The following is a 56,795-nucleotide window of genomic DNA, read 5'->3' as shown; positions in this document are numbered from 1 at the left end:
GGCGCTCGAAGCCCTCACCGCCGAAGCCCTCTGCGTCGGCATCTCCTCGGATCTCCTGTACCCGCCAGAGGCCTCCTGCGATCTCGCCGCACGCCTCCCACACGGCCTCTACGCCGAACTCGATTCTGCCTTCGGACACGACGCTTTCCTCATCGACTTCGAGGCGCTCGACGCCCTTGTTCGCCCTTTCCTCCACGACACTGGATTCCTTCCATGACCACTGCTCCTTTCCGGCACCCCGCCGCTCCCGTCAGCGGCGCCCCGCTCGCTCAACCCTCCCTGGACGTGTTCGTCTTCGGCACCGGCCACGTTGGTGGCGCGCTGCTCCGCCAGATCGCCGGCCTCTCGCGGGCTCCGGTCCGCGTCGTCGGCGCCGCGACAACGCGCGGACACGTGTACCGTGCTTCGGGCGTGACGCCAGAGGCGCTGGCCGCGCTCGTGGCCGAGTCCGCTCCGCCCGACCTCTCCCGCCTCGTCCCGGCCCTTGTCCGCCATCCCCGGCCTCTGGCGGTCGTCGATGCGACGGGAAGCCTGGAGGTCAGCGGCATCTACGAGGACCTGCTCGCCTCTGGCGTGAGCGTGGTGACGCCGAGCAAGCTGGCGTGCGCGGGGCCCCAGGCGCGGTTCTACCGCCTCCGCGACCTCGGCGCCAGCGGCCCGGCTCACTTCGGATACGAGACGACCGTCGGCGCAGGGCTGCCGGTGATCCGCACGCTTCAGACCCTCACCGCTACCGGCGACCGCGTGCGCTCTATCCGCGCCGCGCTTTCCGGGACGCTTACGTTCCTGTTTGGCGAGGTCGAGCGCGGCATCGCCCTTTCTGACGCCGTCGCGACGGCCGTCGCCAGAGGCTACGCGGAGCCGGACCCCCGGGATGATCTCTCGGGCGAGGACATCGTCCGCAAGGCGCTGATCCTCGCGCGGGCCGCCCGCCTCCACGCCGAGCGCGCCGAGGTCCGAACTGTCGGCCTGGTCTCCGATGCCGTCCGCACGGCCTCGCCAGAGGACCTGCCGGATGCTCTCCGCGCCGAAGGGCAGGCGTGGAGCGAGCGCGCCTGCGCCGCCGCCGCCAGAGGCGAGCGCGTCCGCTACGTCGCCACCATCACCGCCGACGCGGGCCGCGCGCAGATCGACGTACGGCCTCTGGCGGTGCCCGCCGCGTCCCCGTTCGGCATGTTAGGAGGCACCGACAACCTGATCGAGATCACGACCGACCGGTACGCCGCCTCGCCGCTCCGCATCATGGGGCCGGGCGCCGGGCCGGACGTGACGGCCGCCGGCGTCTTGTCCGAGCTCCTTGCGATCGCCGCGTAGCCTCTGGCGCAACCCCCGCTCCTCGCGCCAGAGGCCCTAGGCCTGGGGCGCGGGGGGCGGGACGCCTTGAGTGGCCACCCACACGGCCGCCTGCTGCACCAGTTGGTTGGAGGTGTCCACGTTGATCTTCTTCTTGATGTTCTGGCGGTGGCTCTCCACCGTTTTCGGGCTGATGCACATCATGGACGCGATGTCCGCCGTGGACTTGCCGTGCCCGATGTGCTCGAACACCTCGAACTCCCGGTCGGAGAGCCGCTCGACAGGGGAGGGCTTGGGCGTCTTGAAGTGGTCCCGTACGAGGTGCTGGTGCATCTTCTGGCTCAGCGCGATGCCGCCTCCGAGCACTTTCCGCATCGCGGCGATGATCTCGTTGGACGAGGCGTGCTTGGCGACGTAGCCCTGCGCGCCCGCGCGGATCACGCGCTCGGCGTACACCGACTCGTCGTGCGCGGAGAGCGTGAGGATCAGAAGGTCCGGGTAGAGGCTCCGGACCTGCTTGATCAGGTCCAGCCCGCTGATCCCGGGAAGCGAGAGGTCCACCACGAGGAGGTCCGGTTCCACGCCAGAGTTCAGCGCCTGCAGCGCCTCGGCAGCATTCACGGCCTCGCCGCAGAGTTGCATGTCTTCCTCCCTCTGCAGCAGAAGCTTGATCCCATCCCGCATAATGGGATGGTCGTCAACGAGATAGATAAGTGATGGCATAAGGCCGGTAGATAAAGGGGGGATTACTCGGTGACGGTGAGCCCGAGCCGCAGAGTGCTACGGGTGCCGCCGCCAGGTTGCGAGGCCACGTCGAGAGACCCGCTCAGGAGGTCCACGCGCTCTTGGACGCTATCCAAGCCGAATCCAAAAGGCGTCTCCGAGGGGTCGAAACCCTGCCCGTGGTCAATTACGTCGATACGAATGCTGTCGTCTTCCTGCGCGACAACGACCGTGGCTTCCCCAACGCCTGCGTGCTTGACGACGTTGAAAAGTAACTCACGGACAAGCTGGACGAGGAGCGTGATGGTCTCGGCCGTAGGGGAGGGGTCCAGGGGCACGGCCTGAAGGTTCACCTTCAGTTTGTACAGGTCCTGCATCTGCCCTGCGAGCCAGTCCAGCGCTTCATCGAGGCCGCCGCCAGCGAGGACCGGCGGCGCGAGGTCGACCGAGAGCGACCGGGTGATCTCGATCGCGTTCTGGACCATGGTCTCGATCTCCGTCGCCCGTATGGCCTCGTCTTGCGAGAGGTCCGCGGCTAGCATCTCCACGCGCAGGCGGACGCCGTGGAGCACCTGCTGCACGTTGTCATGGAGGATCTGCGCGACCCGCGCCCGCTCTCGCTGCTCGGCAAGGGTAAGCGCGAGGGCGAGCGTGCGGACCTGGACCGTCCTCTGGCGAACGCGCGCCTCCAGGTTCTCGTTGAGCGCTTTTACCGAGTCCTCGGCTGCCCTGCGGGCCGTCACGTCCTCAAAGACCGCGAGCGCGGAAACGCTGTCGCCAGAGGCCGAGGTGACAGGGGCGGCGCTGATCAGGATGTGGAGCCACGTCCCATCCTGGCGCGGGATCTTGTATTCCTCCTCGGCCACAGCCTCACCGCGGAGCGCGCGGCCCAGTGGCCACTGGTCGAACAGGATGGGCCGGTCGTCCAGGCTGAAAATGGTGCCGGAGCCGAGGTCTGCGAACCGGTTGGGCGCCGCGAGGATCGGCGTTCCCTGGACGATCGCGTAAGCGCTCGGGTTGGCGTAGCGCAGAGACGCCTTGCCGTCCTCGTTCTGGTCCATGACCATCACGCCCGTCGGCAGCTTGTCCAGCGTGGCCGAGTACAGCTCCTCGATAGACGCCAACTCGCGTTGGCTCTCGCCCAGCCGCGTTTCCGCCTGCCGCATGTCGGTGAGGTCCTGAACGGTCGTGCCCACCCCGATCACGTCGCCAGAGGCGTCCGTCACGGGAAAGTGGAACGTGAGCCAATCGCGGATCTCGTTCGGATTTCCCGGCGCCGGGATGTGGTACTCGATGGCGCCGCTGGGCTCCCCGGTATCCAGCACGCGCTGGACGTTTACCGTGTCCATCTCGCCCAACTCGGGGAACAGCTCCAGCGTCGTGCGCCCGAGGTGCGCCTCTGGCGCGAGCCCGTTGATGGAAGCGAGCCGCTCGTTGATGCGGACGTAGCGGAGGTCCCGGTCTTTGTACGCCAGTCCGATGGGAAGCGAGTCGTAGACGGCGGTGATCTCGGCAAGCTGCTGCGCGATCACGGCCTCTCGCCTCTCGACCCTCTTCTGGAGCTCGACGAGTGAGGAGATATCGGTGTTCACGCCCACAGCCCCGATGGTCACGCCGTTGACCAGGACCGGGGCCGCGGCGGCACGGAGGTACAGGTCCTCGTCGGTCGTGAGGTTGCGGGCCAGGATGTTCTCCGCTGCGGTCTCGCCGTGGAGCGCGCGGAAGAAGGGGTAGGCCTCTGGCGCCAGAGGCTGCTGCGTCTCGGCGTCGCGGACGTTGAACTTGAGGCCCATCTCAGCGGTCTGACCCTGGAGCTCCTCCAGCGACTCGACGCCTACCAGGGCGAGGGCGACGGAGTTGGCGTGCCGGACGCCTTCCTCGTCGCCGATGTAGATCCCGTCGGGGATGGCCTCGATCACGGCTTCCATCTCGGCGGCATGGCGGGAGGCCTCGGCGGCGAGGGCGACCAACCGCTCTTCGTCGCGCGTGCGGCGGAGCGAGGCCGCAAGCACGTTGGCCACGGCTTCTAGGAACAGGGCGTCGCGTTCCGAGAAGTCTCGCGGATCGCGGCTGTGCGTGCCCAGCACGCCCCACGGGTGCCCCTCCGTGCCGGGGATCACCACGCTGATGCCGCTGGCGAAGCCGTGGTCGGAAAGAAGGGTGGGGGACTCGAAGCGGCTCTCGTAGGCGTAGTCCCGCACGATGACGGGCCCCTCTTGCAACAGCGTGTACCCGGCCTGGGAGGCGTCCCCGTCCGGGACCGCTGCCTCGCCCACAATCCCGTCGTGCCAGCCCTGCCCCTCGACGAGCAAGAGATCGTGCGTGTCTGGGCGGTGCTCAAGCACCTTCGCGGCGTCCGAGCCGAGCGTCTGGCACACGGCGGCGCACGCCGCGCTGAAGATCTCGCCTGCGGTTTTGGTGCCTTCCAGCGCGAGCCGTCCAAGCTCGGCAACAGCAGCCTGCTGGTCGGCGCGAGTGGAAGCCTCGGCTTCGGCACGGCGGCGCGCCGAGATGTTGAAAAACGACGCGACGACGCCGTCGATCTTGTCGTCCTCGGTGCGGTACGGCACGACGCGCAAGAGGTAAACGCCGCTCTCGGCTGTGACCTCCTGCTCGACGGGTTGAAGCGTGTCGAGCACCCGCTCCACCTCGGCCGTGAGGTCCACGTCTAGAAGCGTGTGCGCGATGTGGCCGAGCGGGCGGCCGACGTCGGTCGGGAGCAGGTGGAAAAGGTCGGTCGCTTTGGGCGTGAACCGTTTGACGCGGAGCTCGCGGTCCAAGAACAGCGTCCCGATGTCCGTGGACTGCATGAGGTTCACGAGGTCGCCGTACGCCTGGTTGAGCTCGCTGACCTTGGTGCGGAGCTCCTGGTTTAGCGTGATGAGCTCCTCGTTCATGCTCTGGAGCTCCTCCTTGGAGGTTTCCAGCTCTTCCGTCGTGGACTGCAGTTCCTCATTCAAGGATTGCAACTCCTCGTTAGAGGCGCGGAGCTCTTCGTTGCTCGTCTCGTGCTCTTCCAGGCTCTCTTGCAACCGCACCTTGGCACGGCTGAGCTCGGCTTCCAGACGGGCCACAGCGGGGTCCTCGTCCCCGACGTCGACGGGGTGCGCCCCGAGCACGTCGGCGGCGTCGGCGCTGAGAACCTCGAAGACGACTTCCGTGGTGCTCTTGGGAAGGCCCGGCGCGTCTACAAGAGCCGCGTGGACGCGGACGATCTCGTCGTCCAGCCGGACGTACTCGCTGGTGCCCCGCCCGCCGGACGTGATCGCGTGCAGCGCGGAGCGGAGCCCCGGCCGGAACGGCTTGAGCACGCGCGAGAGGATGTCCTGCGTAACGCGGCCCTCGCCCTCGGTCAGAAATCTTCCGGCCCCGCCGAACACGTGTGTGACCTCGTGGCGGCTGTTCAGCAGCAACCGAGGCGGCGTGTGGCGCTGCAGGGTCCAGGCTTCGTACGCCGCCTCTGGCGTCAGCGGTTGCTCCTCTTCTGATGAGGCAGGCGGCGCGGTAAAGCCCGCGCCAGAGGCCGCATCGTAGTACAGCCTCGGCTCCGGATGCGGGCGAGAGGAGGTCGAGACGTAGAGCCGGAGCCGGCGGTCAACGGCTTCAAACAGGCTTTCGGAGGCGGTCTCGGAGGAGCCGAGCAGGAGGTAGCCCCCCGCCCTGAGACCGTAGCTGAACCGCTGGAACACCCGCTCTTGTGCGGCCTTCTGCATGTAGATCAGCAGGTTTCGGCACGTAACCAGGTCTAGCCGCGAAAACGGCGGGTCCGCGAGGACGTTGTGGGGCGCAAACAGGATGACCCGTCGGAGCCCCTCGCGGATGCGGTACCCGCTGCCGGTCTGCTCGAAAAAGCGCCGCAGCCGTTCGGCGCTCACGTCGGCTTCAATCGTCTGCGGGTACTCCCCGCTCCGGGCGACCGAAAGCGCCGCCTCGTCGATGTCCGTCGCGAACACCTGGATGCCGACGCCCTCTGGCGCGTGCTCGCAGAGCAGCATCGCGAGGGTGTACGCCTCCTCGCCCGTGGCGCATCCCGGTACCCACGCGCGCACGGTGTCGCCAGAGGCCTTGGAGGCCATGATGCGCACGATGGCCTCGTGCTCCAGCGCGACAAAGGCCTCCGGGTCCCGGAAAAAGTTGGTGACCGAGATCAGGAGGTCCTTTAGCAGAGCGGGCGCCTCGGAGCGGTCGTCCTTGAGGCGTTGGAGGTAGCTCTCCATGCCGGACGAGTCCGTGACCTGGATGCGCCGCTGGATTCTGCGGAGCAGGGTGGAGCGCTTGTACTCGTCGAAGCTGTGCCCCGTGCGGGAGCGCAGCGTACGGAGAACGTCGGCGAGGATCTCGACGCGGTCGGGCGTCGCGTCCTCGGCCTCTGGCGGGAGCACGAGACCATTTTGGTCCCGCAGCGCGATCAAGCGGCGGGCCATCTCGGCCGCTGGCGCCACGAGGTCCACAAGCCCGGTTCGGATGGCCGCCTGAGGCATCGAGGGGAAGTCCGCTTCCTCTGGCGCCTGGGCCATCGTGAGGCCTCCGCGCTCTTTGATGCGGGCGAGGCCCTGGGCTCCGTCTGCGCCCGTTCCCGAGAACACGATGGCTCCCGAGCGGGGGCCGAGGTCCTCGGCAAGCGAGCGGAAAAACAGGTCGATGGGCGCGCGGTCGGCCCGGACGCGCGCGGGCTCGCCGAGGTGAAGCCGCCCGCCTCGGATGGTGAGCGTTTTGCCAGGCGGGATGACGTACACGTGCCCCGGCCGCACCGTCGGCGTATCGGCCACTTGCGAGACCCGCATGAACGTGTGGTTCTGCAGGATCTCGGCCAACTCGCTCTCGTGCTCCGGCGAGAGGTGCTGCACGATGACGAGCGCGATCTCGTTCTGGGGCGGCAGCGCGTCGAAAAAGTCCGAGAGTGCACCCAGCCCTCCGGCGGACGCGCCCAGGCCGATCACAGGGAAATCCGTTGCGACCGCCTCGTCGTCCGAGATGGGCTCTTCTGCTCCTACGAGGCCTACGTGGGCCGCTGGCGTCTCGTCATTGGAGGAGTCCTCGGCTGATGGGGAGGGGAGATCTGAAGCCACGAGTCAAGGAGGTAGACGGACAGGACGCGCGATCCAGCCACCACTCATAATACGGTATGTGTCCTACAGGTTGGATGGGGCGATGCCTAGTATGGGAGGCGGTAGCCCTCTCAAACGGAGCCGGAGACTCGGTCTGGCGCACGGTTGGGCCACGAGCCCGCCGGCGCAGCAACCGGCCCAACTGGAGGCTCGCCTCTGGCGACGCCGGCGAGCCGCGCCAGAGGCGAGCCGCTAGCGTGCCCCTCTCGGCGCTTCGTCGGCCACGTGCTTTCCACGAGCAGACCGGAGCCCTCGCCGCCCAGAGTTCCGTGGCGCCAGAGGCCTCTGGCGCTGCCAGAATGATGACACCCCACCTCTGTTAGCTTGAGGGAAACACCTCGCACCATGGCAGAAGTCACTTACACCGGCGCCGACATCCAAGTCCTCGAAGGCTTGGAGCCCGTTCGCAAGCGCCCCGGCATGTACATCGGAGGGACAGGCAAGGCCGGCCTCCACCACCTCGTCTGGGAAGTCGTCGACAACGCGGTCGATGAGGCCACCAACGGCTACGCGACGCTGATCGAGGTCGTGCTGCACAAGGACGGCAAGACCGTCTCGGTCACCGACAACGGCCGCGGCATCCCCGTCGATAAGCACCCCGTCAAGAAGGTCTCCACGCTGGAGGTCATCCTGACCACGCTTCACGCCGGCGGCAAGTTCGACGGGGGGAGCTACATCACGTCGGGCGGACTGCACGGCGTCGGCTCGTCGGTCGTGAACGCGCTCTCGGAGTCCCTCGTGGCGCAGGTCAAGCGCGACGGGAAGCTCTACGAGCAGCGCTTCGCCAGAGGCGTGCCCGTCTCCAAGCTCAAGACGGTCAAGTCCAACGTCCGCGGGACGGGCACGACCATCACGTTCACGCCCGACGACGAGATCTTCGAGCGGACCGGCTTCGACGCCGACACGATCAAGGACAACCTGGAGGTCAAGACGTACCTCAACGGGGCGCTCCGGATCGTGTTCAAGAACGAGGCCTCTGGCGAGCGCATCGAGTACCAGCACGAGGGCGGCATCGTCGAGTACCTGGATCACCTGGTGACCGAGGAGAAAACGCGGCGCGTCCACCCCGACCCGTTCGTGCTCCGCCAGGAGGAACTCGAAGACGGCCTGCGGACCGAGGTCTGCTTTGTCTGGACCGAGGCGCCCAAGGAGCGGACGGTATCGTTCGTTAACGGCATCCCGACGCGCGACGGCGGCACGCACGAGCACGGCCTGCGCGACGGTGTGACCAAGGCGATCCGCAACTACATCGAGACGCACGACCTCGGGCAACGGAAGCTGGACATCACCGCCGACGACATCCGCGAGGGGATGATTGCGGTCCTCAACCTCTACCACGTCGACCCGCAGTTCCAGGGGCAGACAAAGGAGAAGCTCAACAACCCCGAGGCGAAGAGCGCCGTCAGCGGCGCCTTCCGCGCCGAGTTCGAGCAGTACCTCAACGCGCACCCCAGCACGGCCGAGGGCATCGTCGCGCGCATCATCCAGTCCGCGAAGGCGCGCCAGGCCTCTCGCGCGGCCGTCCAGAACGTGCGGCGCAAGAGCGCCGTCAGCCACCGGCTCAACCTCCCCGGCAAGCTCGCTGACTGCTCCTCGTCGGATCCGGCTGAGAGCGAGCTGTTCCTCGTCGAGGGCGACTCCGCCGGCGGTTCCGCCAAGCAGGGCCGCGACCGCAAAACGCAGGCGATCCTCGCGCTCCGCGGCAAGGTCCTCAACGCCGAGCAAGCGTCGCGTTCCAAGGTGGGCGCCAACAAGGAGCTCTCCGACATCGTGGACGCGCTGGGCTGCGGGCTGGGTGAAGACCTGGACGTGACCAAGCTCCGCTACCACAAGGTCATCCTCCTCATGGACGCCGACAGCGACGGGCACCACATCGCCACGCTGCTGCTGACGTTTTTCTACCGCTACCTCAAGCCGCTCATCGACGGCGGGTACGTCTACATCGGCCAGCCGCCGCTTTTCCGCGTGGACGCGCTCAAAGAGACCTATTGGGCGCTGGACGAGGGCGACCGCGACAAAATCGTCGCGCGGATCAAGAAGAAGAACCCCCGCACCAATATCGAAATCCAGCGCTTCAAGGGGCTGGGCGAGATGATGCCCAAGACGCTCCACGAGACCACGCTGGACCCCGAGAAGCGCCGCCTCCTTCAGGTCTCGATCCCCGACGACGCCCGGGTCGCGACCGAGATGACGATCTCGGACCTCATGGGCAAGGACGCCGCGCCGCGCTTCCAGTTCATCATGGACCACGCCGCCGAGGTGGAGGAACTGGATGTCTAGCCTGCGGAGGCCGCCGCGAGTTGCACCTCTGGCGGCGGCCTGCCTGCTCACCCTCGCGTGCGCAGCCTGCGCGCCCCGAGCCCCTGCCCCCGTCGGGGGCTCGCCCGATTGGTCCGAATGCATGGCGGATGGACCGGCGCGCCTGTCCCCACCGGTCGTCGTTGTGGCGCCGGTGGACCCGCGAGATCAACCACTGGCGGACTGGAACGCGGTCGCGGATTCTGTCGGGTATCCCGAGCTGGCACGCCGCGCGCGCATCGAAGCCACCGTGCCCGCGACGGTCCGGCTGGACGCCAGAGGCCGCGCGGCACGAGTGGAGGTGTCTTCGGCCTCGGCCATCCACGTGATGCTCCGCGATGCCGCAGAGGACGGGCTCAAGTCGGCGGTGTACGAGCCCGCGCAGCGTGGCACGAACCCGTTCGCCGGCGACGTGGACGTCGTCGTCATCTTCCGGAGCCGCCTGTGCGGCACCCCGGTGCGGTTCTAGCCTCTGGCGCCAGGGGCTACAGCCAGTCCCAGCGGCCCCAGGCCACGAACGCGGCGATCGCGAAGATCACGGCGTTGGGGACCGGCGGCTCGCCCGCGCGGACGTGCGCGATGGCGGCGCCGATCATCGTCAGCATGAAGCCGATCGCGGCGAGGACCGTCAGGCCGGGCATGATCCCCGTCAGAGCCGGCACGACGATGCCGATGGCGCCGAGCACCTCTAGCACGCCGATCACCTTGATGAGTCCGGCTGGGATGGGCGCCAGGGCGTGCAGCTTTTCGATCAGCTTCGCCTTCGGCGTGACCAGCTTCATCCCGCCAGAGGCGAGAAAGATGAGCGCGAGCAAAGCCTGCGCGATCCAGAGGGTGACGTTCATAAGCGGGTTGGTTGTTAGAACAACCAACGTATCCGATTTCAGCCTCTGGCGCCAGAGGCCCGGCGGGCCATCAACTCAGCACGTTGCGCGCGATCCGTGAGACGAGCCACCACCATGACGCGTCAGCTTTGCTGAGGGCAGAGCCGAACACGGCAACGATAGAGACAAGGCCGATGAACGCCGAGTACGCTGCCATGCCGACCGTCATCGCGGTGCCGGCCCGGAGGGCGGCGCTCCAGCCCTCGCCCCAGAACCGGACGGCCGCCCACGCGGCGAACCCGACATACGCCAACGTGCCGAGCATCGTGGCGAGAGTGCCCATGCGGATGAGGAGGGGCGTGATAAACGCCAGGAGCAAAATGGCGTGACCGACCACGTACAGGCTAAAAACGGAGATCTCGGCGAGGTTGCGCTTCGGGCCGAACAGGAGGCGTAGCAACAACGCGAAGGGGACGCAGAGCAACAGCATCAGAAACGACTGGTAGCGCCTCATCATCTCCATCACGCGTTCCACGTACGTGGCCCCACCGTCCGCCATGAGAACGTCCAACTCGGCCCTGAACAGATCCACGCGCGGGTCATCCGCGTGATCGGCTATGCCGTCGCCGTCATGGTCGTGCGGCACGCCGGTGGTGGTCTCCTCGGCCACGGAGGGCGGGGCCGTGGCGGCGCGAGAGGCCTCTTGCCGCGCGATCTGCTCCTGCATCTGCTCTCTGAGCGTGGCGTCGGAGAACTGGAGCATGAACAGGCTCACCGCGCTCGCGAGGAAGAGGTAGGTCAGCGGGTTGGTGTACCTCTGGCGTTTGCCCTCCACGTAATCCAGCGGCACCTGCCCCGGATGCTTCGTCAACTCCACGACCGTCGCCAGAAGCCCGCGGTTGACGTTGAACGCGCGCGAGGCAAACTCCGTCCACAGCCGCCGCAACGTGAGCCGGCTGTTCGACTGGTGCTGACCGCACCCCGGGCAATACGCGCCCACTTGGACGGCATCGCAGTTGGCGCAGAGCGCGACGCCGTCGCCAGAGGCCTCTGGCGGAGCGGCGGGAGACGCCTCAGATGCGAGGAGGGGAACGGTGGGCGGGGCGACCTCGGGCATGGGCAAACCGTGTGCGGAGCCCGAAGATGCACCTCGCGGATTTCCCCGTCAAGAACCGATGGCTCAGCCCCTGACGCCAGAGGCCACGCGCGCAGGCGGCACGCGGCGGCCGAGAAGGAGCACGGAGACGAGCACGAGGCCCGCGCCGGCGAGGCTCCACCCGTTCGGGATCGTGTCGAAAAACACGACGCCGAGCACGAACGCGAAGAGGATCTGCACGTAGCCGATGGCGCTGGCCTGGCCGGCGGGGAGCGCGTGCAGGCTTTTCGTGAGGCCGACCTGCCCGATCTGGGTGGTCACGCCGATCGCGAGGAGCAGCATCCAGGCCTCTGGCGTGGGAACAGTCCACCCGCCGAACAGCGCGAAGGGGAGCGAGCCGATGGCGCCGACCCACGCGAGCGAGAGCACGACCACGAGCGGGTGGTCGGTCTCGCGCAGCTTCCGTACAACGGTGTAGACGCTGCCCGCGAGGATAGAGGCCGCCACGGCCGCGCCGACCGCCAGAGGATCCAGCCCGTCGCCGCCGAACAGGAACTGCGGCTGCGCGATCATCACCACGCCCGTGAGGGAAACGAGCGTGCCCAGCACGACCCATTTGCCGATGCGCTCGCGCAGGAAGAACGCGGCCGTAAGCGCGGTGTAGACCGGCGCGGTGTAGTGGATCGTCGTCGCGTCGCCGAGGGGGATGCGGCCAAGCGCGAAGTAGAGGAGGCTGAGGGCGGTCGCCCCGATCGCGCCTCTGGCGAAGAGCAGCCGGTGGTTGTGCCCGATGGGGCTCACGCCTTCCCGACGGAGCATCGCGAGCGTGAACACGCCCATCAGGACCGTCCGCGCAAAGACGATCTCCATTGTGGGCAGCTCTGCCGAGACGGCTTTGACGAGCGCGTTCATGATGCTGAACGCCAGCCCCGCCATCACCATGTACCACGCGCCGATCGGGATCCCGGCGGCGGTGCGCCGCGCGCGGACGATCTGACGGCGGGTAGAAGTGGACAGGTGGAGAGTCGCCATGCGGGCCGAACCGGGCCTCTGGCGTGCTGTTCTGCCGTGCGGGCGTCTCGCGCGCCTCTTCACCTCGCCCGCACCGCGCCTTCGTTTCGTGAGTCCTTAAGGGCCAGAAGCCCACGCCCCGCTTGCGCCTACGCCTCTGGCGAGCGGTTGGAGCGAAGCGGGCGCGTGTGCTCCTCGACGATCTCGGCGTCCACGATCTCAGCGTCCTGAACCGGAGGCTTCTGCGGCGCGCCGGGCGCTCCAAAGCCACCCGTCATGCCGCCGGGCATCCCACCGCCCATAGGCCCGCCCATAGGCCCGCCCATCGGGCCGAAGCCGCCAGAGGCCACGCGAACGGTCCCGTTCTGGATCGCGCTTTGAAAGCCGGAGGCGAGGGCCTTGCGCATCGCCGTCCGCGTCGGCGGGAAGAGGCCGAGCAGGCCCGTCAGGTCCGTCAGGAAGCCGGGCGTGAGGAGGAGCACGCCCGAAATCAGGATGATGAGCCCATCGATGAGCTCGGGGCCGGGGACGCCGCCAGAGGTCATCTTGGACTGCACGCGCTTCCACGCGGCGCTGCCTTCGCGGCGGGCCATCCACGAGCCGAGCGCGGCCGTGAGCACGACCGTCGCGACGGTCGGCCAGAAGCCGATGCGGCCGGCGGCCCACACGAGAAGCGTGAGGTCGGCCAGGGGCACGAGGACGAAAAGGAGGAAGAGTCGGCCGAGGGTCATGGGAACGCGGGGCAGGGGAGGGGCATGGACGCTGTCCCGTCCCGCTCCTACGATGCTTCCCTCCAACGTGGTCCGCCGCCAGAGGCTGCGCCTCGCGGCGTGTCTCCTCCTGTTCTTCCCCGGCGCCCTCGCCGCGCAAGAGGCGCTGGCGTCCGGAGCCTCTGGCGACGTGCTCGCGCTCTCGGCGGACCTGCGCGAGGACCAGACGGCACACCTCTGGCGCGTGGGCGCGTGGGGTGCGGCGAACGTGGCGGGCGGCCTCGTGCTAATCGCGCTCTCCGACCTCGAAGCCGACCGGATGCGGCGCGCGTTCGGCATCCAGTCAGCCGCGTGGGGCGCCATCAACATGGGCATCGCGGGGATCGGGCTCGCCAGCGGCCCGGGCGAGGCCTCTGGCGAGTGGGCTGCGGCGTTCGGCGCAGAGAACGGCTACGCTGACATCCTGCTCGTCAACCTCGGACTCAACGTGGGCTACGCGGCCGTAGGAACGACCATGTACGTCGCGGGCCGGCGGGGCGCGCCAAATGCGGACCTATGGAAGGGCCACGGCGCGGCCCTCATTCTCCAGGGTGCGGGCCTTTTCGTGCTCGACGGTATCGCGTATCTCGCATCACGCCAGAGGCTCGGCGGTCTAGTGGAACTGGTGGACGCGACAGCGCTGACGGTCACGGCCTCTGGCGTTGGGGTAACCGTGGGGTTCTGAGAGGACGTGTTGCGATAGTGATTCAACGGTTCTAGATTCGTTGAACCGTTAGCGCCCTCTCCCTATGCGCAGGCTCCTGATCTTCCTTCTCGTCCTGTGCGGTTCCGCCGCTGCCCAGCCCGCTGCTGTCGTCGGAGACTGGAGCGGCACCGTCGAAGGGACGGGCCTTACGACCGTGTTTCACATCACGGAAACCGACGGCGTTCTGAGCACGACGCTCGACGTACCGGCTCAGGGCGCGATGGGCGTCTCGACAGGCGAAACCACCTTTGACGGCACGACGCTCACCATCACGGTCCCGGCGGTCAATGCGGTATACAGGGGCACGCTGGAGGGCGACGTGATCACCGGCGAACTCGTTCAGGGGCAGCCGACGACGCTCAACCTCCGTCGCGTCTCCGACGGAGAAACGGCCGGCGCGGACGTCGCTGAAGAGAACGTGCGTGGAGAAGCCGCGGTAGCGACGGCGCCTCTGGCGCTGGACGAACCCAAGGCTCCCTTTCCCTATCAAGCCGAGGAGGTCCGCGTCCAGTCCGTCGAAGGCGTGACGATTGCCGGAACGCTTACGATTCCGCACGGCGCGGGACCGTTTCCGGGCGTCGTGCTCGTCTCCGGCTCTGGGGCGCAGGCGCGGGATTCCGACGTGGCGGGCAACAAGCTGTTCTACGTCCTCTCGGACTACCTCGCGCGGCGCGGCATCGCGGTTCTCCGCTACGACGACCGGGGCACGGCGGCATCGACGGGGGACTACGGCGCCGCCACGACGGCAGACCTCGCGCTGGACGCGCAGGCCGTCGCCGAATACCTCGCGACCCGTTCCGAGGTGGAGTCGGTGGGGATCGTCGGGCATTCTGAGGGCGGCGCCATCGGGCCGATCGTGGCCGTCGCGTCGGAGGCGGTGGATTTCCTCGTGCTCCTGGCGGGACCCGCGATCCCGGGCCGCGAGGTGATCCAGTACCAGTTGAGCAAGGACATCGTGGGAGCCGGCCTGGCGCCAGAGGCCACGGGCGCGTACGAGCGGGGTATCGCGTCGATGTTGGACGCGTTGGCCTCTGGCGACGCCGAGACGGCGGCCGATCGGGCCGCTGCGGCCTACGCCGCCGAGGTGGACGGTGTGGACATGAGCGCGCTGCAAGCACTCGGGGTCACAAGCGAGAGGGTCGGTGCTCTCGCCAGCGGCCTCTCCGATCCGTGGATGCGGTATTACCTCGGCTACGATCCAGCGCTGGCGCTCCGCGAGGTGTCAGTTCCAGTCCTGGCGCTGTTCGCCGCGCGGGACCAGCAGGTGCGCGTGCGCGGAAACGTCGAGGCTGCCGTCGACGCGCTCGCGGGCGCGCCAGAGGGGACGGAGGTGGTGGTGCTTCCCAACCTCAACCATCTGTTCCAGCCCACCCAAACCGGCGCCGTGACGGAGTACAGCACCATCCGGCAGTCGTACGCGCCCGCGGTCATGGACCGGGTCGCGGACTGGATTCTAGACCTCCAGCCATGAGCACGACCTACAAAGCTCTCGCCGACCCCACGCGCCGCTCGATTCTCGATCTCCTCGCCAGAGGCGAGCGGACGGCCACAGAGGTCGCGGACGCGATGGGCGTTTCGGGGCCGAACGCCTCGTACCACCTGGACCTGCTGCGGCAGGCGGGGCTCGTCAGCGCCGAGAAAGACGGCCGGTTTGTCCGGTACCGCCTCGCGACGACCGCTCTGGAGGAGGCCGCGAGTTGGATGCTGACGCTTCTCCGCGCGGGGGAGGCAGACGGGGAGACCGAGGCGGCGACGTGACGCCAGAGGCCCGCGAGCGGGGCGCTCGCGTGATGCTCGCGGACGCGACGGCGGTCCTCTCGCTCGCGCTGCCGGCGTGGGCCGCGCTGAGCCGTGGCGTCGGCGTCCCCGATGTGATCTGGGGCGGTTTCAGCGCCTACGCGTTGCTGCTGATCGCTCCGGCTCTGGACCCCCGGCGGAAGGTGGCGTGGGACCAGAAGCCTCTGCCGGGGACGCGGCTCGGAATCGCGGCCGTGTGCGCGGTAGGGGCCGTCATGCAGATGCGGTCTCAGACGGGCGGAGATCCTGCGCACGTCGATAGCCTCCTCTGGATTCTGATCCTGGGCGTGCTGGGCAACGCCATGCCTTCGCTTCGGCCCAACTGGTTTTTCGGCGTCCGCACGCCCTGGACCCTCCGCGACGACGACGTGTGGCGGCAGACCCACCGCGTAACCGGCCACCTACTACTGGCAACCTCGGCGGGCTTGGCCGTCTTGTGGTGGCCTCTTGCGGCCGAGCCGTTTACCCTCGTGGCCACCACCGCGACGGGAGCGCTGGCGTTCGGGTCCATCCTGTACTCGTGGTGGCTGTGGCGCCAGAGGCCGCACGACTAGACCGCCTCTGGCGCGGGCTCACTCTCCGATCTCAGTAAACCGGCCCGGGCAGGCGATGCGCGCGAGGTCGAGATCGTACGGCTCGTAGTACGTGTACACGATCTGGCGCGCGGGCGCCTCGCCGCGGCGGAAGACGCACGTCGCGATGCGGCGCTCGGCCGGGCACTCGCCGGCCTGAAAAGACGAGTTGGGCGCCGCCGCGCAGTGGTTCTCCGCCGTTTGCCTGTCCCACGTCGCGCCGGTGTAGGTAAAGCAGAAGCCCTCCGTGCTGCGCACGTCGCAGCTTCCCGCGACGGGCGGGGACGGCGAGGGCGGCGGAAGGGACGGCGGCCCTGGCTCTGGAATCGGCGGAGGCGTGGGGCGTGGCCTCGGGCGCGGTCTCGGCGCTACCGGAATCTCGATGCCCGGGCGGTACCGCGGCTCCAGCGTGTCGAACACCGCCTCGGCGGCGTCGAACACCGTCTCGGCCTGTGGCCGCGGGCGGCCCTCCGCCAGAGGCGCGTCGAACGGGTCGGCCCCTGGCGGAGAAGACGCATTCCGGCCGCGCTCGCGTGACGCCTCGGGCGACGCTCCCGGCGTGGCCTCGCGACCGCATCCCGCCAGCGGCGGGAGCAGAAGCGCGAACACGAGAGCGGCACGGAGCATGGCGAAGTCTAGCCTCTAGCGCCGCCGTGCCTAGGACCAAACGGCACGGCGTCCTCGGCCGCACGGAGGTCGAGGTGTCCAGCCCACGAAGGCGCCGCAGTGAGGTATGGCTCGATCCACTTCCGGTCCACGCGGTGCTTGAGCGCGAGCGCCCACGCGCCGCGCAGCGCCAGAGGCCCGGCTACGAAAAGCCCCTCGTGCGTGCCGGTGGAGAGGATAAGCGGTGCCACTGGGTACGGCCGCCACGTCGTGAGCGACGCGGCCTCTGGCGCCTCGCCCGAGGCGAGCGCGTCGACCAGCGTTTCCACGTTGCGTGCGAGCGTTGGCCCCTGCTTGACAGCGTGGACGCCGACGCGCGCGAGGTCCTCGTGGCCGTCCACGACGGCGGCATCGCCCGCCACGAACACGCGCGGAAAGCGGTGCGCCTGCAGCGTCTCGTGGACGCGCACGAAGCCTCTGGCGTCGGCGTCCAGCGCCTCGGCCAGCCAAGCGTGCCCGACCGAGCCCGTCGCCCACAGCACGCGGTCGGCGGGGACCGAGGCGCTAGAGGCGAGCCGCACGGCTCCGGGCTCGACGCGGTCCACTTCGGATCCCAGCCGCACGTCTACCTGCCTCTGGCGCAGCGTGTCGTAGGCCCAGCGCTGCGCGCTGCGCGGGAACGCCGAGAGCAGCGCGCCGGACGGCTCCACCAGAGAGAGTTCCAGCCGTCCCTTTAGGTCTGGCCGCGCCGAGAGGTTCAGCGCGACTTCGACGCCCGCCGCGCCGCCGCCCACGATGACGAGGCGCCGCGTTTCGTCGCTCGCGCCAGAGGCCACCTCGCTCAGAAAAGCGCGGAGCGCCCCGATCTTGTGCAGCGGCTTGGTCCGCACCGCCGGTCCCGCGGCCTCTTGCGCGGGGTTCGCCGCGCCCACGTCGACCGCGCACACGTCGTAGAAGAACCGGGCGCCAGAGGCCGTCTCTACCTCGCGCGCCGGGGCGTCCAGCGCGACGGCCGGCTCGGACACGAACCGGACGCCCTCGCGGGTGCAGATCGCGCTGAGGTCGATGGTCACGTCCTCGCGAGGGTAGACCCGGCCGAGGTACTCGGGCGTCATGCCGGAGTACCACAGGTGCGGGCAGTCGCTGATCAGCGTTACCTCCGCGCCGCGCCGAACCAGGCCTCTGGCGCGCGCCAGAAGCGGCAGCGACGCGTGCCCACCGCCGACGATGAGGACGTGCATCAGCGTGCGGTGAGGCGGCGAATCACGTCCACGGACGAGACGCCGTCGGCGTCGGCCGCGAAGTTGGTCACGATGCGGTGGCGCAGGACCGGGACGGCGAGACGGTCCACGTGCTCCGCCAGAGGCGTCAGGCGGCCTTCGAGCAGCGCCAACGCCTTCGCGCCGAGCACGAGGTACTGGCTCGCGCGCGGACCGGCTCCGTAGGACAGGTACTCTGTCGCGAAGTCCGGAGTGCCCTCACGGCCGGGACGCGTGCGCGACACCAGACGGACGGCGTGCTCCACGACGGAGTCCGCGACCGGAACGGCGCGGACGAGCTTCTGGAACGCCAGCAGGTCCTCGCGCGAGATCGCACGGCTTACGGGTGCAGGCGATGCGCCCGTCGTGCTCTTGACGACCGAGACCTCGTCCTCGAAGCTGGGGTAGTCCAGCCACAGGTTGAGCATAAAGCGGTCCAGTTGCGCCTCTGGAAGGGGGTAGGTGCCCTCCTGCTCGATGGGGTTCTGCGTCGCGAGGACGAAGAACGGCTCTTCCAGCGTGAACGTCTCGCCAGCGGCCGTCACGCGGTGCTCCTGCATCGCTTCGAGCAACGCCGCCTGCGTTTTGGGCGGCGTGCGGTTCACCTCGTCGGCGAGGACCACGTTGGCGAAGATGGGGCCTTTGGCAAACCGGAAGTCGCGGCGGCCCGTGGCTGGGTCTTCCTCGATGATCTCGGTTCCCGTGATGTCGCCCGGCATCAGGTCCGGCGTGAACTGGACGCGGCTAAAGTCCAGGTCCAGTGCCTGCGCGAGCGTGCGCACGAGCAGCGTTTTCGCCAGCCCCGGTACGCCCACGAGCAGCACGTGACCGCCCGCCAGAAGTGCCACGATCAGCCCCTCGATGGCTTCGTCCTGCCCCACGATGACCTTGCCGATCTCGGCGCGGAGGCGCCGGTACGCCTCGGCGAGTTGATCGGCGGCGGCGGGGTCGTTCGGGTCGATGGGCATAGAGCGCGGGGCGTCGGTGCGGCGCCAGAGGCGCGGGCGGGGGAAGGGCGCCAACCTACGCCGCGTCGCGTTTCGCGTGCCGCGCCAGAGGCCTCTCGCGGGCGAGGCGTCGCAAGGCCTCTGGCGCGTACAAAAACGCCGCCATCAGATCGGGTCCGGTGGCGGCGAAAGGGCGCGGGCGCCAGAGTCTAGCTCTCGGTCGCACTCTCGGCGGTGTAGCGCGGCGAGCGGATGTCGACGTAGACATCGCGCTGGAGGCGGCGCACCCATTGGTCGAAGACCTCGCGGCGCTTGTCGTTGAGCGCGTATTGGGAGAGCAGCGCGTAGTCGGTCTCGACTGAGAGCGCGTGCGGGGGCGTCTTTTTCTGCAGGAGCACGATGTGCACGGCCTGCGTGCCCGCGTTGTCCAGCAAGCGGACGGTGGCCGGCTCGCTCACATCGCCGACGCTGAGCGTATCGACCGTGGCCTTCCACTGCCCGCCGAGGGCTTCCAAGCGGATGTCACGATCGCCGGTACGGGGATCGGAGACGTACCCGCCTCGCGCGGCGCTAAGCGGGTCCTGGGAGTGGCGGCGCGCGATGGCCTCGAAGGGGACGCCGTGGTTCACGACGGAATCGCGCAGGACCATGAGCTCCTGGCGGGCGATGTCCGCAGCGTCGGCGCCCATCTCGACGGAGATGAGGATGTGCTGGAACGTCACCTTGCCCGCCTCGCGCTCCGAGACGCGGAGAAAGTGGTAGCCGAACGGGCTCTCGAACACCTGGGAGACCTCTTCGAGCGCGATGCTGCCTGCAACGGCTGCGAACTCCGGCACGAGGAGGCGAAGCTCGATGTCCTCGATGAGACCGCCTCGCGAGCCCGACCCGGGGTCGTCTGAGTGGCGGCGCGCGAGGTCTGCGAGCGTGGCCTGCTCAGCAAGGACGGAATCGCGCAGCGCGCTGGCAAAGTCACGGGCGGCCTGCTTGACCTCTGGCGTCGCCGCCGGCACCTTCACGATGTGGGCGACGCGGACGATCTCGGGCACCTCGGGGCGCTCGGCGGGCGGGATCTGCTCCAGCCACGCGCGGACCTCGCCGGGCGTCACGCTCACGTCGCGCATCCGCGTGCCGCGGAGGCGCTCTGCGAGGAGCTGCTTCCGCACGTCCTGGCGGAAGGTCTCTTTGATCTCGTCCATCGTTTTGCGGTAGTAGGCCTCCAAGGCCTCCTCGCCGCCCGCCTGGGCTGCCATCTGGCCCACCTGAGCGTCCAACTGCTGCTGCACCATTTCCTCGCCGATGATGATCGTCGTGTCGCGCTCGGCGTGGATCACGAGCACGCGCTGACGCACCAACTCGTCCAGCGCGCGGCTCCACAACTCGTTGGTCACCGGCTGCCCCTGGGACGCCTGCTGCGCGAGCGCGGTCGCCTCGGAGTGGAGCACGATCTCGTCGCCCACGACGGCGGCGATGCCGTCCAGAACGGTGCCGGGCGCGACCTGCGCGCGAGTGGGGAAAGCGACCGCGAAGGCCAAGAGGGCGAGGGCCGCGAGGCGTGGTAGCGTCTGCATGGGGTGGGAGTGGTTGAGACGAGCCAACGGCGCCAGAGGCGCGGCTCGTACGTCGGCGCCCACGCTTCGCGCGGGCTTTCTAAACGGGCCTATTGGATGGCGAGGCGCCCGCCGGCCTCGGCCTCCGAGCGGAGGCGAGCGATGTGGCGCGCTTCGGCGTCTTTCCGCTTGCGGATGGCGAGGCGCTCCACGATCTCCGGGCGGATCATGCCCAGCGAGGGCACCTGCCCCGGCTGCACGCGCTCCACAACGGAGACGACGTAGGTGGCCTCTGGCGCCGTCAGCACGATGGGCGCCGCGCCGGCGCCCAGAGCGGAGATGCGGAGGCCGAGATCCTCGTTGAGCGCGCGGAGGCGGCTCTCGGGGATAAACGAGTCCGCGAGTTCGGTGGCGCCGTCGGGGTCCGTCGCGTACTCGCGGGCGGTGAGGGCAAACAGCGAATCCGCCAGAGGCGTGCCCTGGATCTGCGCGAGGGCGTTCTGGGCCTCTTGCGCGCGCGCGGCCGTCGGCATCCGCAAGAGGCGGACGCGGACGTACGGCTCGCGGAGCGTGAGCTTGTCCCTGTTGGCCTCGTAGTACGCCGCGATCTCCGGCTCGGTCGGCTCGGCAGGGGTGGACTCGAAAAAGCGCGAGAGGTAGGCGGCTTCCAAAACGGACTGCTCGCTCTCGCGAAGAGCACGCTGCACGTCGCCCTCCTCGTCCAGGCCTGCGCGGCGGGCTTCCTGGACCACCAGTTCGCGGCGGACCCATTGCTCCATCACCTGACGTCGCGCGGCGGCGCTGTCCAACCCTGGGGTGGCGCCGCCGAGCGCTTCCTGCAATTCGCCCTCGCTCAGGACCGCGTCGCCGACGCGCGCCACCACCGCGCCGCCAGAGGCCGCGTCGGGTTCGGTGCTGCCGCCGCCGCAGGCAGTGAGCGCCAGAGGCACGAGCAGGAAAACGAGGGCGCGCACGCTACTCCGTGGTCGCGGGCAGCGTCTCCCGCACTTCCATCACGCCAGAGGCCTCTGGCGGGACGGCGGGGATCCGTTCGGGGAAGGTGCGGGCGTCGTAGCGCTCGCGGAGGCGGGCGGCCCACTCGGTTTCGAGGATGGCCTGGTAGTCCGAGATCACCTCGGCGCGGGCCTCCTTGAACGTCTTCTCGCGTGGCTCCTCGATGCCGTCTAGGACGTAGACGGCCAGGCGGCTGCGCTCGGGGAGCACGTCGGTGAACTCGCCGGGCGCGAGGTCCAGCGTGGCGTCGAGCGCGGTGTTGGTGGAGTCCGCGAGGCGGAGCGTGTCCAGGCGCAGGGCGAAACGGGTGCCTTCATGGCGGGCGAAGACGGCCTCTGGCGTCATGCCGGCCTCCAGGTCCGCACGGACGGCGCGGAGCAGGGAGTCGCCCGGGGTGCGGAAGGCGAGGATGCGGCGCCGCTCCGGCCAGCGGTACGCGCCGCGGTTGGCCTCGTAGGTCCGCATGAGGCCCAGCGTGTCAGCGCTGGCGCGGGTCCACACGCTGTCCTCCGCGATCCGGAAAAGGAGCACGCCCTCGGTGTAGCCGCGGAACAGGCGCGCGAACTCGGGATCGCGGTCCTGCAGCGAGCCGATGGCGGCCTCGACGGCCTGCTCGGTGAGGTAGTCGTCGGCGAACTGCACGAGCGCGGGCGTGAGGTTGTCCGACGGCGCGATGCGGGCGCGGCGCATCGGCGTGGCGAGGTCGCCCAGCGTGTACTCCGTGCCTTCCATCGTGGCGAAGACCTCGCCAGAGGCGTCACCGAAGCCGCCCTGCGCGTAGGCGAGCACGGAGTCGGTGGGGATGCCCTGGACCGCGGAGCGGACCACTTCGGGCATGAACACGGCGCCTCTGGCGGCACGCTCCTCGCGACCGACCTGCTGGCGGCGCAGCGAGGTGCGCGGCAGGCTCTGCGCCGTCCGCTTCAGCTCCGCGTACTGCTCCTCGTAGCTCGCGGGCTCCTCGCGCCCGGTCAGCTGGATGAGGTGAACGCCAAAGCGCGTCTCCACCGGTGCCGACACGTCGCCGACGTTCTGGAGCGCGAAGGCGGCTTGCTCAAACGGGGGCACCATCCGGCCGGGGCCGAACGAGCCGAGGTCACCGCCTCTGGCGGCGGAGCCGGGGTCCTGCGAGACCTCGGCGGCGAGCGCCTCGAAGCTGTCGCCAGCGGCGAGGCGGGCCTGCACGCTATCGATGCGGGCGTAGACGGCGGCGGAGTCCTGGGGGGTGGGGCCGGTCCACGAGATCAGGATGTGGCGCGCCGAGACGGGCGTGGGCGTCGGGCGGCGGTCGGTCACGTAGACGAGGTGGTAGCCGAACTGGCTCCGCACCGGCTCGCTGATCTCGCCCACGGGCGTGTTGTACATCGCGTCCTCGAACGGGAGGACAACGCGGCCCGCAGAAAGCCAGTTGAGGTTGCCGTCGGCGCCGACCTGGCCGGCGGGGCGCTGCGCCGAGGGGTCCTCGGAGTTGCGGCGAGCGGCTTCGGCAAACGTGATCTGCCCGCTCATGATGGAATCGCGAACGGCGCGGAGCTTGGTGAGCTGCGCGAGGGTATCCGCTGGCGCGGTCTCCTCGCTCACGAGCATGAGGATGTGCGACACCTCGATCTGCTCCTTGCCCTTCTCGTAGAGGTCGCGGACGATGCCGTCCATGATCTCGGCGTCGGTGAAGTACGGGCCGGCGAGGTCGTTGCGGTACTCGTCGACCTCGGCGAGGTAGGAGGAGTCGCGGTCGTAGCCGGCCTCTCGCGCGGAGCGGACCTTGAGGCGGAAGTCGGTGTACCGCTCCAGGAAGTCCAGACGGCGCTCGCGGAGCGAGTCCGCGCTGATCTCGCTTCTCTCCAGGCCGCCCTCCGCGCGGGCGTACTCACCCTCGTACTCGGCGAGGGACAGCGTCGTCCCGGTCCACTGCGCCACGACGGGCGTCCCATCGGGCGCCAGAGGCGCGGGTTCGGGAGCGGAGGGGCGGGCGCCACCGCAGCCCACGGCGGCGACACTGACGAGGAACGCCGCCAGAGGCAGGGCGGCGGAGCGCAGAGAAAGCATCGGGAGTCGGGAGGTTGGTAGGGGAACGGCGTCCGGCCCATCACCGGGGCCGTGCACGGCACGTGCGTAGCCGCGCGAAGCTAACCCGGCCCCCGGCGGCGGCCGTGCCTCTGGCGGGTCAAGCCGTGGCGAAAACGGCACGGGCGGGCGCGTTTGGGATCACGCGCGCGGCGGCGGAGATTGCCAAGAGCGGGGCGCACAGGCAGGCGCGGCGCCAGAGGTCGAAATTTTTCTCGCGATGGGGAGCAACGTTCCAGGCCTCTGCCGGTCTCCGACGCGAAGGGCCCTACACTCCTCTCTGATGCCGCATCCCCAGCCCCCGCCCGTGCCGCCCGGCGACCTCGACCTCGTCGAGGCCTTCCGTCGAGGCGATGAATTCGCCTTTGTGACGCTCTACGACCGCCACAAAGGGGCGGTCTACGGCTACGCTGCCAAGATGCTGCTCTCGCGCGCCGCCGCGGAGGACATCGTGCAGGAGACCTTTGCGCGGGCCTACGAGCACCGCCAGAGGCTCGTCAGCGCGGGCGCCTTCCGCTCGTGGGTGTTCACCATCGCGCGCAACCAGTGCCTCAACGCCATCGCGCGCGCCGACCGCGAGCCCGCCTTGCGCGAGGACGCGCCCGACACGCCCGCGCCGGGGACGCCCTTCAGTCACCTGCTCAAAAGCGAGCAGGCCGCGCTCGTGCACAAAGCTCTCGACGCGCTGCCACCCGCCTATCGTGAGGTCCTCGTGCTCCGCGAGTACCAGAACCTCTCCTACGACGAGATCGCCGCGGTCACCCGCACGACGGTCTCGTCCGTAAAAAGCCGACTGTTCAAAGCCCGCCGCAAGACCGGAGAGATCCTCCGGCCGTGGCTGGACCCTACGCCCGCCGCTCCTGAGCCCGCCGCCTCTGGCGCCAGAGGCCCGGTCGCGGCGCGCGCCTGACTCCCATGCTGTTCCCCTCCGCCGCCTGCCCCGATCCCGACGCCGAGATGCTCCTCAACGAGTACCTCGACGGCGAACTGGACCTCGGCCGCGAACCCGACCTGTTCTCCCACCTCGCGACGTGCGGCGGCTGCCGCCGGCAGTTCGAGGCCATGCTGGCCTTCCGCCTCGCCGTGCGCCAGGAGCCTCTGGCGGTCCCGCCCGCGCTGGACCAGCGCGTCCTCGCGCGGCTGGACGAGACGCGGCGGCTCACCATCCGCCGCCCCAACCGCCGCGCCGACCGCGCGCCTCTGGCGGGCGCGCTGCGCCGCCGCGTGCCCGTGAGCGTCGCGCTGGCCGTCACGGTCCTGGCGGTCTTTATCGCCGCGATGCTGCCCACGAACGCCCCCGCGCCGGCCTCCGCCGACTCGGTCCGGCTCGCCCGCGTCACGCTCAGTGATGGCCCGCTCTACGTCATCGAGCACGACGTGACCGTGGAGGCCGACCGCGAGGCCGCGCCAGAGGACGGATGAGGGATGAGGGATGAGGGATGAGGGATGAGGGATGAGGAGGGGCGCCGGCCGTTTTGTTCCGCCAGAGGCCCCGTTCGCCATCCGCCTCCCGCCCCGCCTCTGGCGCTGCGTCCATCCTCCCGTAGGGGCGTATCGCATACGCCCTTCTCGCAGGACCCCTTCGGGCCTCGCCTCTGGCGCGGTGGGCCGGCCCTCACCCTGTCCCTCTCCCAGGAGGAGAGGGGACCTCGCCTGTGAGATCCAATCGGCCTCTGGCGCCAGAGGCGAGCGGGGCGCAGCTTTACCCGGTACCGGGTACCCGGTACCGCGAAGCGAGGCGCCAGACGCCGGGCCACTGCAGCATTCGGCGTCTCTCCCCGGTCTCGCCAGAGGCGCGGTTTTAGGTTCGTCGGCCTGACCCCAGACCGACCATGCCCGACTCTCCCGTCCGCGTCCGCTTTGCGCCCAGCCCCACCGGGCTCCTCCACATCGGCGGGCTCCGCACCGCGCTCTACAACTGGCTCCTCGCCGAGAAGACCGGCGGCACGTTCGTGCTCCGCATCGAGGACACCGACCGCGCGCGGTTCGTGGAAGGCGCCGAGGAGGACATCCGCGAGAGCCTCGCCTGGGCGGGCCTGACCATCGCCGAAGGGCCTCTGGCGGGCGGGCCGCACGCGCCGTACCGGCAGAGCGAGCGGAGCAGCCTCTACAAGGACGCCGCCGACCGCCTCCTGGCCTCTGGCGACGCGTACATCGCGTTCGACACGGCGGAGGAGTTGGACGCCATGCGCGAGCGGCTGACCACGAAGGAGAACCCGAGCCCGCGATACGACCGCGCGAGCATGACCAACTCGCTGACGCTGGGGGAGGAGGAGACGCAGGCGCGCATCGCCAGAGGCGACGAGCACGTCGTGCGGCTCCGGGTGCCCGAGGGCGAGACCGTCACGTTTATCGACCTCATCCGCGGCGAGGTCTCGTTCGAGACGAGCACGGTCGACGACCAGGTGCTCGTCAAGAGCGACGGCCTGCCGACGTACCACCTCGCGAACGTCGTGGATGACCACGCGATGGAGATCACGCACGTCATCCGCGGCGAGGAGTGGCTCTCGTCCACGCCCAAGCACATCCTGCTCTACCGCGCGCTCGGCTGGGCGCCACCCGCCCTCGCGCACCTCCCCCTTATCCTCGCGCCGACCGGCGGCAAGCTCTCCAAGCGCAACGCGGACAAGCTGGGCATCCCGGTCAACGTGCGCGACTACGTCGCCGCGGGCTACGAGCCGGAGGCGGTCGTCAACTGGCTCGCGTTCCTGGGCTGGAACCCCGGGACGGAGCAGGAGCTGTTCTCGCTGGAGGAGTTAGCGGAGGCGTTCTCCATCGAGCGCATCGGCCAGTCCGGCGTGCAGCTGTCGATGGACAAGCTCCAGTGGTTCAACGGCCAGCACCTCCGCGCTCTCGCGCCCGAGGCCGTCGCCGAGCGGGCCTCTGGCGCGGTCGGGGAGAAGTACGGGGACATCGACCGCCAGAGGCTGACCGAGGCTGCGGCCTTGCTCCACGAGCGGCTCGACCTCGCGCGCGACCTCGCGGACGCCGGCTACCTCTTCGAGGCGCCCCAGGCCTACGACGAGGCAGGCGTCAAGAAGCGGTGGAAGGAGGACAGCGCCGCGCTCTGCCGCGCCTACGCCGACCGCCTAGAAGCGCTGGACGCGTTCACGCTCGACTCCACCGAGGCCGCCATGCGCGAGATGGCCGAAACGGAGGAGGTCGGCTTCGGCCGGATCGTCCATCCCGTCCGCATCGCCACGACCGGCACGATGGTCGGCGCCGGCATGTTCGACACGCTCGTCTTTCTCGGGCAGGACGAGTCCGTCGCCCGCCTCCGCCGAGCGGCCGACGCGCTGGGCTAGACGCAACGCGGCCTCTGGCGAACGCCGCCAGAGGCCGGAGGTGCGAGAAGTCCTGGAGGGCGAGGCGGCAACCGTTCTGCCAGCCCCCTCGGCCTACGGCAGTTTCGCCGCGAGCACGTCGATCTGCTCGATCGACGGCGGCTCCGCCAGAAGCCGGTCGGCGTTCTCCATTAGCGCCGCCGCGATGGGGCCGTTCAAGTGCGCTTGGCGCCCGTCGTCGTCGGGGAAAGAGTCGAAGATGCCGAACGTGCGCTCGTCGAACTTGACGGCGTACCACGTGACGGTTTTCTCCTCGTCCTGCGCTAGAGGCAGCGCGCCGGTGAGGAATTGTTCGACCTCGGCTTCCATGCCGGGCTTGGCGACGAGACGGGCAAAGATGGCTTTGTTGACGGTTGACATGTTGGGGAGGGGAGAGGTGTGCCCCTCCCTACCGCCCCCCGCCAGAGGCGTTCGCCCGCGGCGGAGATTAGGCGCCCGTCCTACACGACGAGCCTCTGGCGGGTGGCCCGCGTGGTCGCCAGAGGCTACGCGCCGAGCCTCTGGCGGAGCAGCGCCTGGAGCGCCTTCGGGTCCGCGCCCTTCGGCGCGCGCCGCATCGCCTGGCCCACGAAAAAGCCGAACAGCTTGGTCTCGCCCGCGCGGTAGCGCGCGAGTTCCTCCGGGTTGTCCGCCAGCGCGGCGTCTAGCGCGGGCGCGAGCCCGGCTTCGTCGCTGACGGCGCTCAGACCCAGTTTTTCGACCGCCTCCGGCGCGGAGCCTCCCTCGGAGACCAAGTGTGAGACCACCGGGCCTACCGCGTTGCGGGTCAAGGCGTTGTCTGCAACGAGTTGGAGTGTTGCCGCAAGGGCCTCTGGCGAGGCTTTCGCGTCCGCCAGAGGCATGTCGCCGAGCGCGCGGCGCACGTCGTGGACGACGAGCGTGCCGGCCTCCTTCTCACCGGCGCCGCTGGCGACGGTGGACTCGAAGAGGCTCCGAAGCGCGTTGTCTGCTGCCAGGACGGCGGCCTCCTCGCGGCCCACGCCGCGGACGGCGAGGGCGCTGTACGTCTCGCGCTCGGCCTCGCTCAGCGCCGAGGCCGGATCGCGCGGGCCCGCTTCCGCCAGAGGCTTCGGCTCGGCTTTCGGGGCCTCTGGCGCGGGCGCCTTCGTCTTGCGCGCCCACCCGTCTTTGAGGCTCACGATCTGGTTGAACACGAGGTCGCCAGAGGCGGAGTCCTCGGGGTCCTGCCAGAAAAAGCCGGTGCGCTCGAACTGGTAGCGGGTGTCCGCCGGGTCGCCCGCGACCGACGGCTCGATCCAGCCCTTGCGCGTCACGAGCGAGTCGGGGTTTACCGCCGTCATGAAGTCCTCCAACTCGTCCGGCGCGGGGTGCGAGAAGAGGCGGTCGTAGAGACGGAACGTGGCGGGGAGGGCGGTCTCGGCCGCGACCCAGTGGATCGCGCCGCGGACTTTGCGCCCGACCGGGTCGTTCTCGAACGTGTCCAGGTCTGCCGTCGCGCGAATCTCGGTGATCTCGCCCGCGTCGTCGGTCTCAAACCCGGTGCACTTCACCACGCAGCCGTGGCGGAGCCACACCTCGGCGTCGGGCGCGAGGCGACGCCAGCCCTTTGGCGGGTCGGCAGAGAAGTCGGCGCGCTCGATCCACACCTCGCGCGCCAGAGGCACGGGGCGGGTCTTGGGCGCCGCCTCTGGCGGGGTCACGTCGTCCGGCCAGTAGGGGGCGTCCAGCGTCTTCGTCTCGCCAGAGGCCATGTTCTCGATGACGAGCCGGACCGGGTCGGTCACAGCCATCACGCGCGGAGCGATGCTGTTGAGGTCGTCGCGGATGGCGTGCTCCAAGAGGGCGAGGTCGGTCCGGCCGTTGACCTTGGAGACCCCGGCCAGGCTCGCAAAGTGGCGGATCGCCTCGGGGCGGATGCCGCGGCGGCGGAAGCCCGCAATCGTAGGCATCCGGGGATCGTCCCAGCCGGCCACGACGCCGTCCTCGACGAGCCGGCGCAGCTTGCGCTTGCTCATCACGGTCGCCTCCACGTTGAGCCGCGCGAACTCGTACTGGTGGTTGCGCGGCTCGGGAATGCCGATCGCGTCCAGATACCAGTCGTAGAGCGGGCGGTTGACGTCGAACTCCAGCGTGCAGACCGAGTGCGTGATGCCCTCGATGGCGTCGCCCTGGCCGTGCGCCCAGTCGTAGAGCGGGTAGATGGCCCAGTCCGTGCCGGTCCGGTAGTGGTGCGCGTCGCGGCGGATGCGGTACATCAGCGGGTCGCGCATCTTCATGTTCGGGTGCGCCATGTCGATCTTGGCGCGCAGCACGTGGGAGCCGTCCGGGTGCTCGCCGCGGCGCATCTCCTCCAGAAGACGCAGGCTCTCCTCTGGCGCGCGGTCGCGGAACGGGCTGTTGGTCCCGGCCTCGGTCACGGTCCCACGCATCGCGCGGATCTCGTCCTCGCTCTGGCTGTCGACGTAGGCCAGACCCTTGCGCACGAGGTCCTGCGCCCAGGCGTACATCTGGTCGAAGTAGTCGGACGCGTAGACGACGGCCGTGGGCTCGTAGCCCAACCAGCGGACGGCGTCTTCCAGCGCGCGGGCGAACTCCTCGTTCTCGGTCTCCGGGTTGGTGTCGTCGAACCGGAGGTTGCATTTCCCGCCGAACTGGCCGGAAAGCCCGAAGTTGAGCCAGATGCTCTGCGCGTGGCCCAGGTGCGGGTAGCCGTTGGGCTCGGGCGGGAAGCGCATCGCCACGCGTCCGGCGTGCGTGCCGGCCTCCACGTCGCGGGCAATGATGTCGCGGAGGAAGTTGTCGGGGCGGGAGTCTGAGGAGTCGGCCACGTCTGGGTCTCGGTCTGGAAGACCGAAACGTACCGGGATTCCAGGCACAGGAGGGCAGAGAAACGCGGAAAGAGGAGCGAGCTACCGGGAGGCGCTCGCCTCTGGCGCCAGGGGCCGATCTTAAGTCCTCAGTCCTCAGTCTCCCCATGGATCTCTTCGCCAGCGGCCTCCCCACGCTCGACGCCGACCGCCTCCGCCTTCGCCACCCGCGAGAGGCCGACGTGCCCGCGTTGCTCCGCGTCTTCGGCAACGCGGACGACCTGCAGTATTGGAGCCACGGGCCTCTGGCGGACGAGGGCGCCGCGCGCGCTTACCTCGCGGACATCGACCGGTTCTGGCGCGAGCGGTCGTTGTTCCAGTGGGCCATCGCGGACCGGAAGACGGACGAGATGATGGGGACCGCCACGCTCAACCGATGGGACGAAGAGAACCGCCGTGCCGACGTCGGCTTCATCCTGGCCCGGGATTTCTGGGGGCGGGGCCTCGCGCAAGAGGCAGTCTGGCGCGTGCTCCGGTTCGGGTTCGAGGAGATGAACCTCCACCGCGTAGAAGCCGACGTGGACCCCGAGAACGAGGCGTCGCTCGCGCTTCTGGAGCGACTGGGATTCCAACGCGAGGGACACTTCCGCGAGCGGTGGTTCACCTTCGGGACGTGGAAGGACAGCGTGATGCTCGGGTTACTCTCGCGCGATCTGACCGCTCCTACGCCGCGCTAAGACCGCCCATCAGCACTTTTCAGTGTCACCGCGAGAGGCGCGGACACATGGCGTTCTGGTGCCTCATCGCTTGTCTGGATAGGGGGCGCGTAACGACGCCGGTTCTGTGAGGACGTTGAAGCCTCTGGCGCCAGAGGCCATGCGCAGTCAGCTTCAGTCCCCAGTCCCCAGTCCCCAGTCCCCAGTCCCCAGTCTCACAGTTCGAGCGAGAGTTGCACACCGTCCACGTCCGCCAGAGGCACGAGGCTGGAAACCGTCAGGCCGACGAGCCGCAGCGGGCTGTCCGGCACCTCGGGGCGCGCGAGGAGCGCGGCGGCGATCGTCGCCAGAGGCCCTTCCTGCCAGACGGGCGACGCGAAGGAAGCAGACCGCGTGCTCTGCACGAACCGGGCGGTTTTGAGCTTGAGCGTAACCGTCCGTCCGGCCAGGCCGTGCGTGTCCAGGCGGCGCACGAGTTCAGAGGTAATGGGCTCCAGCCGCGCGAGGATGGCGGCCTCGCCGCGCTCGTTGTGCGAGAACGTCCGCTCTACGCCGACCGACTTGCGGACGCGGTGTGGCCGGACGGGCCGCGTGTCGTCGCACTGGCCGAGGCGGTAGAGCCAGCCGCCGGTTTTGCCCAGCCTCTGGCGCAGCGCCGCCTCGTCCCAACTCTGGAGGTCGGCGCCCGTCCGGATGCCGAGACCGTGGAGCCGCCGCGCCGTTGCCGGGCCGACGCCGTGGAACTTCTCGACGGGCAACGCGGCCATAAACGCCCGCGCCTCGTGGGGCTGGATCACCGAGAGGCCGTCGGGCTTGTCCAGGTCGCTCGCCACCTTGGCGAAGAACTTGGCGAACGACACGCCCGCCGAGGCCGTGAGGCCTGTGGCCTCGTGGATCTCGCGCCGGATCGACTGCGCGATAAGGGTGGCGGACCTCGGGCCGCGTTTGGGCTCAGTCACGTCCAGGTAGGCTTCGTCCAGCGAAAGCGGCTCCACCAAGTCGGTGTAGGAGCGGAAGATGCCGCGCACCACGTCCGAGACCTCCTTGTACACCGCGAACCGCGGCGGCACCACGATCAGGTCCGGGCAGAGCTTGCGCGCGTGCGCCATCGGCATCGCGCTGCGCACGCCGAACGGCCGCGCCTCATAGCTCGCCGCGCAGACCACGCCGCGGCCCGAGCGACCGCCCACGGCCACAGGCCGTCCACGCAACGCGGGGTCATCGCGCTGCTCAACGGACGCGTAGAACGCGTCCATATCGACGTGGAGGATCTTGCGCACGGGCCTCTGGCGAGGGCGCGAAGGGAGGGGGATGGCCCGCCGGCTCCGGCTGGCTTAGACGGTGACCACAAGCTCGCGCCGAGTGGGCGCCAGAGGCGTGTCAGCGCAACCGCAAGAGGCTCAGGCCTCTGGCGCGTCCGGGATATCGGTCCCGCAGTTCCAGCAGACCGCGAACTGCGCGTCGTTGACCTCGCCACACGAGGGACACGTCCACGGCTGGGCGTCCACTTCGGGGTCTGCCATGACCTCGACGACGAGAGAGCGGGCGTCCTCCAGGCGGTCGCCGTCCTTGACCCACACCTCTGCCCACGCGGCGATGGGTGGGACCTCGCCCATCGCGGCTCCCAACTGGTCTCCCTGGACGATGGCCGTGATGCCCGCGTTTTCAAGCGCGCCACGGACGAGGTGCGCAATGCTGGGGTCCGGGTGGCTGTAGACGCGCGTCATGGCAGGGCTGGAAGGTGAACATGGAGTACGCCGCGCCAGAGGCTCGTGTTGCGCATCGGGCCATGCCTTGGAAAAGGCTTCGGGCGCCAGCGGGATCAGGCGAGGTCCGGCGGCGGCCACAGGCCGAGCGAGCGGCGCACGTCGGTTACCTGCCCGGCGTGGTAGCTGTTGTGGTCGGCCGCGAGCAGGATCTCGCGGAGGAGCGTGTAGCCTCTGGCGTGCGAGAACTCCGCCGTGAGGTCCCCCGTCTTCGAGAAGTCGATGAGGGCCTCCAGGTCGCTCTCGAAATCGGAGAGCGCGAGCGCCCAATCGTCGGGCGTGCCGGGCGCGGACGGCCAGTAGGCTTCCGGCCACTCGGGAGTGGAGTAGTCCGGGTTTTGGCAAAAGAGGAGGATGTCGTTCTGCGAAAACCAGAGGTGGTAGAGCAGGTCCCAGAGCGTGTTAGGGAGGCCGGGCGCGCGCACGTTGATCGCCTCTGGCGGGACCCCCTGTAGAGACGCCAGAGGCGGGACATGCGCATTCGCGCCGCGGAGCAGTGCGACGAGCTCGGCGCGGAGGCGGTCGCCAGAGGCGAGGCCGGTATCGGGAGGTGTCATGGCGACGCTGGACAAGTAGGTAACCCGCTGATTGTACAGCGCTCCGGCGGTGCGTGTGCGTCTATCGTGAGCGTTCTTTCTGCACTGGAACGCGCGTTTCGTTGGGCGCTGCTGTCTGCAGGGAGGCTCCGAAATGTGTTGCACAGCCCAGGGGCGCGCCCTACTCTTGCATCCCTGTGACGCCCTTCCCTATGGCTGAACCCCGCTTTCGAGTCCTCCTCGTCGGCCCGACTGCGTTGGACGCCGAGGGGCGGCCCATCAAGCAGAAGCGCGTCCACCTGCCGGGTCTCACGCTGCCCATGCTGGCGGCCGTGACGCCAGACTGGGTCGACATCCGGCTCTGCCACGAGACCGTCGAGAGCGTGCCCTACGATGAGCCGTGGGACCTGGTCGGCCTGACGGGTATGGGCTCGGGCATCGTCGGTGCGTGGCGCATCGCCGAGGGCTTTCGCGCCAGAGGCGTCAAGGTGGTCATCGGCGGCATCGCGGCCTCGCTCTCCGACCCTGAGCTGCACCTTCAGCATGCCGACTCGGTCGTGATCGGCGAGGCGGAGCACGTCTGGCCGGAGGTCTTGGCCGACGCCGCCAGAGGCGACCTCAAGCGCATCTACCGCATGACGGAGCGGCCCAACATCTGCGAACTCCCGCTCCCGCGCTACGACCTGATGGCGGACAAGCGCTACGGCTTCTGGCGCCCAGTCCAGGCCACGCGTGGCTGCCCGTTTACGTGCTCGTTTTGCTCCATCACGGCGTTTTTCGACCAGGGCTATCGCAAGAGGCCCGTCGATCAGGTCGTGCGCGACGTGCGCGCAGCGAAAAAGGCCGGGAGCAAATACATCGCGTTTATCGACGACAACATCGGCATCGACCGGAAGTACGCGACCGAGCTGTTCGAGGCGCTGATCCCGGAGCGGATCCTGTGGATGAGCCAGTGCAGCCTGCAGATCGCGGAAGACGAGGACCTGATGCGCCTCGCGCGGAAATCCGGGTGCCGGCTGCTCTCGTTCGGCATCGAGTCGGTGAACCCTGAAAGCCTGGAGGGCGTGGACAAGGCCTGGAACCAACCCGAGCGCTACAGCAAGGCCATCCACGCGCTCCGCCGCAACGGCATCGACGTCTCGACTGAGATGATCGTCGGACTGGACGGAGACGGCGCGGACATCTTCGAGCGCACCTACACCTTCCTGATGGAGAACGCGATCTCGGTCCCGCGTGTCCACATCATGACGCCCATCCCCGGCACTCCACTCTACAAGGAGATGGACGCGAAAGGCCGCATCAGCACTACGGACTTCGGCAATTTCTCCGGCGGCAAGGTGGTGTACCAGCCGAAGAACTTCACGCCAGAGGCCCTTCAGGCAGGCTACTGGGACCTCTACGAGCGCCTCTTCACGCGCCGGGCCATCGCCCACCGCGTCGGTTTCAATCCGCCGCGCCACGGCCCGCTTATGCGGGGCTTTGTATGGGGCGTCAACTTCCATTACCGCGACCACATCAAGCGTCGGATCACGCCGGGGATCGTGTGAGCGGGGAGGGGTGTGTGGGTGTCCAACTGTAGAGCGATGGTGACTTCCTTCAGAGATCTCAGGGTGTACGGCGACGCTCGCGCGTTGGCACGGGAGATCTATGCGCTCTCGAAAGCGTGGCCACGGGAGGAGAGGTATAGCCTGACGGACCAGATCCGGCGGGCGTCGCGCTCTGTCATGGCGAATACGGCGGAGGCATGGCGCAAGAGGCGCTACCCCAAGCACTTCGCGAGCAAGCTGAGCGACGCAGAGGCCGAGGCGTGCGAATGCCGGGCATGGCTAGACGTCGCGCTGGACTGCGGCCACGTCGACGCGGCAACGCACAACGCGTTAGACGTGCGCTACCACGCTCTTATCGGGGGCCTCGTCACGATGCAGCGGGACAGCGCGCGGCGGTGCAGCCTGGCCTCTGGCGCCCGCGAACCCGTCGTCGGGTACGACACCGCCAGAGGATCCGAATTCCCAGTTTGAGCCACCCTCAAACCCTCTCCGCCCACACTCTCCCACTCGACAGATGCGCATCCTCCTCGTTCGTCCGCCGGTCCCCAAACACACCGTCGGGCTGAAGCACATCATGATCTGCGAGCCGCTCGAACTGGAGTACGTAGCGGCTGGGATCAGTCCCGAGCACGAAATCGAGATCATCGACCTGATCCTCGAAAAGGGCTGGGACAGGAAGGGACTGGAGCGCCGGTTGAAGCGATTCAAGCCTGATGTCGTCGGCACGTCGTGCTACATCAACGGCGTCAACGAGGTCAAAAAGATCTGCCGGGCGGCGAAGCGGTGGAGCCTGGACTGCAAGACCATCGTCGGCGGCGTGCACGCGGCGCGGGCGCCAGAGGACTTCGCGGACCCTTCGGTGGACGTGATCGTGACGGGCGATGGGACGACGGTGATCCAGCAGGTTCTGGACGTGTGGGGTGAGGAGGAAGGAGGGAAGGAGCGAGTAGCCAGTGGGCAGTGGCAAGCCGCTGGCGAAGCCGTCGCGCCAGAGGCCTCCGGCGATGGCGCCGCCTCTGGCGGGACGCCGGAAGGACACGCTAGCGGTGTGTCCCTACGGGAGGGGCCGGCTGCCTCTGGCGCCAGAGGCGAGGCGGGGAAAACCGTACAGGACGCGCTCAGGCATCCGACGGCGCCAGCGGCCACGTCGCTGCGCGAGATCTCGGGGCTCGCGATTCCCGTCGGCCCGCGGCAGGTGGAAAAGACGGCGACGACGAAGCACTACATGCCGCCGCCGGATACGCTGCCGTTTCCGCGGCGGGATCTGGTGGCGCACCTCCGCGACCGCTACTACTACCTCTTCCATCGTCCGGTCACGACGATGAAGACGACCTGGGGCTGCTGGTTCCGCTGCAACTTCTGCTTTACGTGGACCATCACGGACGGCACGCCCTTTTCGCGCTCTCCCGAGTCCATCGTGGACGAGTTGGAGACCATCGAGACGGAGGACGTCTACATCGTGGACGACATCTTCCTCATCAACCGAAAGCGGCTGGACAAGATCGCGGCGCTGCTCCGCGCCAGAGGCATCCGGAAGAAGTACCTCATCTACGCGCGGGCGGACTTTATCTCGGAGAACGAGGACATCATCGAGGAATGGTCCGAGCTCGGCCTCTCGGCCATCATCGTGGGCCTGGAGGCGGCGACCGACGACGAGTTGGTGTCGATGAACAAGGAGTGCTCGGTGGACTACAACCGAACGGCCATCGCGATCCTGCAAAAGCACGGCGTGGACTGCTACGGCTCCCTCATCCCGCACCCGGACTACACCGACGCGGACTGGGACCGGCTGCAGGACTTTATCAACGAGACGGGCCTGTACTACCTCAACATCTCGCCGCTCACGCCGCTGCCGGGCACAGGCCAGTGGGAGGACCATGAGGATGACATCGTGATCCCGCGCGACGCGCACGGGCTCTGGGACCTCTCGCACGCGGTCCTGCCGACGCGGATGTCGCTCAAGCGGTTCTACCGCCGTCTGCTCGGCGTTTACGTCCGATCCACGCTCGACATGCGCCGCGCCCAGGCGCTCAGCCTGCGCACGCGACCACCGATCTGGAGCCCAGCATATCTGCGGCTGTGGAAGGGCGCGCTCTCCATCTGGTTCCAGTTCCGCAACCTCCACACGCACCACTCGCCGCGCGCGATCCGGCAGGCGCAGGACAAGGGCAAGCTCCCAGCCGGCCTCTCGTGGCCCGCGGCCTCTGGCGACGGGCAGGCCGGGGCGCCGCCGGTAGGGTTTGAGAGTGTGAGCGGGGAGGCGCTTAAGGGCGATTCTCTCGCGCAGCGGACCACGCGTACACCGACGTTGCCGCCTTCCAGCGTGTGAGAAGACGGACGCGAGGCGTCTGCGCCTCTGGCGCCAGAGGCGACGGGTGTACCGTCCCTCGCACCTCTCCCAATACCCTCAACCTCGTGCTCCACGACCCCTTCGACGGCCTCTTCGACTCCGAAGACCCAGACGCCAGCGGCCTCATCGCGGGCGCGACGGCGGAACGGTGGATGCAGACCGTCGGCTGGGGACGGCGGGCGGACCTGTACACGTACAGCCAGCCTCTGGCGGGGCCGCCGGGCGCGCGCGCCGACGTGGGTGGGCGCGAGGTCGTGTCCGCGAGCAGCTACGACTACCTGGGCCTGGCGTCGCACCCCGACGTGATCAGCGCAGCGGCGGACGCGGTGCAGCGGTTCGGGGTGGGGACGGGCGGCGTGCGGCTCCTGACCGGGACGTGCGACCTGCATCGCGAGCTGGAAGCGACACTTGCGGCGCACTACAGTCAGGGCGCCGCGCTGGCATTCTCGTCGGGCTACCTCGCGAACGTGGCCGTGCTCGCGGCGCTGCTCGGGCCAGACGACGTGGCCGTGCTCGACGCGCGTTGTCACCGCTCCATCGTGGACGGCTGTCGCCTCGCGCGCGTGCCCGTCCGCCTCTGGCGCCACAATGACGTGGAGCACCTGGACCGGGTGCTGAGCGAAGCGGCGCCAGAGGCCCGCAAGACGCTCGTCGTGACCGAGGGCGTGTTCTCGATGGACGGCGACCTCGGGCCTCTGGCGGAGATCGTGGAGACGGCGGAGCGGCACGGCGCGTACGTGATGGTGGACGAAGCGCACGCGCTGGGCGCGGTCGGTGCCAGAGGCGAGGGGAGCTGGGGCGCGCTCGGCGTGGACCCGTCGCGCGTGCATCTGTGGACGGGCTCGCTCTCGAAAGGACTCGGCGCTTCGGGCGGGTTCGTGGCCTGCGGCGCCGACGTGGGCGCGTTTCTTCAGCACGGCGCGGCGCCGTTCTTCTTTTCGCAGGCTCTCGCACCCGCCTCCACGGCTGCGGCGCTGGCCTCGCTCGGCGTGATGCAGCGCGAGCCCGAGCGGCACGCGGCGCTCAGGCGCAACGCGGACCTCTTGCGCGAGGGCGTGCAGGCGGCGGGCTTCGACGTGGGCGCGAGCGCGTCGCCCATCGTGCCCGTCGTTGTTGGCGATGACGAGGCGGCGTACCGGCTCGCGCGCGACCTGTGGGAGCATGGCGTCTGGGCCACGGCCGTCGTCTTCCCGGCCGTCGCCAGAGGCGCGGCGCGGCTTCGCCTTTGCGCGACCGCGCTCCACACGCCAGAGGACATCGACGCGATCTGCGCCGCTCTCGCGGCGTGCGCGCCCGTTCCGGCGTGAGGCCTCTGGCGACCGCAGCGTTCTCGCCGCCCGCGGTCCCTCCGCCTCTGGCGCCAGAGGCGGAGCGCGAGGCGTGGGACACGCTCGCGGGAGCCGACCACCCTCTTGCGGAGTCGCGCTTTGCCGACTGCGTGGAGCGGGGCGGGGTGGAGGGAGCCCGATTTGAGCGCCTGTTGCTCCGCTCCACTTCGGGCGAGCCCGCGCTCGCTGCCGAGCTCTCGCGCCTCGACGTGCGCCTCGACCTGCTTTCGCCGACGCCGTTCCGCGGCGCCATCTCGCGCGCCCGGCGCCTGTGGCCGCGCCTCTTGCGCGTGCCGGTTCTCTTCGCCGGACTGCCCGCGTCGTTCGCCCAGCCCGGTGTCCGGCTCGCGCCAGAAATGCCCGAGTCTGAGCGCGAGAGGCTGGTCCACGCGCTCGTGGATAGGATGGAGGCGCAGGCAGAGACCTGGAGCACGCCACTGCTCTGCGCCAAGGAGTTCACCACGCCAGAAGCGGACGCGTTGGCCGGGCCTCTGGCGTCGCGAGGGTTCCTGCGTCTCCCGAGCATGCCCGGCGTCCGGCTGGGGTTCGAGGGATCGAGTGGGGAGGGGAGTGAAGGTGCGCAACCCGAAACGCGTCCTCCCCACACTCACACACCCCCAACCACACACACCGCATTTCGCGCCGCGATGCGGTCCGGCTACCGTCGCCAACTCGATGCCGATCTCGTCGCGCGACAGAGGCTGCGGCTCCGCCGCATAGAGAACTGGGCGCCAGAGGCCGAGGCATTCTACCGCCTCTATGCGCGTGTGATGGACCGAGCGCCGTACCAGCTGGAGCGGTTCGGCGCGGGCTTTTTCCACGCCCTGGCCGAGCGATACGCAGGCGACTCCGCCGTGCTCGTCCTCGAAGACGACGCCGGGCCTCTGGCGATGGCGCTCACGCTCTACGGATCCGATACGGCCGTTTTTCTTCTTGCGGGCATCGACTACGGCCGGGCCGAACCGCTCGGCGCGTACCCCGCGCTCGTGGTCTCGGTCATCGAAGACGCGCTCGCCAGAGGCTACTCGGCGGTCGAACTCGGGCAGACGAGCTACGCGCTCAAGACCCGCCTCGGCGGCGTGCCGACCGACCGCTGGCTGTTCCTCAAAGCGCGCACGCCGTGGGCGCAACGGCTTCTGGCGCGCGCCGCGCCCGCGCTGTTCCCGCGATGGGACGTGCCGCCGCGCCGCGTTTTTCGCCAGAGCCCATGACGGACGACCGCGTGATCGAGCGCCCGGACCTCTTCACGCTCCGAGGCCGCTACCCCGGCGAACTCCTCCTCGCGTTCCGCCGCGATCCTCTGGCGCTGCTGGACCGGCTGACGGCCTCTGGCGCGCACGTCGCGCGGCTACGGGCGGGGCCGCGATGGGTGGCCGCCGTCGGGTCGCCAGAGGCCGCGCGGGAACTGCTGGTGGAGCGCGAGACCGATCTGGTGCGAGGCCGCGCGCTGGTCATGACCGAGTTCTTGCTCGGCGACGGCCTCCTCACCGACAGCGGAGAGGCGCACCGCGAGGCCCGCCGCCGCCTCGCGCCCGCCTTCTCACGCCAGAGGCTCGACGCTCTCGGCGCGCGCATCGCCTCTCGCGCCAACGCGCTGGCGGAGGAGTGGATCGCCAGAGGCCGCGTCGATGCGGAGTGGGAGATGCGGCGCCTCTCGCTCCACATCGCCGCCGACGTGCTGTTCGGGTACAGCCTCGCCTCTGGTGAACGCAATGCCATCTTAGGTGCTCTGGACGCCGCGTTGCCTCTGTTCGGCCGCACGTTCAACCCGCTCGCCGACATCCTGAACCGCTTGCCGACACCCGGCACGCGGCGCCTTCTCCGCGCCCGCGCCCGCCTCTGGCGCACGACCGACGCGATCCTCCACGCGCGACGCCAGAGGCGAGACGAACGCGGCGACGTGCTCGGCCACTTGCTCGCGTGGGAGCGCGAGGGTGGGCTGTCGCCAGAGGCCACGCGCGGCCAGGCACTCCAACTCCTGGCGGCGGGCCACGAGACGACCGGCGCCGGGTTGGCCTTCGCGCTCGATGACCTCGCGCGGCATCCCGAGTGGCAGGAACGGATCGCCTCTGGCGCCGATGACACCACTGGCGGAGGAGAAACCGCGCGGCGCGTGTTCGCCGAGTCCATGCGCCACCGCCCTCCCGCGTGGGTGGCCTCGCGCGAGGCCGTGCGCGACACGACGCTCGCGGGCGTCCCGCTCGCCAGAGGCACCGTCGTGCTCATGAGCCCGTGGGTGCTGGGCCGGGAGCCACGCCTCTGGCGCGATCCCGCGCGCTTCGACCCCGACCGGTTCGCGCTAGAGGCGACCGCCGAGCGGCACCGCTTCGCCTACCTCCCGTTTAGCGCGGGCCGCCACGGCTGCCTCGCGGAGCGCCTCGCGTGGATGGAAGGCGAGCAGGTCCTGAGCGCCCTGATGGCCCGTATTCGCCTCGCGCCCGTGTCGCCGTTCCCCGGCCTCGCGGCGCGGACCACGCTGCGCCCCTCCGGCCCGGTCTGGCTGGACGTGCGGACTACCTGAGCCTCTGGCGCCAGAGGCTGACTGCCTCCTGTAGTTGCACTCCCCCCACGAGGTCATCCCGACGGAGCGCAGCGACGAGGGATCTCCCATGTAGGAGTCAGCCTCTCCGCTTCAGGCCGAATTCGTACTCTTGAGCATGAAGCCGATGTGGGTTTACATCCTCGCCAACCGCTACGACACCGTGCTCTATGTTGGCGTCACAAACGACATCGAGCGCCGCTTATTTGAGCACAGGAGCGGCAGGTCAGGGTTCACGTCTCGGTATCGCGTTACGAAGCTCGTCTATGCCGAAGAGCACCGATGGGCCCGGGATGCCATCGCGCGTGAGAAGGAGATCAAAGGCTGGCGCCGCGCGAAGAAGCTGGCGTTGGTCCAGCGCGAGAACCCTGACCTGCGGGACCTCTCCCCGCCAGAGGCCTCTGGCGGGACCGCGTGACGGCACGAATTGGGGGATCCCTCCTCGCTTCGCTCGTTCGGGATGACAAGTCGAGGGGCGGCGAATGGAACGAAGGCAGTCCTCTGGCGCCAGAGGCTCGGCCCGTCTCTTATGTCGCGCTCCGCTCCACTACGGCGTACCGCTTGTCGCGCACCCCGCCGAACTTCTCGATGGCGTGCGTAAGCGTCGCGTTCGTGTCCATCACCCAGCCGAGTTCAGAGGCCGGGTAGCCCGCGAGGCGGCCGCGCTCGATGAGCTCGTGGATGAGGATGGTTTCGTAGCCGCGGCGGCGCACCTCGGGGAGCACGCCGAGCAGGATCGTGCGGAAGGTGCGCGGCGGCGCCAGCTTCGCCCGGAGCATGAGCGAGATCGCACCCGGAAACAGGCGGCCCGACGGATTATGCTGCAACACCTCGTTGGCGTCAGGCAGCGCGAGGAAAAAGCCGACGGGCTCGCCGTCGTCTTCCAGAATCAGCACGAGCCGAGGATCCAGCACTTCGCGCATCCCGCGCTCCATGTGGTCGAACTCCGCATCGCTCAGCGGCACCCAGTGCGGGGTGTCATCGAAGGCGCGGGCGTACAGGTCGCGGATGACCAACGCTTCCTGGCGCCAGAGGCCGGGGTCGGCCGCGCGGAGGCGAAGCCCGGGGTGCCTCTGGCGGACGAGCGCGGCGCCGCGCGCCAGCCTCTGTCGGTCGAGGTGCTTCCACGCCGCGTGGTAGGACGAGAGCGTCAGGATGGTCTCGAACCCGGCGGCCTCGACATGGCCCACGAGGTACTCCGGGTTGTACGGCATCATGAGCGCCGGTCGCCGGTCGAAGCCGTCCACGAGCAGCGCTGCCACGTCGTGGAAGGATGGGCTGAACGGGCCGCGAACGCGGGCATAGCCTCCGGCGGCGAGATGCTCGCGGGCCGTGTCGAGCAACGCGACGGCAGCCTCGCGGTCGTCCTCGACATCGAAAAAGCCGAAAAAGGCCGCGCCGTCGCTGTGGCGCTCGTTGTAGCGCCCGTTGGTGATGGCCGCCACGCGTCCCACCACGCGCCCGTCGCGCCACGCGAGAAACGGCGTAAGCGTGCCGTGCTCAAAAAACGGGTTCTTCCTCGGGTTCAGCAGCGCCCGCTGATCGCGCCGGAGCGGGGCCACCCAGGGCGTGCCGCGGTAGAGCCGGTAGGGAAGCGCGAGGAACGCGCGCCTCTCGCGGCGAGTCTGGACGGGGCGGACGTCAAGGGCCACGCGAACACGGAGGTGGGACAGGCCAGAGACTACCACCGCGCCTCTGGCGCCAGAGGCCGTCGATTGCACGCCTGACCCATGTCCACCGTCCGTCCGAGCCTCCGGCACCGCGCACTCAATCACTGGCTTTCGCCCGGCGTCCTCGCGGGCGTCCGCCCAGGCCTCTGGCGCCGCCTGCGCACCACGCACGGCGTTGATGCGCGGTACTGGCCTCGCGCGGTCGTAACGGGACTCGCCGCGCGGGAGTCCGACAAATGGGCCGAACGCCAGAGGCGTGCCGCCGGCGATCTCTCTGACATCCGCGTCGAGGCGCCCGTGTTCGTGCTCGGCCACTACAGATCGGGTACGACGCGGCTGCACAATCTCCTCGCGCGCGATCCGCTGTTCCACGCGCCGACGCTGTTGGAGGCCACTAACCCCTGGACGTTCGCCGTCGCCGAGCGCACGTTGCGCCAGAGGCTTCGTGCGGTTCTACCGCCCACGCGCGTGTTCGACGCCGTCGAGGTCTCGCCCGACATGCCGATGGAGGACGAGTTCGCCATCTGCGCGCTCTCCGGCTGTAGCCACCTCCTGCGCTACGCCTTCCCTCGCAATTGGGACGCGCTGGAGCGCTTTCTCACGCTCGACGAGGCCTCTGGCGCCGAGGTCGACGCGTGGCGCGGCGCGATGCTCCAGTTCACGCGGCTGCTCACGCGCCAGAGGCGGAAGCGGCTCGTGCTCAAGTCGCCGCCGCACACGGCCAAGATTCCGCACCTCCTCGCGCTGTTCCCCGACGCGCGGTTCGTGTTCGTCCACCGGCACCCGCTGGATGTTTTCGCGTCTATGCGCCGTCTTATCGGCATCACGCTGCCTGCGGCCACGTTCCACGCCTCTGGCGCGCCGGACATGGAGCGCGCCGTCGTCGGCACGTTCCGCGAGACCATGCACGCCTACCTCGACGCCCGCACGTCCATCCCGGACGGGCACTTGGTGGAAGTCGCGTACGACGACCTGACCGCGTCGCCTCTGGCGACCTTGGACCACGTGTACCGCGCGCTCGGTCTCGGCACGCCGCCGCCTCTGGCGCCAGAGGCTCCGTTCACACCTGCGCCGCAGACTATGCTGGACCACGCGCTACGCCAGAGGCTTGGCCGCGCCTGGGGCGACGCGTTCGACGCGTGGGGCTACAAGGTGTGAGCGAAAGGGAAGTGGCGAAAGGCCGTTCGCCTCTGGCGCCAGGCGCCTCTGTGCCGCTCCCTTACTCCTCCGCCCGCAGCACGTCCAGCGGGGGCTTCGCGAGAGCCGACCGGCTGCCGAGCACGCCGACAGCGCCGACGAGAACCGGCACCAGCACGGCGGTCGCGAGCAGCCACCAGGCATTGGGTTGGAACGGGATCTTGAACGAGTACGTCGCGAGCGCCCACGCCGAGGCGACGGCCAGGACCCCGCCGACGAGCGCGGCGAGAAAGCCCAGCCCCGCGTACTCCGCGACGACGATGCGGCGCACTTGCGACCGACTCGCGCCGAGCGTGCGGAGCAAAACGGCCTCTCGCGTGCGCCGCGAGAGCGCGACCCGGACGGCGCTGCCGAGCACGGCCAGGCCTGTGGCCACGGCGAAAAACGCCAGGAAGCGCAGCGCGAACGCGATCTGCCCGAGCACCTTCTGGACCAACGCGAGCACCTGCCGCACGTCCACCGCCGAGACGTTGGGGAACGCCTCCACCACACGGCCCTGGATGCGCGCCGAGGCCTGGGGCGAGCCCGTCTGGGTCAGCAGGACCGTCGTCTGCGGGGCCTCCGCCAGAGGCCCCTCGGGGAAGACGGCGAAAAAGTTGGGCTGCACCTGCGCCCAGTCGATCTCGCGCAGGCTCGTCACCTCGCTCTCGATCGGCACGCCCGAGATGTCCCACACGATCCGCGAGCCCAGCCCGACGCCGAGGTCGCCCGCCACGTCCTGGTCCATCGAGACTGGAACGATCTCGGCCTCTGGCGGGACGCTCCCCTCGAACGTGCCCGCGGTGACGACCTCGGTATCGGTGAGCGCGCTGCGGTAGGTGGAGCGGTATTCGCGCGAGATCGCCCAGCGCTCCGGGCTGCCGTCGGTCGTATCGGCGCGGAGCGTGTCGGTCGGAATCCCGTCGATGGACTGAATGCGCATCGTCACGATAGGCACCTCGGTAAGAATCGGGACGCTCTCGCTCGCGAGGATCGAGCGCAGGCTGTCGGCCTGGTCTGGCTGCACGTCGAAAAAGACCACGTCCGGGTTCTCGCCTTCGGTCGGGAGGCGGAGGCTGTCCAAGATGGAGCTCTGCGTGAGGCCGAGCGTGAGGATGAGGAAAACGCCCAGCCCGAGCGAGAGCAGCAGCACGAGGGTCTGGTTGTTGGGCGCGTGGAGGTTGGCGATGCCCTGCCGCCACACGTATGGCATCGACGGCCGCGCGAAGCCTCTGGCGAGGCGCCGCACGAGAGCCGCCATCGCCGCCAGGAGCCCGAACGCCGCGCCCATACCGCCGAGGAAGCCGAGCGCGATGCGCCAGTCCCGCGTCTGCACAAACACGAAGCCGTACGCTGCGCCGATGAGCAAAAGCGCGAGCAACACCTGGAGCGGGTCGACGCCTCTGGCGCTCACGTCGGAGCGGAGCGCGCGCAGCGGCGGAACGCGCCGGACCCCCGCCAGAGGCAGGAGTGCAAAGAGGACGGACGCCACGACACCCACGCCCAGCCCTTCGAGCAGCGCCAGAGGCACGACTTCGTTGCTGACCGTCACGGGCAGAAACGCGCCCAGCGCCAGCGGCAGGAGCCGTTGCACGCCCAGCCCGAGAACCACGCCCAGAACAGCGCCGACGAGCCCCAGCGCGACGGCCTGCGCGGCGTACACGCCCAGCACGCGCCACGAACTCAGACCGAGGCACCGGAGCGTCGCTACGGTCTCGGCCTTTTCGCGGGCGTAGACGCCCATCGCGCTCGCCACGCCCAGCCCGCCGAGAAGCAGCGCGACCACGCCGACAAGCGAGAGGTACCGCGCGAGGTCGGCGGTCCCTTCGGTCCACTCCGCCTGCTCGTCCTTCGCCTTCTCCACGCGGTAGCCTCTGGCGTCGAGGATCGTCGCGAGGCGGTGCATCGGGCGCATGCCGTCCACGCGGAAGTACGCCGTGCTGCGCACGCGCGAGCCCAGGCTGAGCAACGTCGAGTCCAGCGAGGCGCGGGGGAGGTAGAGTTGCGGACCCACGAGGGCGCCCACATCGCTTTGCCCCGGCACGCGGTCTACGCGCCCCACGATGGCGTAGGTCACGCCGCCAACGGCGACGGAGTCACCGATCTCGGCGTCCATCTGGAGCAGCATCGACGCGTCGGCGAGCGCGCCGCCAGAGGCTTGCCACTGCTCCACGGCGTCCTCGGGGAACGCGTCGACGGTTCCGTAGAGCGGGTACGGGCCGTCCATCGCGCGGATCTGCGAGAACCGGGTCCGGCCGGACTTCGGGAAGCGCGCCATGCTCGGGAACGAGGTCTCGCGCACGAGCGCGGCGTCGAACGCGGTGGCCACGGAGTCCAAGAGCGCGTCGTCCTTCGCGCGGAACGGTGCGCCGCGGCGCGCTTGCACGTCGGCGCCGAAGACCTCGATGGTCTGCTCCTCGACGGCTCGGCGGAGGTTCTCGCCAAACGAGCGGAGCGCGACAAGCGCGGCCACGCCCATCGCCATCGCGGACACGTACAGCACCAGGCGCCGCCGCATCCCGCGGCTGTCGCGCCACGCCAGAGGCAGGATCTTCATCGGGTAGCCTCTGGCGTGGTGGTCTCGGCCTGGCGTGGGGTTGGCGTCTCGGCCTCTGGCGCCCCCGGGTCGGCGTCGGTGGCTGGCGCGTCGCGGGTGTACTCCACCTGACCGCCGCGGAGGCGGATCTCGCGGCTGCACCGAGCGGCGAGCTCCAGGTCGTGCGTGACGACGACGAGCGCGGTCCCGGCCTCGCGGTTGAGGTCGAACAAGAGGTCCTCCACGCGGGCGCCTGTGGCCTCGTCGAGGTTGCCGGTCGGCTCGTCGGCAAAGAGGAGGGCCGGCTGGCCCGCGAAGGCGCGCGCGACGGCCACGCGCTGCTGCTCGCCGCCCGAAAGCTGCGTCGGGTAGTGGTCGGTCCGGTCTCCCAGCCCGACGCGCTCCAGCAGGTCCCTCGCGACGCCTCTGGCGCCAGAGGCCCCCTTGAGCTCGAGCGGGACGGCGACGTTGTCCAGCGCCGTCAGCGTCTGAAGCAGGCGGAAGCTCTGAAACACGAAGCCGACGTGCTGCGCGCGGAGGCGGGCGCGGGCGTCTTCGCTAAGCGGGCCGAGGTCGGTCCCGGCGAGGGTCACACTGCCGCGCGAGGGCCGGTCCAGCCCAGCAGCAAGGCCGAGAAGAGTAGTCTTGCCACTCCCAGACGGGCCGACAATGGCGAGCGTGTCGCCCGGCGCCACGTCGAAGCTCACGCCATTGAGGACGGTCAGTGGGCGCCCGCCGCTGTCAAACGTCTTCGCGAGGTCGCGGACGGAAAGGGCGGGATGCGGTCGGTCTACTGCCATACGGGCCTCAGGAGTGGCCTCTGGCGCCAGAGGCTGTGCGTGGAAAGGCCCGTACCCGCCCTGGGGCGGCGCGGATTCCTACGAGGGCGGGAAGCCCGGGTGAAGGAGCCGTCGCGTGTCCCTGAAGGAGCGCTACGTATGTCTCGCCAGCGGCACGGAAGACGTGCGACCTGGGAGCTACGTCGTCTGCCTGCACGTTCAACGCTCGGCTGACCCGGCCCAGTTCACCATCGCAGGGAGATCTCCCCGCACGCCCGCCAGAGGCCTCTGGCGGGTCAGCCGCCGAAGTGCAGCGCGAGCGCGCGCTCCAACTCCTCGCCTCTGGCGCCCGCGCCCTCGGCCAGGATCACGCCGTCCGGCCCCACGAGAATGGCACTGGGGTAGCCGACGAACTCGAAGCGCGCCTGGAGCGCCTCGCGCGTTTCCCAGTCGCCCTCGGTGACGAGGCCGTGGAGCCACGGCATGGGAAAGCCCTTGCTCTGGAATCGCGCGACGCTCTCGGGCGTGTCGAACACGGCGATGCTCACGATCTCAAAGCCGCTGGCGGCGTAGCGCTCGTGCAACTCGTGGAGCTTGGGCATCTCGCGGACGCACGGCATGCACCAGCTCCCCCAGAAATCGAGGAGGTAAGTGATGCCGGCCACGTCGCTAGAGGCCACGGTCGCCGTCGTGTCGGGAAGGGCGGGGAGGGAGAACGTGGGGACGGGCTCGCCGGGGCGGACGGCGCGCGTGTCGGCCCACGAGCGGCGGATGACCTCAGCCTCTCGCGAGTCTGGGAAGTCCCGGACTAAGAGATCGTAGGTGGCGCGGGCGGCTTCTTCGTCCCGCTCTCGGTCGAACTCGAACAAGCGCTGTAGCGCCCGCTGGCGCACGTTCGGGTCCGGGTACTCCATCGCGAGGTAGCGGACGTAGGCGTGGAAGCTCTCGCTCGGACCGCTCTCGTCCCAATGGCCCAACTCGCGCGCCGCGTACGCGATCAGGTTGCCAACACCGGGACCTGAGAGCCCCTCGAAGCTCCACAACGGCGACGATGCCGGGACGCGCTCGATGAACATCGCGGCTTGGGCGGAGTCCTTGTGCACCTTGTCGAACGCCGTGAGCGCGTACCCCTCCCGCAGGAGTGGATGGGCCTCTGGCGTGCGGCCCGCGAGAAAGGTCCGGGCGCGCTCCGACGTGATCGCTTTGTACGCCGTCATGTACTCGGCCCCGAGCGAATCGCGCAGCGCCTCTTTTTCCGCCAGAGGCGCCGCGTTGATGCGGGCCTCCCCGTCAGCCTGCATCGCGAGGAGTTGGGGCGTCTCCACGGGCGTGCGGTGCCACCGCTCGGCCTCGGCGTAGACGTTCATCAGGTCCGCGATGACCGGGAGGCTAGAGGTCGCGGCGAACCCATTTTCCATCGCGAGGTCACCCAGGCGGACCTCAAGGTCGATGCGACTCTCGCCAGAGGCCTCTTGCGCCGCGAGGGGCACCCATTCGCCCCACCCTGGGCCCATGCCGAGACCGTAGAGGTAGGGGCCGGGCAGTGAGATCGTGAAGCGGCCCTCGGCATCGGTCCGCGTCGAATCCAGCACGCCTCTGGCGACGACGCCCGACTCGATCTGGATGCGCTCGTTCGCGCGCGGCACGCCGTCTGGCGTGAGAAGCCGTCCGTGGAGAACGGGCTGGGCCTCTGGCGCCAGCGCGACGAGCAGAGCGAGGACGGGAAGAAGTGCGCGGAACATGGTCCCACAGAGGTGACGTGTCTCTGAACCTACAACGAGGCACGCCAGAGGCTGGCGGCGCGGCTCAGCGCCGAACGGCGCCCGCCGCCGCGCTTCCCACGACGACCGTCAGCACGTCCTCCGCGACGGCGACGACCGGGTCCGGCGTGCCGGTCGCCTCCCCGACGCGGGCTCGCGCGCGCTCCATCACAAACGACGACGCCAGCGCCGCCGCGCTCCCGACCAGCGCACCGCCGATCCGTGAGTGGCCTCTGGCGGCCGCGACCGCCGCGCCCACAAGCGCGCCCGAGCCGATGCGCCCCGCCAGAGGCATCGCGTCCGTCCGCGACGGCGTCATCGGCAGCTTATCGCCGACCATCTCGCCCGCGGCGGCGAACGCGAAGAGGCGCTGCGCCAGAGGCGAGCTGAGCTGACGGGCGGGCGTCTGCCTCTGGCGAGAGCCCAGCGCGGCGGCGGTGAGAGCGGGCGCGGTCATGCTGCGCATCCCAGCAACCCAGCCGAGCGCGGCGGCGGAAAGTGCGGTAGGGGTGTCCATGCGGAAGAGGGAAGAGGGAAGAGGGAAGAGTTGGACCGAGACGCCGCGAAAGGTTCCGAAGCCTCTGGCGCCAGAGGCGAGCCCGGAGAAGCTTTACTCGGAACTCGGAACTCGGAACTCGGAACTCGGAACTCGGAACTCGGAACTCGGAACTCGGCCAGACGGCGTCCCCGCGTCCCTCACCATCCCTCCACTCCGTCTCCCTCCCACGTGTGACACGCCCTGGCACCCCCGGCGAGTAGCTTGGACCGATTCGCCCCTTCGCACACCCGGACCCCGCCAGAGGCGCCCCCCATGCCCGTCGTCGACGTTATCCCGCTCCACGAGACCGCCCGCGAGCGGTACCTCAACTACGCCCTCTCGGTCATCACGAGCCGCGCGCTGCCCGACGTGCGCGACGGCCTGAAACCGGTCCAGCGCCGCATCCTCTACGCGATGGCGACCAACCTCCGGCTCACGCCAGAGGCCCGCTTCCGCAAAAGCGCCACCATCGTCGGTGAGGTGATGGGCAAGTACCACCCCCACGGCGACAGCGCGATCTACGACGCGATGGTCCGCATGGCGCAGAGCTTCGCGCTCCGCGCCCCGCTCGTGGACGGGCAGGGCAACTTCGGCTCGCTCGACGGCGACCCGCCAGCGGCCATGCGCTACACCGAGGCGCGGCTGCAGGCGCTCGGCGCCGACATGACGGCGGAGATCAAGTACGACACCGTCGCCTTCCGGCCGACCTACGACGGCACGCTCTTCGAGCCCGTCGTGCTCCCGGCCCCGGTCCCCAACCTGCTCATCAACGGCGCGACGGGCATCGCCGTCGGCATGGCGACCAACATCCCGCCGCACAACCTCGCGGAGATCGTGGACGCGGCGGTAACGCTGATCAAGAGCCCCAACGCGCGGCTGGAGACGCTCCTCAACCACGTCAAAGGCCCAGACTTCCCGACCGGCGGGCGCATCCTCAACACGCCAGCGGAGATCGCGAAGATCTACGAGACCGGCGAGGGCACGATCGACGTGCGCGGCGAGTACGAGACGGAGGGGAAGGCAAAGGTCATCATCACCTCGATCCCGTACGCGATGACGAAGTCGTCGCTGATCGAGAAGATCGCGGACCACATCCGCCTGGGGAAGGTGCCGCAGATCGTCGACATCCGCGACGAGAGCACCGACGAGGTCCGCATCGTGCTGGAGATCAAGCGCGGCGCGAGCGCGGACGCCGCGATGGCGTACCTCTTTAAGCACACGCCGCTGCAGAGCCGCTTCCACGTCAACCTGACGTGCCTCGTCCCGACGGACAACCCGGAGATCAGCGCGCCCGAAAAACTGGACCTCAAAACGGCGCTCCAGCACTTCCTCGACTTCCGCTTGGACGTCGTCACGCGCCGCTTGAAGCACGAGCTCCGGCAGCTCGAAAAGCGGATCCACATCCTCAAGGGTTTCGTCGTCGTTTTCGACGCGCTCGATGAGGCGATCAAGCTCATCCGCGCGTCCAAAAACAAGGCCGACGCCAGCCAGCGCCTCCGCCACCGCTTCGGCATCGACGAGCTCCAGGCCGACGCCGTGCTGGAGATCAAGCTCTACCGCCTGGCGCGGATGGAGATCAACGCGATCCGCAAGGAACTCGCCGAGAAGGAGGCCCGCGCCGCCGAGATCCGCGCCTTGCTCGCCGACGAATCCGGCCGCTGGCGCATGGTGCGCAAGGAGCTTCTGGCGGCCAAGAAGAAGTACGCCGACGCGCGCCGCAGCACGATCGCCGGGCCGGACGCCGTGATCGAGTACTCGGCCGAGGACTACATCATCGCCGAGGACGTGTACGTGATCGTGACGCGCGAGGGCTGGGTCAAGCGCCAGAGGTCCTACACCGCGCTGGACGCGATCCGTGTCCGCGAGGGCGACACGGTGATGCACGCGCTCGGCGCGAGCACGCGCGCCAGCATCGGCTTCTTTACGAGCGCCGGCCGCTGCTACACCGCCCGCGTGGACGACCTGCCGCAGACGACCGGCTACGGCGACCCCATCCAGAAGTACTTCGACTTCAAGGACAAAGAGCGCGTGATCGGCGTCGTGAGCTTTGACGAGCGGGTGCTCCCGCGCGGCGTGCCCGAGCTTGACGGCGAGGCCGCGCCCGAGCTTTTCCAGGGCGACGGCGCCCCGCCAGAGGACGCCTTTGTCGGCCCCTACGTCGTGGCCGTGAGCACCGACGGCCTGGCCGTCCGCGTGGAAACCGGCGCGTTCGAGGACCCGAGCAACAAGAACGGCCGCGTGTTTATGCGCGTCCGCAAGGGCGAGAGCGTCGTCGGCGCCGAGCTGGCCTCTGGCGACGAGAACGTGTGCCTGGCGAGCAAGCAGGGCCGCGCGCTGATCTTCCCCGTCCGGCAGGTGCCCGTCTTCAAGAGCGCCGCCAAGGGCGTGATCGCCATGCGCCTCGCCGCCAAGGACGACCGTATCCTGGGCGTGGCCGTGAGCGACGCCGCGCGCCGGGGCCTGGAGGTCGAGACCAGCCGGGGCCGCCCCGAGACCGTCCGCACGACGAAGTTCGAGGTGAGCAACCGCGGCAACAAGGGCTCGACGATCATCTCGAAGGGCACGCTCCGCACCGCCGAGCCGGACCCGATCGAACTCCACCTACCAGGCAAGGAGTAACAACGCGGTGGGCGGGCCTCTGGCGCCAGAGGCCTGCTCCGCTACACCCGTGGGTTACGCCAGAGGCGTGTGGGACGGGCTCGTCGCGAGCCACGTTACCCCTTGATCGGCCTGCATCTCGCCTTCGTTGCAGCCCTCGAAGACGATGGTGAAGCCAAGGAACACGAAGACGAGCGCGATGATGCCGCCGATGATGAGCGTGAGCTTGCGAGCAGATGAGCGTTCAGACATGGGTAGAGAAGAAGGGAAGGGCGTTCCAAACGCCACGCGTGCAGACGGGTTCAGGCCGCCAGAGGCTCTGGTGACTGGACGATCTGGCGAGCACCAATCCCCAGGCGTGCGACAAGGCGCTGTTCTTGTCGTCGGAAGTGGCTCAACCGTCGTACGGACAGGGTGAGTGGTTGGCGCGGCGTGGTTGTTGCTGCGTTCTTCGGTAGCGCTTCCACCCCGTCCCATGACTGCTACTGCTACCCCCGTCCGCTCAGCGCCTCGTCCTGAGCTTCCCGTGCGCCTCCAGGCTCGCGTTCTCTCCGGCTTGCGGACCGCTTGCACGGTCTCCGCGCACCTTCTGCGCCGCCTCGACCGCGACTCCGAAGCGCCAGAGGACCCGAGCACGCGCGCCTACGCCTGAGCCTCTGGCGCAGCGCAACCGAGCCCTCTGGCGTGATGCCGCCAGAGGCGCCTATTTCTTGGGCCGCACGATGACGCTCGTGGCACGCGCGAGCGCTGCGATCGTGCCGTCGGGCAGCGTCAGTTCCGCGTCGATGACGACCGAGCGCCCGGCTAGCATCGTCACGCGCGCCTCAATCTCGATGTGCTCCGCCTCTGGCGTGATCGGGGCGAGGTAGGTCAGGTTCATTTGCGTGGTCGCCGAGGGGGGCGCCGCGAGGTAGCTCAGCGGCCCGATCACGTTGTCCATCGCCATCGCGATGGCGCCGCCTTGCATATGGCCCATCGGGTTCTGCCACTGTTCCAAGACAGGAAAGCGGACCTTCATCGACGCCCCGAGGCCGTTCGCATCGCCCCGCTGGAAGTCGAGCGGCTCGGCTTTCATCTCGTGGAACACGGGCGGCGGCAGCTTGAGGCCTTTGGCGCCCATGTCGGCCATGCGGCCGAGCGCGTTGAGAAATTCGGGATCGGTAGGGGCGGCCATTGCGGGATGCGGGATGCGGGATGCGTAAGGCTCCGCGGCGCCCGAAAAGTTCCGACCGCCTCTGGCGCCAGAGGTGGCAAACGCCCGAACCCTTCACGGCCTCTGGCGCGATCCTTCGCGGGTGTCGCCCGTTCTTGGAAGCCGACCCCGAATCTGCCCATGCCCGTCCGCATCACCTCCGTCGAGCCCGGCTCCATCGCCGAGCGCCTGGGACTCGCCTCTGGCGACCAGATCCTGGCCGTCGGCGGCGAGGCCGTCGCGGACGAGTTAGACTTCCGGTTCAAAGCCGCCGAGGAGACCCTCGCGCTCAAGGTGCGCCAGGGCGGAACCATCGCCGAGCACACCGTCGAAAAGGACATCGACGACCCGCTGGGCGTGGACCTTGAGGAGTTCCGCATCAAGACCTGCGGCGACGACTGCGTGTTCTGCTTCGTGGACCAGAACCCGACCGGGCTCCGCGACACGCTGTACTTCCGCGACGGCGATTTCCGGATGTCGTTCCTCTACGGCAACTACATCACCGTCACCAACCTCCGCGAGCGCGACCTCGCGCGGATCGTGGAGCAACGCCTCTCGCCGCTCTACATCTCGGTCCACTGCACGCACACGCCCACGCGCCGCGCGATGATGGGCCACAGGACGCAGAACGACCAGCTGATGGAGAAGCTGCGGTTCCTGGCCGCCAACGACATCGAGCTGCACGCGCAGATCGTCCTCGTCCCTGGCTACAACGACGCTGGGCGGCTGGTGCAGACCATCCTCGAACTGGCGGACCTCCACGAGCACCTGTTCTCGGTCTCCATCGTGCCCGTTGGCATTACCGAGCACCGCCGCGCGCTCATGGACCTCCGCACGGTCTCGCCGCCAGAGGCCCGGCAGCTCGTGCGGCTCGTGCAGCGCTGGCAGGCGCACTTCCGCGAGACGCTGGGCCGCGGATTCGTCTACGTCTCGGATGAGGTGTTCATCTTGGGCGATGAGGACTTCCCGCAAGAGGACGACTACGACGGCTACCCGCTGATGGAGAACGGCGTGGGCATGAGCCGCGATTTCCTCAACGAACTGGAGTTCCAGGCCGAGGACTTCCCCGCCTCGCTCCCCGAGCCCCGCACGCTGACAATCGCGACCGGCACCCTCACCGAGGGCCTCTTGCGCGACCGCGTGGCGCCGGTCTTGGAGCGCGTGGAGAACCTGACGGTCAACGTCGTCGGCTGCGAGAACACGCTGTTCGGCAGCGTGGTGACCGTGAGCGGCCTGCTCAACTTCAAGAGCCTGAAGGCCGGGCTCGGCCCTCTGGCTGAGAGGGGGGAGGTCGGCGATCTCGTGTTGCTCCCGCCCGACGTGGTCAACTTCGAGGGGCTATTCCTGGACAACCGCCCCGGCCAGATGGAGCCGGCTGACCTCTCTCGCGCCCTCGGCGACGTGCCAGTCGACGTGTTCGCCGGCGACTGGAACGCGGTCTTCGACGCGCTCTCCGCGCCAGAGGCGATCGCGGCGTAACGCCAGAGGCCTCTGGCGATGGGATTGCTACTGGATTCCGGTGCAGGAATAGCGGTCGGGGGGTGAGTCCGAGGCGCATCTCAAGAATGTCCAGATGGCCCGAAGGTCGAGCCCATCGAGCTTGCCAGCGTAGCTCGGCATTCCATCTCGATACCCGGCCGCGATATGGCGCGATGGGTAGAGGACTGACGATCTGAAGTATCCTTCGTCTGCCAGCAGGGAGTCGCTGTTTGCGAGAGGCCGCAAAGAGCCAGCCCACGCTCCAAGATCGGGACCAGGTACCGTCAGTGGACTGCTATCCACTTGCGCCTCCAGCAGCGGGGAGACAGCATGGCACGTGGAGCACTGTTGGCGTTCAAAGGTCATGAGACCATAGAGAGCTGGGCTTTCTGCTCGATACCGCCTGTCTTCCACTTGGTCATAGCCTACCCCAGAGAGACTGTCCCCTTCAGGGAAGTACATCGCGAACCAACTCCCGTCTTGAGTAAAACCCTCGGACGAGGTAGGAATCCCGCGGATCACCACGATGGGTTGGCCTCCAGAGTAGGCTCCCGCAAATGTCCGGCTGTACAGGGACAGCGCCGAGGGCAGCAGTTCCTGCCTCTGGTGTAGCGATTGAATCGCGCGCTTGGCTTCTGAATCCTTCAGGCTCCTTGCGCTGTCGATCTGTGGCGCGTCCCACATCCACCGCATCGCTGGAGCGTCCGCAAACAACGAGTCGAGAGGAACGACGGTCACCTCGCTACCGCTCGGACTGCACGCTCCGAGCGTGAAGAGGATCGAAGCGAGAACGAGCCGCATGCCTTGATCTGAGTTCAGGAAGCGCACCCCTCTGGCGCCAGAGGAGACCGGTATTGGAATATGCCTCTGTTCCTGTTCCAAAGAGAGCGGCCATGCGAGAACACACGCGCCAGAGGCCTTAGAGGGGCTGGCGCCGAGAACCGAGAACCGGAACCCCCGCGTTCCCATCTTCCCGCCCGTCGGCTCGGTGAATCCCGGATGGCCCGGCGTTCGTTGGGGACCGCGCACACCTCCTTCGCCCCCGTGCCCGATCCCGTTCTGCCCCCGTTCCCCAGTGACCCGCCTCTGGCGGCCGACGCCTCCACTCCGGTTCGCATGGACCGCCTCGCCCCGAAACGCGCGCCAGAGGCCCTCGTCGATGCGTGGTCATGGGCGCAGCCGATCCGCATGACGGGATGGGTGGAGCGCAACCAGTTCAACCCACTCTTGGCGGCCGGTCTCGTTCTCGTCGGTGGCTTCGTCATCTTCAACATCATCGGTGCCATCGTCGTCGGCGTCGGCATGGTGGGGGACATCATGGAGGGGGGCGAGCTGTCCATGACGCCAGAGGCGCTCCTGACCAACCACGGCGGGCTGCTGTTGGGCGGCAACACGCTCGGGCAATGGCTCGGCTTCACGCTCGTCGCGTGTCTGATGGCGCGGTGGAGCACGCCGGACTGGAAGGAGTTTCTCCGCATCCGCCGGCCCGACGGAGTCGGCTTCTTGCTCGCTGGGGTGGGGTGGGCCGTCTTCTACCCGCTCGTGCTGTGGCTGGGCGAGATGAACACCAAGCTGCCGCTTCCCGAGAGCCTCCGCGAGTTCGACGCCGCGCAGGCCGACATGGTGGAGATGCTGCTCATGGGCACAGATCTGCCCACGTGGTTCCTGTTCATCGCCGTGGCGATCACGCCCGCGATCTGCGAGGAGCTGATCTTCCGCGGCTACCTCCAGCGCCAGGTAGAGCGGAGTCTTGGCATGATGTGGTCCATCGTGCTTGTCGGCGTGGTGTTCGGGCTGTACCACTTGCAACTCACCAAGGCCCTGCCTCTGGCGGCGCTAGGCGTGTACCTCGGCTTCGTGGTGTGGGCAACGGGCAGCGTGTGGACCGGAACCCTCGTGCACCTGCTCAACAACGGCCTCGCCGTGCTCGGCGTCGCCTACGTCCGCTCCCAGCCTGAAATGGACGTCGAAGCGCTCGAAGGCATGGGGCTGCCGTGGTACCTTGCCGCCGCGAGCGCCGTAGCGACGGCCGCCGTCGTCTACTTCATGCTCCAGCGCCGCCGCGCGCTCGTGGGCGAAACCGAGGACGCCCAGCCCGTTCACGTGCCCGATCCCCCCTCTCTTTCTGCCTCTCCCTCCTATGTCTGACGCCGCCCGATACGAAGGCTGGGTTTCCGCCTTCTCCTGCTCCACGGATTTCGAAGCCGATCTCGTCCGCGATCGCCTAGACGAAGCTGGGGTTTCCGCCATCGTGCTCACGCAGCGCGATCACAGCTTCAACCTCAACGTCGGAGACCTCTCGCCGGTGCACGTCATGGTGCCACCGAGCCACGCGGACAAAGCCGCCGAAGTCCTCGGGGAGAACCCGCTGACCGACGCCGAACTGGAGGAGGCCGCGATGAGCGCCGACGTGATGGCGCCCGACGCCCACGATCCCACCTCGGAGGCGCGTTTGGACTCCGGAATTGAGGAGATCAGCCTCGACGTGCCCGACGAGGACCCCGCGGAGGACGAGTAGCCCCTTTGGCGCCAGAGGCGCCGTTCTGCCCCGCCTCTGGC

General features: G+C 69.0%; 49 protein-coding genes (1 of these 49 running past the window's edge). 25 read left to right on the top strand and 24 right to left on the bottom strand.

All coding sequences use genetic code 11. The features are described 5' to 3' along the window. Positions 1–217: the final stretch of a homoserine O-acetyltransferase MetX gene (gene metX / locus BSZ36_RS10180; RefSeq protein WP_094548562.1), read on the top strand. The gene continues 839 nt to the left of window position 1, outside the view; only the last 217 of its 1,056 coding nucleotides appear in the window; its start codon lies off the left edge, out of view; the stop codon is at positions 215–217. Then, positions 214–1,314, top strand: coding sequence for a homoserine dehydrogenase family protein (locus BSZ36_RS10175; protein WP_094548560.1), 1,101 nt, complete (start codon positions 214–216; stop codon positions 1,312–1,314). Before metX ends, BSZ36_RS10175 begins: the two co-directional genes overlap by 4 nt. 36 nt (positions 1,315–1,350) lie before the next feature. Here the strand turns inward: BSZ36_RS10175 and BSZ36_RS10170 are convergent, their stop codons facing one another. Together BSZ36_RS10170 and BSZ36_RS10165 are read right to left on the bottom strand one after the other, a co-directional pair. Continuing rightward, positions 1,351–2,016 carry a response regulator gene (locus tag BSZ36_RS10170; RefSeq protein WP_094548558.1) on the bottom strand — a complete coding sequence of 222 codons (666 nt, stop codon included), beginning with the start codon at positions 2,014–2,016 and terminating at the stop codon, positions 1,351–1,353. 23 nt (positions 2,017–2,039) lie between these two features. Next, complete coding sequence (locus tag BSZ36_RS10165; protein WP_094548556.1) at positions 2,040–7,085, bottom strand: chemotaxis protein CheB; 5,046 nt, start codon at positions 7,083–7,085, stop codon at positions 2,040–2,042. Between the two features lie 384 nt (positions 7,086–7,469). Here BSZ36_RS10165 and BSZ36_RS10160 point away from each other — a divergent pair, with 384 nt between their 5' ends. Together BSZ36_RS10160 and BSZ36_RS10155 are read left to right on the top strand one after the other, a co-directional pair. Then, the gene (locus BSZ36_RS10160; RefSeq protein WP_094548554.1) at positions 7,470–9,404 is read left to right on the top strand and encodes a DNA gyrase/topoisomerase IV subunit B; all 1,935 of its coding nucleotides are present in this window, start codon (positions 7,470–7,472) and stop codon (positions 9,402–9,404) included. Positions 9,405–9,525: 121 nt separating this feature from the next. Continuing rightward, positions 9,526–9,891, top strand: a complete 366-nt coding sequence (locus tag BSZ36_RS10155; protein WP_179271125.1) for a TonB family protein — start codon at positions 9,526–9,528, stop codon at positions 9,889–9,891. A 16-nt stretch (positions 9,892–9,907) separates the two neighbouring features. Here the strand turns inward: BSZ36_RS10155 and BSZ36_RS10150 are convergent, their stop codons facing one another. The 4 genes from BSZ36_RS10150 to BSZ36_RS18955 all read right to left on the bottom strand — a co-directional run bounded on the left by BSZ36_RS10150 (position 9,908) and on the right by BSZ36_RS18955 (position 13,084). After that, entirely contained in the window at positions 9,908–10,267 is a 360-nt protein-coding gene (locus BSZ36_RS10150) for a DoxX family protein (RefSeq protein ID WP_094548550.1), read from the bottom strand. Positions 10,268–10,337: 70 nt separating this feature from the next. Then, a complete protein-coding gene (locus BSZ36_RS10145) occupies positions 10,338–11,363 on the bottom strand; it encodes a DUF3667 domain-containing protein (RefSeq protein ID WP_094548548.1) in 1,026 nt (341 codons plus the stop codon). 63 nt (positions 11,364–11,426) lie between these two features. Then, the gene (locus tag BSZ36_RS10140) at positions 11,427–12,374 is read right to left on the bottom strand and encodes a DMT family transporter (protein ID WP_094548546.1); all 948 of its coding nucleotides are present in this window, start codon (positions 12,372–12,374) and stop codon (positions 11,427–11,429) included. A gap of 128 nt (positions 12,375–12,502) precedes the next feature. After that, positions 12,503–13,084, bottom strand: a complete 582-nt coding sequence (locus BSZ36_RS18955; RefSeq protein WP_143536843.1) for an FxsA family protein — start codon at positions 13,082–13,084, stop codon at positions 12,503–12,505. A 52-nt stretch (positions 13,085–13,136) separates the two neighbouring features. On the opposite strand from BSZ36_RS18955, the gene BSZ36_RS18950 reads away from it, so the two are divergent. The 4 genes from BSZ36_RS18950 (at position 13,137) to BSZ36_RS10115 (ending at position 16,159) form a co-directional block, all read left to right on the top strand. Next, positions 13,137–13,787 (top strand): DUF6992 family protein, encoded by a 651-nt coding sequence (locus BSZ36_RS18950; protein WP_143536842.1) that lies wholly within the window; start codon positions 13,137–13,139, stop codon positions 13,785–13,787. Between the two features lie 64 nt (positions 13,788–13,851). Next, a complete protein-coding gene (locus BSZ36_RS10125; RefSeq protein WP_094548540.1) occupies positions 13,852–15,279 on the top strand; it encodes an alpha/beta hydrolase family protein in 1,428 nt (475 codons plus the stop codon). Continuing rightward, on the top strand, positions 15,276–15,566 hold the full coding sequence (locus tag BSZ36_RS10120) for a metalloregulator ArsR/SmtB family transcription factor (RefSeq protein WP_094548538.1): 291 nt from the start codon (positions 15,276–15,278) through the stop codon (positions 15,564–15,566). The genes BSZ36_RS10125 and BSZ36_RS10120 overlap by 4 nt, the downstream gene beginning before the upstream one ends. Next, entirely contained in the window at positions 15,563–16,159 is a 597-nt protein-coding gene (locus BSZ36_RS10115) for an SdpI family protein (protein WP_218827636.1), read from the top strand. Before BSZ36_RS10120 ends, BSZ36_RS10115 begins: the two co-directional genes overlap by 4 nt. Positions 16,160–16,177: 18 nt before the next feature. On the opposite strand, the gene BSZ36_RS10110 is transcribed toward BSZ36_RS10115, so the two are convergent. From BSZ36_RS10110 to BSZ36_RS10085, 6 genes are all read right to left on the bottom strand, one after another. Next, entirely contained in the window at positions 16,178–16,804 is a 627-nt protein-coding gene (locus tag BSZ36_RS10110; protein ID WP_094548534.1) for a hypothetical protein, read from the bottom strand. Between the two features lie 8 nt (positions 16,805–16,812). Beyond that, complete coding sequence (locus BSZ36_RS10105) at positions 16,813–18,024, bottom strand: NAD(P)/FAD-dependent oxidoreductase (protein ID WP_094548532.1); 1,212 nt, start codon at positions 18,022–18,024, stop codon at positions 16,813–16,815. Then, positions 18,024–19,010 carry an AAA family ATPase gene (locus tag BSZ36_RS10100; RefSeq protein WP_094548530.1) on the bottom strand — a complete coding sequence of 329 codons (987 nt, stop codon included), beginning with the start codon at positions 19,008–19,010 and terminating at the stop codon, positions 18,024–18,026. Before BSZ36_RS10100 ends, BSZ36_RS10105 begins: the two co-directional genes overlap by 1 nt. A gap of 188 nt (positions 19,011–19,198) precedes the next feature. Beyond that, complete coding sequence (locus BSZ36_RS10095) at positions 19,199–20,557, bottom strand: peptidylprolyl isomerase (RefSeq protein ID WP_094548528.1); 1,359 nt, start codon at positions 20,555–20,557, stop codon at positions 19,199–19,201. An 89-nt stretch (positions 20,558–20,646) separates the two neighbouring features. Beyond that, a complete protein-coding gene (locus BSZ36_RS10090; protein WP_094548526.1) occupies positions 20,647–21,510 on the bottom strand; it encodes a peptidylprolyl isomerase in 864 nt (287 codons plus the stop codon). A 1-nt stretch (position 21,511) separates the two neighbouring features. Then, positions 21,512–23,596: a peptidylprolyl isomerase gene (locus tag BSZ36_RS10085; RefSeq protein WP_094548524.1), complete on the bottom strand. Its 2,085-nt coding sequence runs from the start codon at positions 23,594–23,596 to the stop codon at positions 21,512–21,514. Between the two features lie 301 nt (positions 23,597–23,897). On the opposite strand from BSZ36_RS10085, the gene BSZ36_RS10080 reads away from it, so the two are divergent. The 3 genes from BSZ36_RS10080 to gltX all read left to right on the top strand — a co-directional run bounded on the left by BSZ36_RS10080 (position 23,898) and on the right by gltX (position 26,919). Beyond that, positions 23,898–24,524 carry an RNA polymerase sigma factor gene (locus tag BSZ36_RS10080; RefSeq protein WP_179271124.1) on the top strand — a complete coding sequence of 209 codons (627 nt, stop codon included), beginning with the start codon at positions 23,898–23,900 and terminating at the stop codon, positions 24,522–24,524. A gap of 5 nt (positions 24,525–24,529) precedes the next feature. After that, a complete protein-coding gene (locus BSZ36_RS10075) occupies positions 24,530–25,036 on the top strand; it encodes an anti-sigma factor (RefSeq protein WP_094548520.1) in 507 nt (168 codons plus the stop codon). Between the two features lie 410 nt (positions 25,037–25,446). Next, entirely contained in the window at positions 25,447–26,919 is a 1,473-nt protein-coding gene (gltX, locus tag BSZ36_RS10070; protein ID WP_094548518.1) for a glutamate--tRNA ligase, read from the top strand. A 93-nt stretch (positions 26,920–27,012) separates the two neighbouring features. Here the strand turns inward: gltX and BSZ36_RS10065 are convergent, their stop codons facing one another. Then, positions 27,013–27,318, bottom strand: coding sequence for a putative quinol monooxygenase (locus BSZ36_RS10065; RefSeq protein ID WP_094548516.1), 306 nt, complete (start codon positions 27,316–27,318; stop codon positions 27,013–27,015). A 125-nt stretch (positions 27,319–27,443) separates the two neighbouring features. Beyond that, positions 27,444–29,747 carry a glutamine--tRNA ligase/YqeY domain fusion protein gene (locus tag BSZ36_RS10060; RefSeq protein WP_094548514.1) on the bottom strand — a complete coding sequence of 768 codons (2,304 nt, stop codon included), beginning with the start codon at positions 29,745–29,747 and terminating at the stop codon, positions 27,444–27,446. Between the two features lie 146 nt (positions 29,748–29,893). Here BSZ36_RS10060 and BSZ36_RS10055 point away from each other — a divergent pair, with 146 nt between their 5' ends. Beyond that, entirely contained in the window at positions 29,894–30,463 is a 570-nt protein-coding gene (locus BSZ36_RS10055; RefSeq protein ID WP_094548512.1) for a GNAT family N-acetyltransferase, read from the top strand. Between the two features lie 194 nt (positions 30,464–30,657). Here BSZ36_RS10055 and dinB read toward each other — a convergent pair whose 3' ends face one another. From dinB to BSZ36_RS10040, 3 genes are all read right to left on the bottom strand, one after another. After that, complete coding sequence (dinB, locus tag BSZ36_RS10050; RefSeq protein ID WP_218827635.1) at positions 30,658–31,722, bottom strand: DNA polymerase IV; 1,065 nt, start codon at positions 31,720–31,722, stop codon at positions 30,658–30,660. A 120-nt stretch (positions 31,723–31,842) separates the two neighbouring features. Then, the gene (locus BSZ36_RS10045; RefSeq protein WP_094548510.1) at positions 31,843–32,169 is read right to left on the bottom strand and encodes a putative signal transducing protein; all 327 of its coding nucleotides are present in this window, start codon (positions 32,167–32,169) and stop codon (positions 31,843–31,845) included. A gap of 95 nt (positions 32,170–32,264) precedes the next feature. Continuing rightward, positions 32,265–32,765, bottom strand: coding sequence for a DinB family protein (locus BSZ36_RS10040; protein ID WP_094548508.1), 501 nt, complete (start codon positions 32,763–32,765; stop codon positions 32,265–32,267). A 191-nt stretch (positions 32,766–32,956) separates the two neighbouring features. Here BSZ36_RS10040 and BSZ36_RS10035 point away from each other — a divergent pair, with 191 nt between their 5' ends. The 7 genes from BSZ36_RS10035 (at position 32,957) to BSZ36_RS10005 (ending at position 40,926) form a co-directional block, all read left to right on the top strand. Next, positions 32,957–34,291, top strand: coding sequence for a B12-binding domain-containing radical SAM protein (locus tag BSZ36_RS10035; RefSeq protein ID WP_094548506.1), 1,335 nt, complete (start codon positions 32,957–32,959; stop codon positions 34,289–34,291). 36 nt (positions 34,292–34,327) lie between these two features. Next, a complete protein-coding gene (locus BSZ36_RS10030; protein ID WP_094548504.1) occupies positions 34,328–34,762 on the top strand; it encodes a four helix bundle protein in 435 nt (144 codons plus the stop codon). Between the two features lie 43 nt (positions 34,763–34,805). Next, a complete protein-coding gene (locus BSZ36_RS10025; protein WP_094548502.1) occupies positions 34,806–36,620 on the top strand; it encodes a B12-binding domain-containing radical SAM protein in 1,815 nt (604 codons plus the stop codon). A gap of 86 nt (positions 36,621–36,706) precedes the next feature. Further along, positions 36,707–37,948 carry an aminotransferase class I/II-fold pyridoxal phosphate-dependent enzyme gene (locus tag BSZ36_RS10020; protein ID WP_094548500.1) on the top strand — a complete coding sequence of 414 codons (1,242 nt, stop codon included), beginning with the start codon at positions 36,707–36,709 and terminating at the stop codon, positions 37,946–37,948. Further along, positions 37,927–39,180 (top strand): GNAT family N-acetyltransferase, encoded by a 1,254-nt coding sequence (locus BSZ36_RS10015; protein ID WP_094548498.1) that lies wholly within the window; start codon positions 37,927–37,929, stop codon positions 39,178–39,180. Before BSZ36_RS10020 ends, BSZ36_RS10015 begins: the two co-directional genes overlap by 22 nt. Next, entirely contained in the window at positions 39,177–40,490 is a 1,314-nt protein-coding gene (locus BSZ36_RS10010; protein ID WP_179271123.1) for a cytochrome P450, read from the top strand. Before BSZ36_RS10015 ends, BSZ36_RS10010 begins: the two co-directional genes overlap by 4 nt. Before the next feature lie 136 nt (positions 40,491–40,626). After that, positions 40,627–40,926, top strand: a complete 300-nt coding sequence (locus tag BSZ36_RS10005; protein ID WP_094548494.1) for a GIY-YIG nuclease family protein — start codon at positions 40,627–40,629, stop codon at positions 40,924–40,926. Between the two features lie 109 nt (positions 40,927–41,035). Here the strand turns inward: BSZ36_RS10005 and BSZ36_RS10000 are convergent, their stop codons facing one another. Further along, positions 41,036–42,160, bottom strand: a complete 1,125-nt coding sequence (locus BSZ36_RS10000) for a GNAT family N-acetyltransferase (protein ID WP_094548492.1) — start codon at positions 42,158–42,160, stop codon at positions 41,036–41,038. Positions 42,161–42,238: 78 nt separating this feature from the next. Between BSZ36_RS10000 and BSZ36_RS09995 the strand changes: the two genes are divergently transcribed. Further along, positions 42,239–43,336, top strand: a complete 1,098-nt coding sequence (locus tag BSZ36_RS09995; protein ID WP_094548490.1) for a sulfotransferase family protein — start codon at positions 42,239–42,241, stop codon at positions 43,334–43,336. A gap of 61 nt (positions 43,337–43,397) precedes the next feature. Here the strand turns inward: BSZ36_RS09995 and BSZ36_RS09990 are convergent, their stop codons facing one another. The 4 genes from BSZ36_RS09990 to BSZ36_RS09975 form a co-directional block, all read right to left on the bottom strand. Further along, a complete protein-coding gene (locus tag BSZ36_RS09990) occupies positions 43,398–45,911 on the bottom strand; it encodes an ABC transporter permease (protein ID WP_094548488.1) in 2,514 nt (837 codons plus the stop codon). Continuing rightward, on the bottom strand, positions 45,908–46,690 hold the full coding sequence (locus BSZ36_RS09985) for an ABC transporter ATP-binding protein (protein ID WP_094548486.1): 783 nt from the start codon (positions 46,688–46,690) through the stop codon (positions 45,908–45,910). The genes BSZ36_RS09990 and BSZ36_RS09985 overlap by 4 nt, the downstream gene beginning before the upstream one ends. Positions 46,691–46,965: 275 nt before the next feature. After that, entirely contained in the window at positions 46,966–48,411 is a 1,446-nt protein-coding gene (locus tag BSZ36_RS09980; RefSeq protein ID WP_094548484.1) for a redoxin domain-containing protein, read from the bottom strand. A gap of 64 nt (positions 48,412–48,475) precedes the next feature. Beyond that, positions 48,476–48,946 (bottom strand): DUF4126 family protein, encoded by a 471-nt coding sequence (locus BSZ36_RS09975; protein WP_094548482.1) that lies wholly within the window; start codon positions 48,944–48,946, stop codon positions 48,476–48,478. A 243-nt stretch (positions 48,947–49,189) separates the two neighbouring features. On the opposite strand from BSZ36_RS09975, the gene BSZ36_RS09970 reads away from it, so the two are divergent. Beyond that, positions 49,190–51,586: a DNA gyrase/topoisomerase IV subunit A gene (locus BSZ36_RS09970; protein WP_218827633.1), complete on the top strand. Its 2,397-nt coding sequence runs from the start codon at positions 49,190–49,192 to the stop codon at positions 51,584–51,586. 54 nt (positions 51,587–51,640) lie between these two features. Here the strand turns inward: BSZ36_RS09970 and BSZ36_RS19395 are convergent, their stop codons facing one another. Further along, entirely contained in the window at positions 51,641–51,817 is a 177-nt protein-coding gene (locus BSZ36_RS19395; protein ID WP_179271121.1) for a hypothetical protein, read from the bottom strand. A 223-nt stretch (positions 51,818–52,040) separates the two neighbouring features. Between BSZ36_RS19395 and BSZ36_RS19390 the strand changes: the two genes are divergently transcribed. Beyond that, a complete protein-coding gene (locus tag BSZ36_RS19390; RefSeq protein ID WP_179271120.1) occupies positions 52,041–52,217 on the top strand; it encodes a hypothetical protein in 177 nt (58 codons plus the stop codon). A 51-nt stretch (positions 52,218–52,268) separates the two neighbouring features. Here the strand turns inward: BSZ36_RS19390 and BSZ36_RS09965 are convergent, their stop codons facing one another. Then, positions 52,269–52,739 (bottom strand): PaaI family thioesterase, encoded by a 471-nt coding sequence (locus tag BSZ36_RS09965; protein WP_094551275.1) that lies wholly within the window; start codon positions 52,737–52,739, stop codon positions 52,269–52,271. Between the two features lie 159 nt (positions 52,740–52,898). Between BSZ36_RS09965 and BSZ36_RS09960 the strand changes: the two genes are divergently transcribed. From BSZ36_RS09960 to BSZ36_RS09950, 3 genes are all read left to right on the top strand, one after another. Next, entirely contained in the window at positions 52,899–54,236 is a 1,338-nt protein-coding gene (locus BSZ36_RS09960) for a DUF512 domain-containing protein (protein WP_143536841.1), read from the top strand. Between the two features lie 1,044 nt (positions 54,237–55,280). Continuing rightward, positions 55,281–56,384 (top strand): CPBP family intramembrane glutamic endopeptidase, encoded by a 1,104-nt coding sequence (locus BSZ36_RS09955; RefSeq protein ID WP_179271119.1) that lies wholly within the window; start codon positions 55,281–55,283, stop codon positions 56,382–56,384. Beyond that, positions 56,377–56,754, top strand: coding sequence for a putative signal transducing protein (locus BSZ36_RS09950; protein WP_094548474.1), 378 nt, complete (start codon positions 56,377–56,379; stop codon positions 56,752–56,754). Before BSZ36_RS09955 ends, BSZ36_RS09950 begins: the two co-directional genes overlap by 8 nt. Positions 56,755–56,795: the final 41 nt, after the last annotated feature.

It is taken from the genome of Rubricoccus marinus (assembly GCF_002257665.1).
Taxonomy (GTDB): Bacteria; Bacteroidota; Rhodothermia; order Rhodothermales; family Rubricoccaceae; genus Rubricoccus; species Rubricoccus marinus.
Note: the sequence above shows the minus strand (reverse complement) of the source record. Positions and strands in the feature narration are given on the sequence as shown.

Excerpts from the sequence above, each read along its gene's own strand:
- BSZ36_RS09950 (WP_094548474.1), top strand. The coding sequence starts at position 56,377 with ATGTCTGACGCCGCCCGATACGAAGGCTGGGTTTCCGCCTTCTCCTGC.
- BSZ36_RS10175 (WP_094548560.1), top strand. The coding sequence starts at position 214 with ATGACCACTGCTCCTTTCCGGCACCCCGCCGCTCCCGTCAGCGGCGCC.
- BSZ36_RS10035 (WP_094548506.1), top strand. The coding sequence starts at position 32,957 with ATGGCTGAACCCCGCTTTCGAGTCCTCCTCGTCGGCCCGACTGCGTTG.
- BSZ36_RS09965 (WP_094551275.1), bottom strand. The coding sequence starts at position 52,739 with ATGGCCGCCCCTACCGATCCCGAATTTCTCAACGCGCTCGGCCGCATG.
- BSZ36_RS10110 (WP_094548534.1), bottom strand. The coding sequence starts at position 16,804 with ATGCTCCGTGCCGCTCTCGTGTTCGCGCTTCTGCTCCCGCCGCTGGCG.
- BSZ36_RS10030 (WP_094548504.1), top strand. The coding sequence starts at position 34,328 with ATGGTGACTTCCTTCAGAGATCTCAGGGTGTACGGCGACGCTCGCGCG.
- BSZ36_RS10080 (WP_179271124.1), top strand. The coding sequence starts at position 23,898 with ATGCCGCATCCCCAGCCCCCGCCCGTGCCGCCCGGCGACCTCGACCTC.
- BSZ36_RS09975 (WP_094548482.1), bottom strand. The coding sequence starts at position 48,946 with ATGGACACCCCTACCGCACTTTCCGCCGCCGCGCTCGGCTGGGTTGCT.
- BSZ36_RS10045 (WP_094548510.1), bottom strand. The coding sequence starts at position 32,169 with ATGACGCGCGTCTACAGCCACCCGGACCCCAGCATTGCGCACCTCGTC.
- BSZ36_RS10025 (WP_094548502.1), top strand. The coding sequence starts at position 34,806 with ATGCGCATCCTCCTCGTTCGTCCGCCGGTCCCCAAACACACCGTCGGG.
- BSZ36_RS10010 (WP_179271123.1), top strand. The coding sequence starts at position 39,177 with ATGACGGACGACCGCGTGATCGAGCGCCCGGACCTCTTCACGCTCCGA.
- BSZ36_RS09960 (WP_143536841.1), top strand. The coding sequence starts at position 52,899 with ATGCCCGTCCGCATCACCTCCGTCGAGCCCGGCTCCATCGCCGAGCGC.
- BSZ36_RS10095 (WP_094548528.1), bottom strand. The coding sequence starts at position 20,557 with ATGCAGACGCTACCACGCCTCGCGGCCCTCGCCCTCTTGGCCTTCGCG.
- BSZ36_RS10005 (WP_094548494.1), top strand. The coding sequence starts at position 40,627 with ATGAAGCCGATGTGGGTTTACATCCTCGCCAACCGCTACGACACCGTG.
- BSZ36_RS10155 (WP_179271125.1), top strand. The coding sequence starts at position 9,526 with ATGGCGGATGGACCGGCGCGCCTGTCCCCACCGGTCGTCGTTGTGGCG.
- BSZ36_RS10075 (WP_094548520.1), top strand. The coding sequence starts at position 24,530 with ATGCTGTTCCCCTCCGCCGCCTGCCCCGATCCCGACGCCGAGATGCTC.
- BSZ36_RS10150 (WP_094548550.1), bottom strand. The coding sequence starts at position 10,267 with ATGAACGTCACCCTCTGGATCGCGCAGGCTTTGCTCGCGCTCATCTTT.
- BSZ36_RS10100 (WP_094548530.1), bottom strand. The coding sequence starts at position 19,010 with ATGCCCATCGACCCGAACGACCCCGCCGCCGCCGATCAACTCGCCGAG.
- BSZ36_RS18955 (WP_143536843.1), bottom strand. The coding sequence starts at position 13,084 with ATGACCCTCGGCCGACTCTTCCTCCTTTTCGTCCTCGTGCCCCTGGCC.
- BSZ36_RS09985 (WP_094548486.1), bottom strand. The coding sequence starts at position 46,690 with ATGGCAGTAGACCGACCGCATCCCGCCCTTTCCGTCCGCGACCTCGCG.
- BSZ36_RS10105 (WP_094548532.1), bottom strand. The coding sequence starts at position 18,024 with ATGCACGTCCTCATCGTCGGCGGTGGGCACGCGTCGCTGCCGCTTCTG.
- BSZ36_RS10145 (WP_094548548.1), bottom strand. The coding sequence starts at position 11,363 with ATGCCCGAGGTCGCCCCGCCCACCGTTCCCCTCCTCGCATCTGAGGCG.
- BSZ36_RS09990 (WP_094548488.1), bottom strand. The coding sequence starts at position 45,911 with ATGAAGATCCTGCCTCTGGCGTGGCGCGACAGCCGCGGGATGCGGCGG.
- BSZ36_RS10140 (WP_094548546.1), bottom strand. The coding sequence starts at position 12,374 with ATGGCGACTCTCCACCTGTCCACTTCTACCCGCCGTCAGATCGTCCGC.
- BSZ36_RS10120 (WP_094548538.1), top strand. The coding sequence starts at position 15,276 with ATGAGCACGACCTACAAAGCTCTCGCCGACCCCACGCGCCGCTCGATT.
- BSZ36_RS19390 (WP_179271120.1), top strand. The coding sequence starts at position 52,041 with ATGACTGCTACTGCTACCCCCGTCCGCTCAGCGCCTCGTCCTGAGCTT.
- BSZ36_RS10040 (WP_094548508.1), bottom strand. The coding sequence starts at position 32,765 with ATGACACCTCCCGATACCGGCCTCGCCTCTGGCGACCGCCTCCGCGCC.
- BSZ36_RS10125 (WP_094548540.1), top strand. The coding sequence starts at position 13,852 with ATGCGCAGGCTCCTGATCTTCCTTCTCGTCCTGTGCGGTTCCGCCGCT.
- BSZ36_RS10160 (WP_094548554.1), top strand. The coding sequence starts at position 7,470 with ATGGCAGAAGTCACTTACACCGGCGCCGACATCCAAGTCCTCGAAGGC.
- gltX (WP_094548518.1), top strand. The coding sequence starts at position 25,447 with ATGCCCGACTCTCCCGTCCGCGTCCGCTTTGCGCCCAGCCCCACCGGG.
- BSZ36_RS09995 (WP_094548490.1), top strand. The coding sequence starts at position 42,239 with ATGTCCACCGTCCGTCCGAGCCTCCGGCACCGCGCACTCAATCACTGG.
- BSZ36_RS19395 (WP_179271121.1), bottom strand. The coding sequence starts at position 51,817 with ATGTCTGAACGCTCATCTGCTCGCAAGCTCACGCTCATCATCGGCGGC.
- BSZ36_RS10170 (WP_094548558.1), bottom strand. The coding sequence starts at position 2,016 with ATGCCATCACTTATCTATCTCGTTGACGACCATCCCATTATGCGGGAT.
- BSZ36_RS10055 (WP_094548512.1), top strand. The coding sequence starts at position 29,894 with ATGGATCTCTTCGCCAGCGGCCTCCCCACGCTCGACGCCGACCGCCTC.
- BSZ36_RS10085 (WP_094548524.1), bottom strand. The coding sequence starts at position 23,596 with ATGCTTTCTCTGCGCTCCGCCGCCCTGCCTCTGGCGGCGTTCCTCGTC.
- BSZ36_RS10065 (WP_094548516.1), bottom strand. The coding sequence starts at position 27,318 with ATGTCAACCGTCAACAAAGCCATCTTTGCCCGTCTCGTCGCCAAGCCC.
- BSZ36_RS09980 (WP_094548484.1), bottom strand. The coding sequence starts at position 48,411 with ATGTTCCGCGCACTTCTTCCCGTCCTCGCTCTGCTCGTCGCGCTGGCG.
- BSZ36_RS18950 (WP_143536842.1), top strand. The coding sequence starts at position 13,137 with ATGCTTCCCTCCAACGTGGTCCGCCGCCAGAGGCTGCGCCTCGCGGCG.